The following is a 56,666-nucleotide window of genomic DNA, read 5'->3' as shown; positions in this document are numbered from 1 at the left end:
TGGTGAGCTTCTCCCGGCGGGCCAGGTCGACGACGAGCTGGTAGCGGCTCTGGTGGGACTGCACCGCGCTGACATCGGGCAGGTCGGGCAGCGGCCCGTCCAGCGGCAGGCCGGCGAGATCGAGACCGGTCATGCCGGAGAGCTGCGCGAGGGCGTGCTCGGGCACGATCAGCGCCTCCAGTTCATCGGCGAGGGCACGGGCCTCGGACTCCGTACCCCCGATCACCGGCGCGATGCCGGGCAGCACCTTGACCCCGTCGGGGTCCCGGCCCGCGGCGGCGGTCGCGCGCCGGAGTTCGGCGTAGAACGCCTGGCCGTCGGCGAGGGTCTGCTGGGCCGTGAAGACGGCCTCGGCGTAGCGGGCGGCGAACGCGATGCCGTCGGCGGAGGAGCCGGCCTGCACGAGCAGCGGCCGGCCCTGCGGCGGGCGGGGGGTGTTCAGCGGCCCGTGCACCCGGAACCGCTCGCCGCGGTGGTCGATCTCGTGCACCCGGTCGGTGTCGGCGAAGACGCCGGCCGCGGTGTCGAGGACCAGCGCCTCGTCCTCCCAGCTGTCCCAGAGCTTGATCGCCACGTCGACGAACTCGGCGGCCCGCCGGTACCGCTCGGCGTGCTCCGGGTGGTCGTCGAGGTTGAAGTTGCGGGCCTCGCGGGCCTGCGCGGAGGTGACGATGTTCCAGCCGGCCCGGCCGCCGCTGAGGTGGTCCAGCGAGGCGAACTTGCGGGCCAGGTTGAACGGCTCGTTGTAGGTGGTGGAGGCGGTCGCGATCAGGCCGATGTGCTCGGTGGCCGTGGCCAGCGCGGCGAGCAGGGTGAGCGGCTCGAAGACGGCCTGGATGTTGTGCCGGACGGCCGGGCCGACCGCGAGCCCGTCGGCGAGGAACACCGAGTCGAGGGTGCCCCGCTCGGCGATCCGGGCCAGCTCCTGGAAGTGCTTCACGTCGGCGACCCGGCGCGGGTCGGTACGCGGGTGCCGCCAGGCCGCCTCGTGGTGGCCGACGCCCATCAGGAACGCGTTGAGGTGCAGGGTTCGGGACATGGGGATTCCTCTCAGGCGGTGACGTCGACGCGCCAGGTGGAGAAGCGGCGTTCCCCGGCGACGAGGAGCTGGTTGACGACCAGGCCGATGGCGGAGATCGTGATGATCCCGGCGTACATGTCGGGGATCGCGAAGTTGTACTGGGCGTAGTTGATGAGGTAGCCGAGCCCGGCCTTGGCGCCGACCATCTCGGCGGCGACCAGCACGAGGATCGAGTACGCCCCGGCGAGCCGGACGCCGGTGAAGATGGTCGGCACGGCCGCCGGCAGGATCACCTTCTGGAACAGCCGCAGGTGGTTGAGCCCCATCGAGCGGGCCGAGCGGACCAGCAGCGGGTCCACCCCCTTCACCCCGGCGATCGTGTTCAGCAGGATCGGCCAGGAGCAGGCGTAGACCACCAGGGCGATCTTGGAGGTCTCCCCCAGCCCGAGGATGAGCACGAAGACCGGCAGCAGCGCCAGCGCGGCGGTGTTGCGGAACACCTCCAGCAGCGGGCTGAGCAGCTCGGCGAGAGGCCGGTACCAGCCGATCAGCAGGCCGAGCGGGATGGCGGCGGCCACGGCCAGGGCCAGCCCGGTGAGCGAGCGGGTCAGGCTCGCGCCGACGTGGTCGGCGAGCTGCCCGGTGCGCAGCAGCGTCCACCAGGCGGTGAGCACCTCGGACAGCGGGGGCAGGAAGACCCGGTCGACCAGCCCGGCGCGCGGTGCGGTCTCCCAGACCGCGGCCAGGGCCAGCAGGGCGACGCTGCGGTGCAGGGCCCGGCCGCCGAGCCCGAGCAGCCGTCCGGGCAGGGCGGGCCCGGCGGTGGGGACCGCCGGTGGCACGGCGGGCCGGGCCGCCGCGGCGGCCGGCCGTTCGGCGATGTCAACCAACGCGGGCCTCCTCTCGTACGGCGGACTGGGCGGCCCGCACCTCGTCGCGCAGCAGCGTCCAGATCTGGTGCCGGTGGTGCCGGAAGGCGTCGGAGGAACGCACGTCCTCCTCGGCCTCCCGGTCGCCCAGCTCGATCTCGATGACCTCCTTGATCCGCCCGGGGCGGGAGGTCATCACGGCGACCCGCTGGCCCAGGTGGACGGCCTCGTCGATGCCGTGGGTGATGAACACGACGGTCTTGCCGGTGGCCTGCCAGATCCGGACCAGCTCGTCCTGGAGCGAGTCGCGGGTCTGCGCGTCGAGCGCCGCGAACGGCTCGTCCATGAGCAGCACGTCGGGGTCGTACGCGAGGCTGCGGGCGATGGCCACCCGCTGCTTCATGCCGCCGGACAGCTCGTGCGGGTAGCGGTCGGCGAACCCGGCCAGCCCGACCAGGTCGAGGTGGTGGGCGATGAGGTCGGCGCGCTCCGCGCGCGGCACGCCCTTGGCCTCCAGTCCGAACGCGACGTTGCCGGCGGCGGTGCGCCAGGGCAGCAGCGCGTACTGCTGGAAGACGATGCCCCGGTCGAGGCCGGGCCCGGTGACCGGGCGGCCGTCCACCAGCACCTGCCCGGCGGTCGGGGTGGAGAGCCCGCCGAGCAGGTCGAGCAGGGTGGACTTGCCGCAGCCGCTGGGGCCGACGACGACCAGGAACTCGCCGGGGCGTACCCCGAGGGTCAGCTCGTCGAGCGCGGTGACCGCGCCGCCGCTGCCCCGCCGGCCCGGGAAGACCTTCGTCACCCGGTCGAAGAGGATCTTGTCGGTGCTCACGCGCCACCACCGGTGGTGGCGAACTCGTTGAACCGGTTGGTGTAGAGGTCGGCGGGCTTCGGCCGGTCGCCCTTGAGCTCACCGGAGTCGGCCAGCCAGTCGATCCAGGTGGTGAACTCCCGGTCGCTGATCAGACCGCCCTTCCCGGCCACCCCGCTGGACTTCCAGTACCGCACCAGCGACGGGTCCTCGTTGCGGCCGCGCTTGGCGATGATGGACTCCAGCCGGGCGATGACGGTCTCCCGGGGCTGGGTCCGCGCCCACTCGACGGCCTTGCCCACCCCGGTGACGAACGCCCGGACGGTCTCCGGGTTGCGCTTGATGAAGTCGTCCCGGAAGACGTAGCTTCCGCCGCTGAACGCGCCGAGCAGCTCGTAGTCGGTGAAGACGGTGCGGACGCCGCCGGCGGCGACGGCCTTGTCCCGGATCACACCGCCGAGCACCGCGACGTCGATCTGCCGCTGCCGCAGCGACTGCTCGATGTTGACCGGGGGCAGCGCGACCAGCTCGACCTTGGCGATCTCGGCCGGGGTGAGGCCGCCCTTGGCCAGCCACGTCTTGAGCACCGCCTCGGCGTGCGCGCCGAGGGTGTTCATGCCGACCTTCCTGCCGATCAGGTCGCGGGGCCCGCGGATCGGGCTGTCCTGGAGGACGTAGTAGCCCTGGAAGGTCTGTGCGTCGGAGCCGTAGTAGGCGACCACGGCGGTGATCGGGGCGTTCGCGGCCCGGAGCTTGACGATGGCGCCGTTGAAGGCGCCGCCGAAGTCGGTCTGGCCGGTGGCGGTGGCCTGGATGTCGGCGGGGCCGCCGGTGACGTTGCCGATCCACTTGAGCTTGACGTCGCCGAGGTAGCCGAGGTCGGCGGCGAGTTCGGGGAGGGTCACCTGGCCGACCGAGCCCTGGTAGCGCAGCTCGGTGGTCTGCCGGCCGCCGGCGGCGGCGTCGGCGCCGCAGCCCGTGGCGGCGGCGAGGGCGAGCAGGGTGACGGCGGCGGCGAGGGTACGCCGCAGCGACTGACGGGTCGAGGGCATGGAGAGGTCTCCTGATCTGTCCACGATGCGGTGGCGAGGGCCCGCGGGGGGCGCGTGAGCACGCCGCTGCCGGCCGGGCCACGATGCGCCGGCGACGGGAGCGGACGAGCGGAGGAGATGTGACGACCGAGAGCGGTCAGCTCAACAGAGCGCGCTCGCGTGCCGGACCAGGTCGACGTGCACGCGAGCGGTGAGGAGAAGCTCGTCCCGCTGCGACATGACCTCATGCTGCCGACCGATCTCCGCGCCGGTCAACGCCCTTCCATAGAGTGAGACTTGCGTCGCTGGCATTGTTACGACCCGTCACCACCAGCATTTACCGCCCCTTAACACCTACCCGTTGAATAGAGATTGTGACGGGCGGGACGGGCACCGTCCAGACCGGATCCGACCGGGTTTCGCGAACCGCCGTTTCGGGCATGTTCGATCCCGCAGACGCAGGGAGACGAAGGAGGACCCCATGGGCATCCAGTTCCGCAAGCGCAAGAAGTACGGTCCGGTGATCCTCCACTTCACCGAGAACGGCTTCTCGTCCTGGAGCATCAAGATCGGTCGGTGGTCGTGGAACTCCAACACCCGCGCCCACCGCGTGGACCTGCCGGGGCCGCTCTCCTGGAAGCAGGACAAGTCCCGGGCATGACGTCCCGAGGTCGAGCGGGGTGCCGGTGGTTCACCGGCACCCCGCTCGGCGTCCGGCCGGGCTTCACCGTTCCGCCGACGCGCACCCCGTCCGGACGGAGAATCGCGGAGTGGCGGACCAGTCCTTCCGGCGAGAGCGGCGGCGGGCCGCGGCGGCCGTCGCGCTGCTGCTGCTCGCCTACTTCGTCGTCCCGGTCGAGCCGGACCCGAACGGCCTGCGGCTGGCCCTGCGCTCCGCCGGCACCCTGGCCCTGGTGGCCCTGGTCGCCTTCCTGGTCACCGGCCAGGTACGCCGCCAGCTCGCCGCCACCCAGCCGACCGGCGACGCGGAGACCCGGGCGCTGATCCGGCTCGCCGTGGCGCTCATCGCCGGGCTGCTGGTCTTCGCCCTCGCCGACTACGTGGTGGCCGACAGCCGCCCCGGCGAGTTCGTCGGCCTGCGGACCCGGATCGACGCGCTCTACTTCGCGCTGGCCACGCTGACCACGGTCGGCTACGGCGACGTCACCGCCGAGGGGCAGATCGCCCGGGTGGTGGTCTGCGCGCAGATGGTCTTCAGCATCGGGGTGATCGCCACCGGCGCGTCCATCGTGGTCAAGCAGATGACCCAGCGGCCCCGCCCGAACCGGCGCTGATCACCACGTCGCCGCCGAGGCGGCCGTGCCCGGGGTCGCGGGTCACCGCGCCGGCGGCGAGCAGCGAGGTGAGCGCCCGGTTCGCGTCGGCGGCCCGGTAGACGGTCGAGGTGGCGGCGAAGCGGCGCAGCTCGGTCACCGTACGCGGGCCGGAGCGGGTGAGTTCGGCCAGCAGTTCCCGGCGCAGCGGGCCGGGTTCGGGGTCGAGGCTGATGTCGAGCAGCCGCCCCGCCGGGTCGGCCGGGTCGCGGTAGCGCACCCCGGCGTACTCGTCGACCGCCCAGAGCGCGTCCTTGACCGTCTCCAGGCCCCGGTCGGAGGCGGTGGCGTAGCCGAGCAGCCGGGCCGGCCCGCCGTCGGACGGCACCAGCTCGACCTCGGTGACCAGCGGGAAGCCGGCCGCGGTCAGCGCCGGACGCAGCGACCGGCCGGGCGCGGTGACCAGCAGCACCTCGGCCGGGCGGCCGGACGCGGCGGCGGCCAGCAGGGCCGGGTCGGGCTCCCCGCCGTCGACCACGGTGAACAGCGGGGCGCCCGCCGCGCCGGCCGCCTTGAGCGCCACCGGCAGCCGGTCGGGCCGGCCCGGCACCACGTGCACGGCGACGTCCGCCGGCAGGGCGGCCTCCGCCGCGCCCAGCCGGGCCGGCAGCTCCGCGCCGCCGTCGGCGAGCACCAGCACGGTCAGCCGCCGGCCGCGCAGCCGGTCGGCGAACTCGGCGACCACCCGCAGCGCCGCCTCGGCGCCGCCGACGTCGCTCCCGGCGTACGCGAGGGCCAGCGTGGCCCGCCGCGAGCGGTGCAGCGCGGCGGGCAGCCAGTGGTCGAGCTGGCGGACGAGCAGCTCGCGCAGGACGGCGTCGGTCGACATCCTGCCGTTCTACCGCATGCCCTGTCAGACCGGAACGGAGATGCCCACGCCGCCGCGGGTCTGGCCGCCGTAGCGCTGCCGCTCCCGGTCGAGGTCGAGCCGGCCGATCCGCTTCCGCGCGGCGAGGGCCGCGTCGTCGAGGAGGTCGGCGGGGACGATCCAGACGATCTCGAACTCCAGCCCGTCGGGGTCGCGGCCGTAGAGGCTCTTGGTGGTCCCGTGGTCCGAGGCGCCCACCAGGGCGTCGGCGGCGGCCAGCCGCTCGGCGGTGGCGGCCAGCTCGTCCAGGGTGTCCAGCTCCCAGGCGAGGTGGTAGAGGCCGACGGTGGACCGGCCGGCCGGGGAGGCGCCGGCGTTCGCGCCGATCTCGAACAGCCCGAGGTCGTGGTCGTTGGTGGAGTCGGGCGCCTGGAGGAAGGCGGCGCCGCGGAAGCCGTCCGGCGTCATCGGCACCGGGCGGAAGCCGAGCACGTCGCGGTAGAAGGCGACGCTGCGGTCGAGGTCACGGACGTAGAGGACGGCGTGGTTGAGCCGGTGGATTCCCATGACCCGACGGTAGCGCGTTTTGGTTGAGCGTTCAACGACAGGCGCTATGATGGCCGTCATGACCCGGTGGCTGGACCCCGACGAGCAACGGACCTGGCGGGCGTTCCTCACCGCCTCCCGGGCGCTGATGGACACCCTCGACCGCGAGCTGCAACGCGACGCCGGGATGCCGCACGCGTACTACGAGATCCTGGTCCGGCTCTCCGAGGCCCCCGACCGGCGGCTGCGGATGAGCGAGCTGGCCGACGCCACCGGCTCCTCCCGCAGCCGGCTCTCGCACGCCGCCGCCCGCCTCGAGGCCGCCGGCTGGATCCGCCGGGAGGACTGCCCCACCGACCGGCGCGGCCAGCTCGCCGTCCTCACCGACGCCGGCTTCGCCACCCTGGCCGCCGCCGCGCCCGGCCACGTCGCCGGGGTACGCCGGCACCTGTTCGACGCGCTCAGCCCGGCCCAGGTCGACCAGCTGCGGCGGATCAGCGAGACGCTGGCCGACCACCTGACCGGATCGCGACCAAACTGATCCACAGCGGGGCTTGTACTTACCGTCGTCGGATGAGCACGATGGGGCGTGTCCTCCGGCTTCGCTGACCTGACTGTCCAGGCGCACCACCTGGTGTCCGAAGGCGACCTCGCCGGCGCCCAGCAACTGCTCGCCGACGCGCTGAGCGATGCCGATCCCCGTCCCGCCAACGCCTCCGCCGAGCTGGCCGAGGCCGCCGGCCTCCAGGCCCGGGTGCTCGTCGCGCTCGGCGAGCCGCACTCCGCCCGCGGCTGGGCGGCGTTCGCGTACGCGGCGACCTCGCGGCTGTTCGGGCGCTCCGACGAGCGGACGGTCACCGCCGCCGCCACCCTGGCCGCGGTGCTGCACCGGGTCGGCAGCGACGCCCGCGCCGCCCGGCTCTACTCCGACGTCATCATCGAGCTGACCGCGCGGGACGGGCCGGAGTCGCAGCGGGTGCTGGCCGCGCACGCCGACCTGGCCACCGTGGAATACGCCCGCGGCCAGTGCGACGTGGCCCGCGACCGGTTGCAGGACGCCTGGGAGCTGCACCGCGAGGTCTACGGCGACGGCCACCCGAGTGGCATCAAGATGCTGGCCAAGCTCGGCGCGATGGAACGCGACTGCGGCCGCTACGCCGAGTCCCACGAGCACCTGGCGCTCGCCGAGGCGCTGTGCCGGGAGCACCTGGCCGCCGACGACCCGCTCGCCACCCAGGTCGCCGGGCTGGCCCGGGCCGCCGCCGACCCGGACCACGTCTGCGACACGCCGGAGCCGCCCGCCCGGGAGACCCCGGTGGTGCCCGCCGCCCGCGTCCCCCCGCCCGCCGAGGGCCCGCCCGACCTGCCGCCCTACCAGCCACCGACGCTCGACGACCCGGTCGAGACACCGCTCTACCGCCCGCCGGACCGGGCCGAGGCCGCGCACGTGCCGACTCCCCGCACCCCGCCCGAGGCGGACGACGAGGCGTTCGCCGACTACCCGTGGCCGCCGGAGGAGCCGGCCGAGGAACCCTGGCGGCCCGGGGAGAGCGCGCTCCCGCCGACCGTGGTGGGGCTGACCGAGGCCGAGCCCGAAGGCGTACGTCGGGTGCCCCGGGCCGCCGAACCCGAGCCGCCGTCGCGCTACCTGCCGGTGCACGTGCCCCGGCCGCCCGCCGCCGAGCACCGGAACACGCCCTGGCTGCCGCTGGTGGTGGCCGGGGTGGTGGTGGCGCTGCTGCTCGGCACCATCGCGGTGATCGCCGGGGTGTCCCGGGTGGACGACCGGCGGGACACCCCGGCGCCCGCGCCGACCGGGCGCGCCCCGTCGGCCGGCCCCACCACCGGCACGCCGAGCGCCGCCCCGGCCGCCTCCCCCGGCACCCCGCCCGGGCGGCTCACCCTGACCGACCGGCGGGACAGCATCGTGCTGAGCTGGACGTACCCGGCCGGCGCGGAGGGGCCGGTGGTGGTCGCCGGGGGCCGCGCGGGGCAGCCGCAGCGCACCTTCCTGACCCTGCCCGCCGGCTCGGTCGACTACATCGCCTACGGCCTCGACCGCACCACCGACTACTGCTTCACGGTCGCGGTGGTCTGGTCCACCGACACGGTCGCCCGGACCACCCCGGTCTGCACCAAGCGACGCCGCTGACCGTCGGCCTCTCGCAGTTTGCGCCGTTCGGCGGTGGACCCGGTACGGGTCTGTGACCCTGTCGGCGTGGGCACAGCAGCGGAGGGCGAGACCGTCGAGTTGAGAGTTCACGGGGTGTCCGGCGGGACCGCGGAGAAGATCCTCGACCACCCGATCGTGGTACGGGTCGCCGGAGACCGCCACGCGGGGTTCTACCGGCCCCGGCCGGGGGTCGGTGCGGCGGGCGGGGCGACCGCCGGGATCGCTGTCGAGGCGTACCGCTGGGGCGCCCTGACCGCGGGCGCCGCGGTGCGGACGGCGTCCATGCTGTTGCTGCTGCCGTTCATGCTGAGCAACCTGGCGATCCGTCTCCGCCCGGCCTCGACCGGCCGGTCCCGCCTGTTCCGCGTGCTGTGCCGCCTGCTCGCCGGGACACTGACCGCCGCCTTCGTGCTCTCCGTCATCGGCGTGACGCTGGACCTGGTCGCCTGGCAGTGCGTGCCCTACGACGGGTGCCGCGCGGACCGCCCCTACCTGTCCTGGCTGGGTGACCTGCCGGCCGGCCCCCGGCTGGCCCTGCTGTCGCTCGTCCCGCTGGTCGCGTTGCGCGTCGTCTGGGGAATCGGCGCACGGTCGGCGCGGGCGCTCGAGGGGTTCCGCCCGCCGCAGCCGCACCCGGAGGCCGCCCGGGCGCCCGACCGTCTCGACGTCTCGGGATTCTGGGACGACGAGCGGACGCCCGCCTGGCTGCGCCAGATCCACGTGGCGATCGGCGCCGGCACGCTGGACGCCAGCCTGCTCGCCGGGATCTCCGCCCCGGACGGTGTCGCCGGTCGGGTGCTGTTCGCCGCTGCCGTCGGCCTGATCGGGTGCGGCGCGGCGCTGCTCTGCCTGCCCGTCCCGGCCACCCGGCGGCGGGTACGCCGCGTGCTGCGCCCGCTGTCGGCGGCCACGATCGGGCTGACCGCGCTGAGTCTCGGCTACGCCGCCCTGGCCCGCGGCGTCCAGTCGCTGCCCGGCCAGCTGCCGGGTTACGAGGGTGCGGTCGGTGCCCTGCTCGGGGCGCAGGGTGTCCTGCTGGTGGTGCTGGCCCTCGTCACGATGGCGCCCCGGGCGCCCGGGAGCCGGTCCGTCCTCGCCGGGCTCGGTATGCCCGTCGTGGCGGCGGCCTCGGTGACGGTCGCCGGCGCCTTCGCCGCCACGCTGGTCTTCCGGGTCGCCGACTTCCTCGACCGCGGCTCCCTCCCCGGCCCGATCTGGCCGGACCCCCCGGGCGTCGCTCCCCTGGACCCGCCGGTCGCCTACTGGTGGGCCGCGCTGGCCGGCCTGTCCGCCCTGCTGATCGCCACCGGGGCCGCCTCGCTCACGCTCGTGATCAGCCGGCGGCGGAGGGGACGCCGCGCCGCCCGGATCGTCGAGCGGGACTACCCGGACGTCACACCCCGGGCGGCGTCCCGGCGCGAGGTCGTCCGGGAGACCATCGCCCGCTCCCACGTGACCGACGAGCTGGGCCCGATCCTGGTCACGTTCTTCGTGATGTCCTCGGTGGGGCTGGCCACCATCGCGTTCGACCTGATCGGGATCGGCCCCACCCAGCTGGTCGCCCGGCTCAGCCGGGACCCGGCGCAGACGACGCTGCTGACCGCGTACGTGACCGACGGCGGGGTCTGGCTCATCAGCCTGCTCGTCATCGGCCTCATGATCCTCGCCTTCCGCTCCTACCGGTCGGCAGAGACGCGACGCACGGTGGCAGCCCTGTGGGACCTGGGCGACTTCTGGCCCCGTACCGTCCACCCCTTCGCGCCGCCCTGCTACGCCGCCCGGGCGGTGCCCGAACTCGCCGAGCGGGTGTCCGCGCTCGCCGCGCGCGGCAAGGTGGTCGTCTCGGCACACAGCCACGGCTCCGTGCTGGCCGCGGCCACGATCCTGCAACTGCCGCCGGACGTCCGGCGCCGGGTGGCGCTGCTGACCCACGGGTCCCCGCTGAGCCGCCTCTACACCCGCCTCTATCCCGCCTACCTCAGCGCGCAGACACTGTGCGACCTGGGCGACCGGCTCGACTGGCGGTGGCGGAACCTGTGGCGGGACACCGACCCGGTCGGGGGGCTCATCTTCGACCACTCCGCCGCCTGCGACGCCTCCGGGGCGCGTTCGGTCGACCTCCGGCTCCGCGACCCGTCGAGCCTGGACATCGATCCGATGGACACGGTGCCACCGCCGCTGGAGCGGCACTGGCCGTACCACACCCAGGAGACCTACCAGATCGCCGTGCGCCAGCTCGCCGACCGCATCGGCTGATGGCCGACGGGTCAGTCCGCCTCCGGCTCCGGGTCGGCCAGCGCGGGCAGCCGTACCGTCACCCGCAGCCCCGGCGCGGCCGCCTCCGGCGCGGCGTCGGCCAGCTCGACGGCGCCGCCGGCCCGGCGGACCAGCTCCCGCACGATGGCCAGGCCGAGGCCCGCGCCGCCGGCGTCGCGCCCCCGGGCGTCGTCCAGCCGGGTGAAGCGGGCGAAGACCCGCTCCCGGTCGGCCGCCGGGATGCCCGGCCCGTCGTCGGTCACCGTGACCAGGTGGTACGCCGACCCGCCGCGCTGCAGCGGCACGGGCGGCCCGGGGTGCGGGCCGGTGACCGCGAGCCGCACCTCGCCGTGCGCGTGCCGCAGCGCGTTCTCCACCAGGTTGACCAGCACCCGGCGCAGCTCCCCCGGGTCCCCCTCGGTCCAGAGCGGGCCGGGCGGCGGCTCGTGGCGCAGCGGCGGGGACGGATAGCGCCCGGCCACCCCGCGCAGCAGCTCGCCCAGCTCCACCGGGCCGACGGCGTGCGGCGCGGGGCGGTCCGGCCGGGCCGCCTGCTCGTCGAGGCGGGCCAGCAGCAGCAGGTCGTCGACCAGCCGGCTGAGCCGCTCGGTGTCGGCGAGCAGGTTCTCCGCCACCGCCGGCCAGTCCGGGTCGCCCAGCCGCCGGGCCACCTCCAGCTCGGTGCGCATGTTGGTGACCGGGCTGCGCAGCTCGTGCGCGGCGTCGGCCACGAACGCCCGCTGCCGGTCCCGGGACGCCGCCAGCCGGTCCAGCATGTCGTTGAGGGTGACCGCGAGCCGGTGGATCTCGTCCCGCCCCGCCGGCACGGGCAGCCGCTCCGCCCCGGCCCGGCCGGTGATCTCGGCGGCCCCGCTGCGCAGTGCCTCCACCGGGCGCAGGGTCGCCCCCACCACCCGCCAGGCCACCACGGCCAGCCCGGCCACCAGCAGCGGGAAGCCGACCAGCAGCAGGTTCCGGACCACGTGCAGGCTGTGCCGGACGTCGGTCATCGACTTGGCCACGAGCACGGTGCGCGGCTCGTCGGCCGTGCCCGCCGGCACGGTCACCACCCGGACCGGCCCGGTGAGGCCGACCCGCCGCCCGTCCACCACCAGCCGCTGGCGCTCCCCGGCGCGCAGTTGGTCCGGGCCGAGCATCGGCACCAGCCGGTCGGCGTCGATGGAGGCGGCCCGGATCCGGCCCTGGCCGTCGACGACCTGGACGCGGAGCTGCCCGCCGGCCACCGGCAGCGGATCGGGCAGGGCGTCCTCCGCAGCGAGCAGCGCGACCGCGTCCGCGGTGCGGAGCGCCTCGGCGTCGACCGAGCGCTGCAACGTCCACCCGAGCGCGCCGAGCAGCAGCGCCCCGCCGAGCGCGAACCCGACGACCAGGCCGGCCACCCCGAGCACGAGCAGCCGGGACCGCAGCCCGAGGTCCGGCAGGAGCGCGCTGATCCGGCGCCTCATGTGGCCAGCCGGTAGCCGGCGCCGCGGACCGTCTCCAGCCGGTCCCGGCCGATCTTGCGGCGCAGGTAGCCGACGTAGACCTCGACCGCGTTCGGCGCGGTCTCGACCGAGGCGTCCCAGACGTGGTCCAGCAGTTCGGTCTTGGAGACCACCTCGCCGGGGCGGCGCATCAGGTAGTCGAGCAGGGCGTACTCGCGGGTGGTCAGGGCCACCTCGGCGTCGGCCCGGGTCACCCGCCGCCGGGCCGGATCCAGGCGCAGGTCACCGACCGCGAGCACGGCCGGGCGCTCCGGCGCGCCGCGGCGCAGCAGCGCCCGCAGCCGGGCCAGCAGCACCACGTACGAGAAGGGCTTGGTGAGGTAGTCGTCGGCCCCGCAGTCCAGCCCGTCGGCCTGGTCGTACTCGCCGTCCTTGGCCGAGAGCATGAGCACCGGCAGCCAGCGCTCCTCGGCGCGCAGCCGGCGGACCACCTCGTAGCCGGAGAGGCCGGGCAGCATCACGTCGAGGATCATCGCGTCGTAGTCGCCGTGCCGGGCCGCGTCCAGCCCGCCCGGACCGGTGGACTCGACGTCCACCACGAAGCCCTCCGCCTGAAGGCCGCGCCGCAGGGACGCGGCCAGCCGCGTCTCGTCCTCCACCACCAGCAACCGCACGGGTCAAGGGTGCCATCCGGTGACACCCCCTAGGGAATCTCCTCAGCGCCCTCACAGCGTCCCCGGTGCAGCATCTACCGTCAGGAGGTGCACACCATGTCCGTACTGAAGAACCGCGCCGTACTGCGCTGGCTGGTCCCGGTGACCGCGGGGGTCGCCGTGATCGGGGGCGGCGCCGCCGTCGGCACGTTCGCCGCCGGGGCCGACCCGGCGCTGCCGCCGCGTACCGCCGCCCAGCTCCTGGAGGACCTGCGTACGTCCCGCCTCGACGGGCTCTCCGGCACCGTGGTGCAGCGGGCCGACCTCGGGCTGCCGCCGATCGTCGGGCTGGCCGGGCAGGCCGGCGGGAACGAGCTGGCCAGCCTGGTCAGCGGCACACACACCCTCCGGGTCTGGTACGCCGGCCCGGACCGGCAGCGGCTCGCCCTGGTCGACACGCTCGGCGAGCGGGACGTGCTGCGCAACGGGCGCGACGTCTGGACCTGGAGCAGCCGGGACAACGCCGCGTCGCACCGGACGCTGCCGGCGGAGGGGAAGGACCTCGACACCGCGCCGGCCACCCCGGCCGACGCCGCCGACCGGGCGCTGGCCGCGATCGACCCGAGCACGGCGGTCACCGTCGGCCGCTCGGCCACCGTCGCCGGGCGCAGCGTCTACGAGCTGGTGCTCACGCCGCGCGACCGGAACTCGCTGGTGCACCAGGTGCGGATCGCGCTGGACGCGAAGGAGCACGTGCCGCTGCGCTTCGAGGTGCTCGCCGACGGGTCGGACGAGCCGGCGTTCGAGGTGGCGTTCACCCAGGTCGACTTCCGCACCCCGGACGCCGACCAGTTCCGGTTCAACCCGCCGCCGGGCGTGAAGGTCACCGAGGAGCCGGCGGGCGACGGGCGCGTGCCGAGCGGGAAGCGCCCCGCGGGCCGGGGCGAGGACCGGCCGGACGTGCGTACGGTCGGCACCGGCTGGACCACCGTGCTGGTCGCGAAGATCGACGTGGCCGGCGCCGCGACGGGCGCGAAGCCCGGCGAGGCGGCCGGGCCGGACGCGGAGGCGCTGTCGAAGGTGCTCGGCGGGCTCCAGCGGGTGAGCGGTGACTGGGGCAGCGGCCGGCTGCTCACCGGCAAGCTGTTCAGCGTGCTGCTCACCGACGACGGCCGGGTGCTGGCCGGGCTGGTCACGCCGGAGCGGCTGTACCAGGCGGCGAAGGGCTGAGATCCGCGAAGCGGACCCGTCGGGGTCCGGTCGGCGTCATGCCGGCCGGGCCCCGCTTTCGTGTGCGAACCTGCGGTGTGACGTGGTCGCGGGCGGCGGGCGAGGCTTGGTCCGGCGGGCGGCGGCGCGGTATCTTTCTCAGTTCAAACACAAAAAGGAATGGCTCCGAAAGCCATTCCTTGCGCAATTCTAGGCGATGAGGAGCCGGCTTGTCAACGCACTCCGACGTGTCGGGTGAGCTGTACCAGGACGACGAGATCGGTCGCGAGCAGGAGTACGTCTCGATGCTCTACGACCGGCTGGACGGCATGCGGGACCAGGCGGCCCGGCGGCTCACCGAGGAGCTGCGCACCACCGGCGGCACGCAGCAGGCCCGGTCGCAGCGCGACTCCGCCGTGCAGATGTACGCCGACCAGGTCGAGCAGTACTCCGCCGTGGAGACCGGCCTCTGCTTCGGCCGCCTCGACGGCGACGACGACTCGTGCCGCTACGTCGGCCGGATCGGCATCTTCGACACCTCGGGCGACTACGACCCGCTGCTGATCGACTGGCGCGCCCCGGCCGCCCGCGCCTTCTACCTGGCCACCGCCGCCAACCCGCAGGGGGTCCGCCGGCGTCGGCACCTGCGTACCCGGGATCGGAAGGTGACCGGGCTCAACGACGAGGTGCTCGACATCGCCGCCGCCTCCCCCACCGCCCACGAGGAGGTGACCGGCGAGGCGTCGCTGCTCGCCGCGCTGAACGCCGGGCGCACCGGGCGGATGCGCGACATCGTCGAGACCATCCAGGCCGAGCAGGACCGGATCATCCGGGCCGACCTGCCGGGCGTCATGGTGGTGCAGGGCGGTCCGGGCACCGGCAAGACCGCGGTGGCACTGCACCGCGCCGCGTACCTGCTCTACACCCACCGGCAGCAGCTCTCCACCCGGGGCGTGCTGCTGGTCGGCCCGAACGCCACCTTCCTGCGCTACATCTCCCAGGTGCTGCCGGCGCTGGCCGAGACCGGCGTGCTGCTGCGTACCCAGGCCGACCTCTTCCCCGGCGTGCACGCCGTACGCGCCGAGCCGGCGGTGACCGCGGCGCTGAAGGGGCGCGTGGTGCTGGCCGAGGTGCTGGCGAACGCCGTCCGGGACCGGCAGTGGGTGCCGGACGAGCCGCTGGAGATCGAACTGCCCCAGCGGGAGGTCCTCACGCTCGACCCGGAGACCGTCCGCCAGGCGCGGGACCGGGTCCGCCGCACCGACCGCCCGCACAACCTGGCCCGGGCGCTGTTCGACATCGAGATCGTGCACGCGCTCGCCGACCAGGTGGCCGAGCGGATCGGCGCCGACCCGCTCGGCGGGGAGAACCTGCTCTCCGAGGCCGACCGGGCGGAGATCCGCCGGGAGCTGCGCGACGAGCCGGAGATCCGGGCCGCGCTGGACGAGCTGTGGCCGGTGCTCACCCCGCAGCGGCTGCTCGCCGACCTGTTCGAGTCGCCCGAGCGGATCGCCGCCGCCGCGCCGATGCTCACCGACGCCGAGCGGGCCGCGCTGCACCGGGAGCCGGGCGGCTGGACGCCGGCCGACGTGCCGCTGCTGGACGAGGCGGCCGAGCTGCTGGGCGAGGACGAGCGTGCCGCCGCGGCCCGCCGGGAGCGGATCCGCGCCCTGGAACGGGAGTACGCCGAGGGCGTGCTGGAGATCTGGCGGGGTTCCCGCTCGATCGACGTGGAGGACGAGGCGGACGGCGGCGAGATCCTCGGCGTCACCGACCTCATCGACGCCGACCGCCTCTCCGAGCGGCAGGAGGAGGCCGACCGGCTCACCACCGCGCAGCGCGCCGCCGCCGACCGGACCTGGGCCTTCGGGCACGTGATCGTCGACGAGGCGCAGGAGCTGTCGCCGATGGCCTGGCGGCTGCTGATGCGCCGCTGCCCGAGCCGGTCGATGACCATCGTCGGGGACGTGGCGCAGACCGGAGCGCTCGCCGGCACGCCGTCCTGGCAGGAGGCCCTGGAGCCGTACGTGGCGGACCGGTGGCGGCTGGAGGAGTTGACGGTCAGCTACCGCACCCCGTCCGAGATCATGGCGGTCGCCGCCGAGGTGCTCGCCGAGATCGACCCGGCGCTGCGCCCACCCCGCTCGGTACGCGCCAGCGGCGTGCCGCCGTGGGACCGTACCGTCGCGGCGGACCGGCTCGCCGCCGAGCTGGTCGAGGCGACCGCCCGGGAGGCGGCCGGGCTGGCCGACGGCCGGCTCGGGGTGATCGTGCCGGCCGGCCGGGTGGCCGAGCTGGGCGCGGCGGTCGTCGCCGCGCTGCCGGAGGCGACCGTCGGCGAGCAGCCGGAGCTGGCGAACCGCGTCGTGGTGCTCACCACCGAGCAGGCCAAGGGCCTGGAGTTCGACTCGGTGCTGGTGGTGGACCCGGACCGCATCGTCGCCGAGTCCCCCCGCGGCCACAGCGACCTGTACGTGGCCCTCACCCGCGCCACCCAACGCCTGGGCATCCTCCGCACCCCCTGACCCCCGAACCACCCCGGCGCGGTCGGCCCCTCCGGTCGATCATGAGGTTGGCGGTGAAAGCGGAGATCCACACCGCCGTCAACTTCATGATCGACGCACTCGGGAGGGGGTGCGCGGGGAGGGGGGCGGCCTTGGCCGCCCCCCTCCCTCGGTTTCGGGGTCAGCCCGGGTTGGCCTTGTCGTTGGTGAAGTTGCCGACCTGGCTGCCGCTCGACGAGGCGTCGCTGGTCGAGCCGCCGGCCGGGGTGCTCAGGCCGCCGGTGGTGGCGTCGCCCGTGGTGGTCGGGGCCACCTTGCCCCGGTGCCGCTCCGGCTGGCGGGCCAGCCGGCGCACGCTCGCCGGGCCGGCCGTGCCGCCGGTCGTGGTCACCGCGCCCTGGCCCCGGGTCGGACCGCCGTCGCGCAACACGTTCGGGTCGACCGGGGCGTGCGCCGGATCGTCCGGATCCTCCTCCTGGATCACCCGCAGCACGTCGGTCTGCGGCACGGTGACCTCGTCGAGCGCGCCCTCGCCGTAGACGCCGCCGGCGACCCGCTCCTCGGCCCGTCGGGCGGCGTCCTGCCGCATGTCGTCCTCACGCACGTCAACCACCTCGCAGATCTCTCGGGATCCTCGTTGCGTGCCCGACGACCGGCGGCTGAAACCGGCCGGCCCCGACGGCCGCGCGGCGCCCGTTCCGTACCGCGGTGTCGGGTTCGAGGCCGGCGCCGTGCCCGGAATGCCCGGGCCGGGCGGCGGCCCCGCGCGGTGCTCCTATTCGGCCGGGGACCGGTGTTACCTCGCCGGGGCCCCGGGTAGACGGAGGGTGCCCCCGCCACAGTGCGCGAACCGTGCCGTGGCCGACCTGCGGCAGCGGGGCGGGAGGTGTGCAGAGAACGACTCATCAAATCCTGAGGAGGACCAGATGAGCACGCAGGCTGCATCCACCAGGCCGATGAACCGGCCGGCGCAGGACATGTCCAACCGGGCCGCCATGCAGGAGACGCCGACCCGCCCGATGCCGATGATGCACGACGGGCACCGGGAGCAGGCGATCGCGGCGCCCGGCACCGAGACCAAGCCGTCGCTCCGGACGACCGAATTCTGGGTCTACGTCGCGTCCGTCGCCGCGGTGCTGGTGGCGTCCTTCCTGGTCGGGAAGAACTCGGTCGGGGTGGACATCTTCCGCGCCCCGCAGGCCTGGTTCTTCATCACGCTGCTGACCATCGGTTACCTGGGTAGCCGCGGTCTGGCCAAGGCCGGAAGCAACTTCCGCAGCGGTGAGGAGCGCAAGGCCCGGCACTGACCGGAGCACCACCTGAGACGACGATGCCCCCGGGGATCACCCCGGGGGCATCGTCGCGTGCCGGCTACTCCCCGCCGAAGTCCCCGAAGTCGCCCTCGAAGGCGTCCTCGATCAGCTCACCGGCGACCAGGCCGCCCGCCATGCCGAGCGCGGCGCCCGCCACCATGCCGCCCATGCCGGAGCCCCGGTGGCCGTGGTGCCCGTGCGGGGCGCCGAAGCCGTGCGCGCGCAGGTTGCCGTACCGCGAGGTGGTCTCCCGGAGCCAGCCGTCGACCACCTGGACCCAGTCGGTCCGGCCCGCGTCGCTGTGCGGGACGGCGTACCGGCCGAAGGCGTCGTGCCCGGCGCTGAGGAAGCCGCCGCGCTTGTCGCACTCCAGGATCACCTCGACGCCCTGCTGGCTGGTGACGAAGGTCAGCTCGACCTCGTTGATCGCCCCGGCGTACTGCGGCGCCGCGAAGAACTCGATCTCCTGGTAGAAGGGGAGCGTCTGCTGCACGCCCCGGATGTGGCCGCGCTCGAGGTCGGCGTGCTTGAAACGGAAGCCGAGCGCCTGGAAGGCGTCGAGGATCCGCTCGTGGATCGGCAGCGGGTGCACCGCCACCTGGTCCAGGTCGGACTTGTCCACGGCCCGGGCCACCGCCAGCTCGGTCCGCAGGCCCATGGTCATGCCGTGCAGCCGTTGGCCGTAGACGTCGGTGACCGGGGTCTCCCACGGGACGGGGAGCTGGAACGGGATGGACAGCTGCTGCTTCGGGGCGAGCTGGAGCGGGCCGCTCACCGCCATCCGGTGGAACTCCATGACGCCGGCGTACTCGGTGTCGCCGCCCTCGATCTCGACCCGGGTGACCAGGCCGACGGTGATCTGCTCGATGCTCGCCGGCGCGTCGCCGCCGACCAGGTTGACGTGCCCGTCCAGGGTCAGGCCCGGCCGGGTGTTCGGGTTGGTCAGCACCGTGTCGACGCTCGGGCCGCCCACGCCGAACGCGCTCAGCATCTTCTTGAAGACCATCGCCACTCCGCTTCCACCGTCGGCGCGCTCCACCGTGGAACGGGCCACGAAGGGCACCCTAACCTGGGCGGCTGTGAAGTGCCTGTGAGCGACAAGCGTTGGTTCCGGCCCTACCGCAGCAGGTCGGCGACGGCCGCGATCCCCCGTCTGATCGCGTCCCGGTTGACGGCTCCGAAGCCGAACACGATCCCCGGCGGCCCCGCACTGTTCACCGACCGGTACCGACCGAGCCCCTGCAACCCCACTGAGCGCTGCGCCGCCGCGTCGACCACCGCCGCCTCGTCGGTTCCCTCGGAGAGCAGGGCGACGGCGTGGAAGCCGGCGGCGAGGCCGGTCAGCTCGAGGTGGGGAGCGTGCCGGCCGATGGCTTCGACCAGTTCACCGCGCCGTCCGGCGTAGACACCACGCATGCGGCGCAGGTGGCGATCGAACCGGCCCGACTCCATGAGCCGGGCCAGGGCGAGCTGATCGAGTGTCGGCGAGCCACGGTCGCCGCGGTGCTTGTCCTCGGCGATCCGGTCACTGAGGTGCCGCGGAGCGAGCACCCACCCCAGCCGGAGGGCGGGAGCGAGCGACTTGCTGACCGACCCGACACTCACCACACGCTCCGCCGCGAGACCTTGGAGCGACCCGACGGCCTGCTTGTCGTAGCGGAACTCCGAGTCGTAGTCGTCCTCGATGACCACCCCGTTCGCCTGCGCGGCCCACTCCAGCAGTGCCCGCCGCCGCTCGGGCGTGAGGACGACCCCGGTCGGGGTCTGATGGGCCGGCGTGACGATGACCGCGGTCGCGTCCGTCCCGGCCAGGTCGTCGACCACCAGGCCGCCGTCGTCGACGGGGATGAAGACGGGGTTCAGACCCGCCCGGCGGACGAGTACGGGCAGGTCCAGGTGACCCGGGTCCTCCACCGCGACCGAGGTGGCGCCCGCCGCGCGCAGCGCGGCCAGGGTCAGGGACACACCCTGGGTGAACCCGCCGCAGATCACCACGTCGTCCGCGCCCGCTACCGCTCCGCGAACCCGTTGCAGGTACGAGGCGATCACCTCACGCAGTCTGACCGAACCTCGGGGATCGCCGTACCCCATCTCACGGGCGGCGGCCGTACGGCTCGCCTCCCCGCATGCCCACAACCAGTCGCGCGCCGGGAAACTGTTCAGGTCGGGGCGCCCCGGCACGAAGTCGATCTCCATCCGGGCAGCCGGGAGACGTTCCGGTGGCGTGACGGCGGTCGCCTGGGGGCGGAACGCGACCCGCGTCGACGAGCCACCGACGGCGCTCAGGTAACCCTCGGCCACCAACTGTTCATAGGTCGCCTGCACCAGGCCACGGGAGACACCGAGGTCCACCGCGAGCCGTCGCGACGACGGCAGCCGCTCGCCGGTGCGCAGGCGTCCCTCACGGACCGCCGTTCGTAGCGCGTTCTGCAGCTGCGAGCCCAGCGTCTCGGGGCGCTGACGATCGAGCTGCAGGAAGGTGTCCGGCGGCGAACCGGACCACTCGACTGCCACGGAACTGGACCTTACACAGGGCCACCCGGCCGGCCTAGCGTCGTGTCAACCGACATCGATCGAAGAGGACGACCATGACCAGCGCAGAGACCCCGCCACGAATCGACACCACAATCGGGCAGTTGGCGGAACCGGACCGACGGACCACCGCAGGCAAGGTGCTCTGGCACTTCACGATGTCGCTCGACGGGTTCGTGGCGGGGTCGGGACACACCATGGACTGGATGACGGGGCTCTCGGTGCGATCCGGCCTCATCGAGGAGTACGCCACGACGACCGGCGCCGTGCTGGGCGGTCGCGACGGCTTCGACGCGTACCCGGATGTCAGCGGCATCTACGGCGGATCGTGGCAGGGACCGGTGTTCGTCCTTACGCACCACCCGGAGGACGCGCAGGCCGCAGACGGCGTGACCTTTCTCAGCTGCGATGTCGCCGAGGCGGTCCGGATCGGGCTGGCAGCCGCCGGCGGCAAGAACCTCGAGGTCTTCTCGGCCACGATCGGCCGCCAACTTCTCGAGCGCGGACTGATCGACGAGATCGACCTGCACATCGCGCCGGTGCTGCTCGGCGACGGGATCCGGCTGTTCGACAACCCCGGCGGCGACCCCGTTCGGCTCACGCTGCTCGACGGCGACGATCCCGCGGCCGCGGTGAACGTGCGGTACCGCCCGGTCCGGGCAGGAAAGGGTCAGGTCCGCCGGCCAGGGACATCCGGGCCGGGTGCTAGTCGACGTCGACCACGATGAGCTCACCCACCTGCTCGCCGATCTGCCGGCGCCCGTCCGGCGGCAGCCCGGCGTCGGTGATGAGCAGGTCGGCCTCCTCCAGCGGGGCGATCGTGGCGATGCCGATGGTCTCCCACTTGGTGTGGTCGGCGAGCACGACGAGTCGCCGGGCCGCGCCGATGAGCCGCCGGTTGACCGCCGCCTCCAGCAGGTTCGGGGTGGTGAACCCGGTGCGCGGGCTCATCCCGTGCACGCCCAGGAAGAGCAGGTCGACGTTGAGCGCCGCGATGGCCGCCTCGGCCACCGGCCCGGTCAGCGCGTCCGAGGGGGTACGGATGCCGCCGGTCAGCACGACCGTCTGGTCGGGGCGCGGGTTCTGGTAGAGGGCGTCGGCGACCGGGATCGAGTTGGTGACCACCGTCAGCCCCCGGACGTCGGCCAGCCGGGCGGCCAGCGCGGCCGTGGTGGTGCCGGCGGAGAGCGCGATGGCCATGCCGGGCTCGACCAGGCCGGCGGCCCGCTCGACGATGGCCCGCTTCTCGGCCTGCTGCCGGATCGACTTGGCCGCGAAGCCCGGCTCCTCGGCCGAGCCGGGACCGGCCAGCGTCGCTCCCCCGTGGACCTTGTCGACGAGGCCCCGCTCGGCGAGCACCTCCAGATCCCGCCGGATCGTCATGTCCGACACCCCGAAGCGGCTGACCAGGTGACTGACCCGGACACCGCCGCGCTGGCGGATCAGCTCCAGGATGGCGCTCTGCCGTTGCTGGGCGAGCATGAGTCCTCCTTCGCGAGCAAGCGGCACGGTACGCGTGGTCAGACGGCCTCGGGATGGACCGCGGGCTCCTCCCGGACCACCGCCACCTCCCCCGCGCCGACCATCAGCTCGCCGTCGCACCGGCCGCCGCCGAGCAGTTCGGCGCCGGTGACCGCCAGCCGGGCCTCGGCGTCGGTGTGGTTGATGACGAACAGCCAGCTCCGGTCGGCGGACCGGCGGCGGACCACCTCCACCCCCTCCGGAGCGGTCGCCGCGGGCCGGACACCTGCCTCGGCGAGCAGCCGGGTGACCAGCCCGTCGGTGGCCGGCTGGTCGAGCCGGGTGCCGAGGTACCAGGCCGCACCCGCGCCGACCGCGTGCCGGGTCAGCGCCGGCACCCCGGGCAGCGGCCCGTCGGCGTACGCGGCGAGGACCTCGGCGCCCTCGGCGTGCAGCCACTCGGTCCACACGTCGGCGGTCGTGCCGTCGTCGAGGCGGACCGACTCGCCGGCCCGGAGCGGGAAGAACTCCTCGGTGCGTACGCCGAGCAGGTCGCGGAACGCGCCCGGGTAGCCGCCGAGCCGAATGTGGTCGTGCTCGTCGACGATGCCGCTGAAGTAGGTGACCAGCGCGGTCCCGCCCGCCTCGACGTACCGGCGGAGCGCGTCGGCGTCGGCGTCGCGGACCAGGTAGAGGGTGGGCGCCAGGACCAGCCGGTAGCGGGACAGGTCGGTGGACGGGTGCACCACGTCGGCGGTGACCCCGGCCCGCCAGAGCGCGCCGTGCAGCGCGGCGAGCCGGTCGGTGTAGGTGACGTCGACGCTGGGGTGGGAGTCGAGTTCGGCGCCCCACCAGGCCTCGTAGTCGAAGAGGATGGCCACATCGGCGTCGACCCGGCTGCCGCGTACCTCGGCCAGGGCTTCGAGGTCGGCGCCGAGGCGGCAGACCTCGCGGAACACCTTGGTGTCCGGGCCGGCGTGCGGCACCAGCGCGGAGTGGAACTTCTCGGCGCCGGCCCGGGAGGCCCGCCACTGGAAGAACAGCACCCCGTCGGCGCCGCGCGCCACGTGGGCGAGGCTGTTGCGGCGCAGCTGGCCGGGGGTCTTGGCGACGTTGCGCGGCTGCCAGTTCACCGCGCTCGTGGAGTGCTCCATGAGCAGCCATGGGTCGCCGCCGGCGACGCCCCGGGTGTGGTCGGCGGCGAGCGCCAGGCCGACCTGCGGCTGCGGGTCGGCGGCCGTCAGGTAGTGGTCGTTGGCGACCAGGTCCACGTCGGCGGCCCAGGAGTGGTAGTCGAGGTACTTGATGCCGGTGCCGATCATGAAGTTCGTGGTGACCGGCTGGATGGTGAGCCGGGTCAGCAGTTCCCGTTCGGCGCGCAGCTGGACGCGCTGCTCGTCGGAGGAGAAGCGCAGGAAGTCCAGCTGCTGGGTCGGGTTGGCGAAGGTGGGCGCGGTCCGCGGCGGGTTGACCTCGGCCCAGTCGTGGTAGCGCTGGCTCCAGAACGCGGTGCCCCAGGCGGCGTTGAGCGCGTCCAGGTCGCCGTAGCGCTCGCGCAGCCAGCGGCGGAACGCGTCGGCGCTGACGTCGCAGTAGCAGTGGACGTTGTGGCAGCCCAGCTCGTTGGAGACGTGCCACATGACGACGGCCGGGTGGTCGGCGTACCGGCCGGCGACGGCCTCGACGAGGGCGAGCGAGCGCTCCCGGAACACCGGTGAGCTGGGGCAGTACGCCTGCCGCCCGCCGGGCCAGAGGATGGTGCCGTCGGCGCGGCGGGGCAGCGTCTCCGGGTGCCGGTGGGCCAGCCAGGGCGGCGGGCTGGCCGTGGCGGTGGCCAGGTCGACGCTGATCCCGCCGTCGTGCAGCAGGTCGAGCGACCGGTCCAGCCAGCCGAACTCGAAGCGGCCGGGAGCGGGTTCCAGCAGGGCCCAGGAGAAGATCCCGACCGACACCAGGTTGACCCCGGCCCGGCGCATCAGCTCGACGTCCTCGGCCCAGGTCTCCTCGGGCCACTGCTCCGGGTTGTAGTCGGCGCCGTACCAGATGCGCTCGCCGTGCCAGTTCCGCATGACAGCAGAGGGTGCCCCCGAACGGCACCCAAGTCAACACTTTCCAACATCGACAGAGATTCCAACGTTTACCGCCGCATCCCCGTGTCACAACTGGGTTATCGCTGTCCTTCTGCCCTCTTGACAGCGCCGAACCAAGGGGTAGCTTCAACCGCCACCGGCTGTTTGTGTTCGGACATGTGGATTCACGGTGGATCTACGTCGGTCGACACGAACACCGATCCCCGCCACCCGTCACGGCCCTTGGGCGCAGCGCACCTCTTCCACGCAGGAGGCACAATGTCCCGTCCCCGCTCGCAAGCCGAGTACCTCGCCCGACTCGTACCCCCGTCCGTCGCCGGCCTGAACCGCCGCTCGCTGCTGGCCGGCGCGGCCGGCGCGGGCGCGCTGCTCGGCACGGGACTGCTCGCCGGCTGCGGATCCGACTCCGACTCCGGCGGCGCGGACGCCAAGACCGTGTCGCTCGGGTCGAACCAGTCCGACCCGAAGCCGAAGGACGTCATCGCCAAGGTGATGGACGGCTTCAAGACCTCGACCGGCGTGCAGGCCAACATCAACACGGTCGACCACAACACGTTCCAGGAGAACATCAACAACTACCTGCAGGGCAAGCCGGACGACGTGTTCATGTGGTTCGCCGGTTACCGGATGCGGTTCTTCGCCGCGAAGGGCCTGGCGGGCGACCTCAGCGACGTGTGGGGCAAGCTCTCCGGCTACTCCGACGCGTTCAAGAAGGCGTCCACCGGCGACGACGGCAAGCAGTACTTCGTTCCGGCCTCGTACTACCCGTGGGCGGTCTTCTACCGCAAGTCGGTGTGGCAGCAGCGCGGCTACCAGGTGCCCAAGACCCTGGACGAGCTGAACAACCTCGGCGCGCAGATGAAGAAGGACGGCCTGAACCCGATCGCCTTCGCCGACAAGGACGGCTGGCCGGCGATGGGCACCTTCGACATCCTCAACCTGCGGATCAACGGCTACCAGTTCCACGTCGACCTGATGGCTGGCAAGGAGGCGTGGACCTCCGACAAGGTCAAGAAGGTCTTCGACACCTGGGCCGGGCTGCTGCCGATCCACCAGCCGGACTCGCTGGGCCGCACCTGGCAGGAGGCCGCCCAGTCGCTGCAGCAGAAGAAGAGCGGCATGTACCTGCTCGGCCTCTTCGTCGCCCAGCAGTTCAACAACGACGAGCAGGACGACCTGGACTTCTTCACCTTCCCCGAGGTCGACTCGACCATCGGCGCGAAGGCCCTGGACGCGCCGATCGACGGCTACATGATGGCGCGCAAGCCGAAGTCCGAGACCGCGGCCAAGAAGCTGCTGGAGTACGTGGGTTCCAAGGACGCCGCGAACATCACCGTCAAGAACGACCCGAGCACCCTGGTCGCCAACACGGGCGCCGACACCAGCGGCTACACCGCGCTGCAGAAGAAGGCCGCGGAGCTGGTCGGCTCGGCCACCGAGATCGCCCAGTTCCTCGACCGCGACACCCGGCCGGACTTCGCCTCGACGGTGATGATCCCGGCGCTCCAGCAGTTCATCAAGGACCCGAAGGACATCAGCGGGCTGCTCACCAGCATCGAGAACCAGAAGAAGTCGATCTTCACCAGCTGACGGCGGAAGGGGGAGGACATCATGTCCGACCTGCCCCTGATCCAAGCGGATCGCGCCGTGCCGCCGCCGGCCGCGACCACCACCACGCGTGGTCGCGGCCGCCGGCTACGGCTCCTCTCCCGCACCGACCGCGTGGTGATCACGCTGATGGTGCTGGTACCCCTGCTGCTCGTCGTCGGCCTGGTCTGGCTGCCGGCGGCGGCGACCGTGCTGCTCTCCGGCACCGACTGGGACGGCATCGGCCCGCTGGGCGAGATCGACTGGGTCGGCCTGAAGAACTACGACGACGTGGTGAACATCTACCCGCCGTTCGTGCCTGCGGTGCAGAACAACCTGCTCTGGCTGGCCGCCCTCTTCGTGGTGGCCACCCCGTTCGGGATGTTCCTCGCCGTGCTGCTCGACAAGGAACTGCGCGGCAGCCGGTTCTACCAGACCGCGCTCTACCTGCCGGTGGTGCTCTCGCTGGCGCTGATCGGCTTCGTCTGGCAGCTCATCTACAGCCGCGACCAGGGCCTGCTCAACGCGCTGCTCGGCAGCCAGACCGACTGGTACGGCGACCCGAACGTGAACATCTGGGCGGTGCTCTTCGCCGCCGGCTGGCGGCACGTCGGCTACATCATGCTGCTCTACCTGGCCGGCCTGAAGGGCGTCGACCCGTCGCTGCGCGAGGCCGCCGCCGTGGACGGCTCGTCGGAGGCCAGCACCTTCTTCAGGGTGGTCTTCCCGGTGATGCGACCGATCAACATCATCGTGCTGGTGGTGACGGTGATCGAGTCGCTGCGCGCCTTCGACCTGGTCTGGGTCATCAACAAGGGCCGCAACGGACTGGAGCTGCTCTCCGCGCTGGTCACCCAGAACGTGGTGGGCGAGGCGAGCCGGATCGGCTTCGGCTCGGCGCTGGCGACCATCATGCTGGTCGTCTCCCTGGTCTTCATCACCCTCTACCTGTTCACCGTGATGCGGGAGGACCGGCGATGAGCAGCGCGACCCTGACCCGAGCGCCGGACACCTCGGCGCCGTCCACCCGCCGCCGGCCGCTGCGGCCGGCCCGGGTGGTCCTGCACGTCTTCCTCGCGGCCGTGGCGGTCGGCTGGCTCTTCCCGATCCTCTGGGCGGTGCTGACCTCGCTGCGCTCGTACGAGTACACGGCCAGCCACGGCTACGTGTCGCTCGGCGGCTGGACGCTCGACAACTACGTCACCGCGTGGCGGACCGCCGAGTTCGGCAAGCACTTCCTCAACTCGGTGTACATCACCGTGCCGGCGGTGCTGCTGACCCTGTTCCTCGCCTCCTGCGTGGCGTTCGTGATCGCCCGGTTCAGCTGGAAGCTCAACATCGCGCTGCTCGGCCTGTTCACCGCGGCGAACCTGCTGCCGCAGCAGGCCCTGCTCATCCCGCTGTTCCGGATGTTCACCGAGGTGCCGCTGCCGGCCTGGATGAGCGACTCGGAGCTGCTCTACGACAGCTACTGGGGGCTGATCCTGGTCAACGTGGCCTTCCAGTGCGGCTTCTGCGTCTTCGTGCTGAGCAACTACATGAAGGCCCTGCCGCACGAGCTGTACGAGGCGGCGATGGTCGACGGGGCGAGCGTCTGGCGGCAGTACTGGCAGGTGACCATGCCGCTGTGCCGGCCGGCCCTGGCCGCGCTGGCGACGCTGGAGGTGACCTGGATCTACAACGAGTTCTTCTGGGCCACCGTGCTGATGCGTACCGGCGACAAGTTCCCGGTGACCAGCTCGCTGAACAACCTGCGCGGCGAGTTCTTCACCGACAACAACCTCGTCTCGGCCGGCTCGGTGCTGGTCGCCATCCCCACCCTGGTCATCTTCTTCCTGTTGCAGAAGCAGTTCGTCCGGGGTCTCACCCTGGGAGCCAGCAAGGGATGAGCATCGTCCACCTGCGCCGCGCGCGGACCAGCCTGGTGCTCGACGCGCGCGGCCCCGGCCTGCCCCGGGTCGTGCACTGGGGCGCCGACCTCGGGCCGCTGCCCGCCGACGACCTGCCCGCGCTGGTCGACGCCACCGTCCCGCCCGTCGTGCCGAGCAGCTTCGACGCGCCGACCGTGCTGTCGTTGCTGCCCGAGGCGAGCGCCGGCTGGAGCGGCCGGCCCGGCCTGGCCGGACACCGGGACGGCCGGGACTGGTCGACCGCCTTCCGCCTCGACACGGTCGACGTGGACGACCCGCGTGGCGACGGCGGGGACGCGGTGCGCGTACCCGGGAAGGAGCGGGACCACGGCGGAGCCGGGGCCGCGCGGGTGACCGTGCGGGCCGCGGACCCGGGCGCCGGGCTGTCCCTGACCGTCGAGATCACCCTGAGCACGGCGGGGCTGCTCACCGTGCGGCACCGGCTGCGCAACGACGGCGACCGGCCCTACGAGGTACGCGAGCTGACGCCGGTGCTGCCGGTGCCGGCCGTCGCCGCCGAACTGCTCGACCTGACCGGGCGCTGGTGCCGGGAGCGCGCGCCGCAGCGGCACCCGTGGCCGATGGGCGCCTGGGTCCGCGAGGGGCGGCACGGCCGGACCGGGCACGACGCCACCCTGCTGCTGGTCGCCGGCACCCCCGGGTTCGGTTTCGGGCACGGCGAGGTGTGGGCCGTGCACACCGCGTGGAGCGGCGACCACGTCACGGTCGCCGAGCGCCGGCCGACCGGCGAGGCCACCCTCGGCGGCGGTGAGCTGCTCACCCCCGGCGAGATCCGGCTCGGCCCGGGCGAGGAGTACGCCACTCCCCTGCTGTACGCGGTGCACTCCGCCGACGGGTTGGACGGGCTCAGCGACGTGCTGCACACCCACCTGCGGGCCCGCCCGGAGCACCCGCGCGACCCGCGCCCCGTGACGCTGAACGTGTGGGAGGCCGTCTACTTCGACCACGACCTCGACCGGCTGAAGGGCCTGGCCGACCGGGCCGCCGAGGTGGGCGTGGAACGCTTCGTGCTGGACGACGGCTGGTTCCGCGGCCGGCGGCACGACCGGGCCGGGCTCGGCGACTGGTGGGTCGACGACGACGTCTGGCCGGACGGGCTGCAACCCCTCATCGACCACGTCCGCAAGCACGGGATGCAGTTCGGGCTGTGGGTGGAGCCGGAGATGGTCAACCCGGACTCGGACCTGTTCCGGGCCCACCCGGACTGGGTGCTCCAGGCGCCCGGCCGGCTGCCGCCGGAGTGGCGGCACCAGCAGGTGCTCGACCTGGCCCACCCCGACGCGTACGCGCACCTGCTCGGCCGGCTCGACGCGGTGCTGCGCGAGCACGACGGGATCGCGTACCTCAAGTGGGACCACAACCGGGACCTCACCGAGGCCGGGCACGCCGGGCGGCCGGGGGTGCACGCGCAGACCGTGGCGGTCTACCGGCTCCTCGACGAGCTGCGCGCCCGGCACCCCGGTCTGGAGATCGAGAGCTGCTCGTCCGGCGGAGCCCGGGTCGACCTGGAGATCCTGCGGCGGACCGACCGGGTCTGGGCCAGCGACTGCAACGACGCCCTGGAACGGCTCTCCATCCAGCGCTGGACCGGGCTGCTGCTCCCGCCGGAGCTGATCGGCACCCACATCGGACCGGAGCGCTCGCACACCACCCACCGGGTGCACGACCTCGGCTTCCGGGCGGTCACCGCGCTCTTCGGCCACCACGGCATCGAGTGGGACATCAGCGGGATCAGCGCGACCGAGCGGACCGAGCTCGCCGCCTGGGTGGCGCTGCACAAGCGGCTCCGCCCGCTGCTGCACGGCGGTCGGGTGGTCCGGGTCGACCACCCGGACCCGGCCGTGCAGGCCCACGGCGTGGTCGCCCACGACCGCTCCCACGCGGTGTACGCGGTTTCCCGGCTGGCCACCTCGGCGGCGCAGGTGCCCGGCGCGGTCAGGCTGCCCGGGCTGGATCCCGCGCGGCGCTACCTGGTCCGTCCGCCCGCCGGAGTGCCGGAGCCGGCGCTGCTGGAACTGGCCCCGCCGGGGTGGCTCGCCTCGGACGGCGGGGTGACGCTGAGCGGGTCGGTGCTCGGCTCGGTCGGGCTGCAACTGCCCGCCCTGCACCCGGAACAGGCGTTGCTGCTGGAGCTGACGGCGGCCGACTGAGCGTGCTCCGGGAAAATTTCTGGGAATTTCTCGGCGCGGATGTCGAGCGGCGGGGTGGCGGCTTCTACCGGAGGGTGGAAGCACCGACAATCGGTGCTCGGGCGTGAGGAGCCAACCGTGAAGTACATGCTGCTGATGCAGTTCAGCGCCGCCGGGACCGACTTCCCCTCGATCGACACGTGGACGCCGGAGGAGATCCAGGCGCACATCGGGTTCATGCGGGAGGTCAACGCGAAGCTGGCCGCGGACGGGGAGTTCGTGCAGGGCGAGGGCCTGGGCGGGCCGCAGCAGGCGCGGATCGTCCGGGCCGGCGAGAACGGCGCGCCGGTGGTCACCGAGGGGCCGTTCGCGGAGACCAAGGAGTTCCTGGCCGGCTGGTGGATCGTCGACTGCGAGACACCGCAGCGGGCCGTGGAGATCGCCGCGCACATCTCCACCGCGCCCGGGCCGGGCGGGCGGCCGCTGAACATGCCGATCGAGGTGCACCCCGTCATGTCGGCGCCGCCGCAGGAGCTCTGACCCCTGGGCGCCCCGGACCATACCGTCGAGGACCTGCTGCGCGAGCTGGCGCCGCAGGTCCTCGGCGTGCTCGCCCGCCGGTTCGGCGACTTCGCCACCGCCGAGGACGCCGTGCAGGAGGCGCTGCTCGCGGCCGCCACCCAGTGGCCCGTCGACGGGCTGCCGGACCACCCGCGCGGCTGGCTGGTGCAGGTCGCGTACCGCCGGATGATCGAGCTGGTCCGGGGTGAGGCGGCCCGCCGGGACCGGGAGGACCGGGCCGCCCGGCGCGGCGGCGACGACCGGCGGACCGCGCCGGCCGCCGACGAGCCGCTGACCGCGGAGCGGGACGACACCCTGGTGCTGCTCTTCCTCTGCTGCCACCCCACGCTGTCCACGGCGTCGGCCATCGCGCTGACCCTGCGCGCCGTCGGCGGGCTCAGCACCGCCGAGATCGCCCGTGCCTTCCTCGTCCCCGAGGCCACCATGGCGCAGCGGATCAGCCGCGCCAAGCAGCGCATCAGATCCTCCGGCCTGCCGTTCCGGATGCCGGCCGAGGAGGAGCGGCAGGCCCGGCTCGCCGCGGTGCTGCACGTGCTCTACCTGATCTTCACCGAGGGGCACACCGCGAGCCTCGGGGACGACCTGCGCCGGGTCGACCTCTCCGAGGAGGCGATCCGCCTGACCCGGGCCATGCACGCGCTGCTGCCCGGGGACAGCGAGGTGGCCGGGCTGCTCGCCCTGATGCTGCTCACCGAGGCCCGGGCCGCCGCCCGGACCGGCCCGTCCGGCGAGCTGGTCTCCCTGGCCGACCAGGACCGGTCCCGGTGGGACGCCGCCGCGATCGCCGAGGGAACCGCGCTGGTCACCAGGGCCATGGCGCGGGGCCCGGTCGGGCCCTACCAGGTCCAGGCCGCCATCGCCGCCCTGCACGACGAGGCGCCCACCGCGGAGCGGACCGACTGGCCGCAGATCCTCGCCCTCTACGAGGTGCTGGAGCGGCTGGCCGAGAGCCCGGTGGTGTCGCTCAACCGGGCGGTGGCGACCGCCATGGTGCACGGCCCGGCCGTCGGGCTGGACGCCCTCGCCGCGCTGGCCGCCGACCCCCGGCTCACCGACCACCACCGCCTCGACGCGGCCCGGGCCCACCTGTACGAGATGGCCGGCGACCGGGACGCGGCCGTGACGCACTACCGGGCCGCCGCCGGCCGCACCACGAGCCGCCCGGAACAGGAGTACCTGCGGATGCGGGCGGCCCGCCTGGCGAACCGGGGCTGACCGCCGCCGTACCCGGAAAGGGTGGTGGCCGGGTCCGCGCGGACCCGGCCACCGGTGGTGCGTCGGCGCTCAGCTCGCGGTGCAGGTCACCGCGGGGATCGCGTTGCTGCCGTTCCAGCTGCCGATGAAGCCGAACGAGGTGCTGGCCCCGGCGCCGAGCCGGCCGTTGTAGTCGACGTTGCGGGCGGTGTACGCCGAGCCGCTGCTGCTGACCGTGGCGTTCCACGACTGGCTGACGGTCTGGCCGTTGGCGAACGTCCACTTCGTCGTCCAGCCGGTGATCGCGGCCGCGCCCGCGGTCACCTTGACCTCACCCTGGAAGCCGCCCTGCCAGGAGTTGACGATCGTGTAGCTGGCGGTGCAGCCACCGGGCGGCGGGGTGGGTCCGGTGGTCGGGCTGGTGGTCGGGGTCGGGCTGATGGTGGGGCTCGTGGTGGGGCTCGGCGAGGTGCCGGCGAAGACCGAGGCCTCCCTGGCGGTGGCCCTGATGCCGTTGGCCCCGTTGAAGATCCGCTGGCCCCAGCTGGTGAGCTGGTTCGGGTCGAAGTTGGTGACCATGTCGAGGTACTCGACGCCGCCGCCGTTGCCGCTCCACGACCAGCCGAGGTAGCCGATCCCGTTGGCCTGGCTGTAGGCGAGGATGGTGTCCTCGTCCGGGTTGCCGTCGGAGTGGTTGAAGCCGAACTCGCCGACCACGATGGGCAGCCCGGCGGTCCGGAACCGGCCCAGGTAGTCGGTGATCTCGGCGGCGGTGTCGAAGACGCCGTACATGTGGATCGAGAAGACGGTGTTCTTCTGCGGGTCGGCGGCGAAGACCGAGCCGGCGTTGTCGCGCATGGTGAAGGACCAGTCCTGGCCCCAGTTCGGGGCGTCCACCATGATCGTGTGGGTGAGGCCGCCGGCCCGCAGCCGCTTGATCGCGTTGGCGGTGTCGGTGGCCCAGGTGCCGTAGCCCTGGTTGCCGTACGGCTCGTTGCCGATGTTGACGATCACGTACTTCTCCTGGCCCTGGAGGGCGCTGGCGATGCTGAGCCAGTAGTCGACCGCCCGGTCCAGGGTGATGGCGCCGCTCTGCTCGCCGTACCCGGTGGTGTCGTGCACCTCCAGGACGCAGATCAGCCGGTTGGCCTTGCAGAGCGAGATGACGTTGGCGACGTCGGCGGCGCTGTTCTTCGTCCAGCGGTCACCGCTGGCCAGCACCACCCGCACGGTGTTCGCGCCGAGCGCCTTGACGTTGGCGAACGAGGAGGTCTGCTGCGGGTACCAGGTGTGCGCGTGGTTGACCCCGCGCATGACGAACTCGGTGCCGTTGGCGTCGTAGAGCTTGCCGCCCGCGACGGAGAAGCCGGCGGCGGCGTGCGCCGGCTGCCCGAAGGCGAACACGGCGGCGAGGACCGTCAGCAGGGCGGCGCCCGCGACGGAGAGCAACTTCTTCATGGCTGTCCTCAGGGAGGTCTCCCCCGTGCCCAGGTGGGGGTGCGGTGATGGTGACGAGGGCGTGGCGGCTGAGCCCGACAGCCGCCGCCCGACTCCCGGCGGACGCAGGCATCAGCGTAGGGCGATGGGACGCGGAAGGCAACCGGTTAAGCTGATCGGCCGTTCGGAGTGGCGTCCTGTGACGGCCCATGTCGCCACGGGCCGCCACAGGGGCGGTCATCCCCACCACAGGATGGTGCGCCACCCGGGTCTGAACCGGTTAAGCCTGACCGTAGGCAGCAACCCGGCCGGCGTCAAGACGCCCGGCCACCGAAGCGGACACCAGGGTTGACCGCCGCTGCGCGGGGTATCCGGTGACGATCCGCCCGGAAGGAGATGCGCCATGGTCAACGTCGGCTACACCCTCATGTGCGAACAGGCCGGCCCCAAGCAGCTTGTCGACCACGCCGTCCGCGCCGAGGCCGCCGGCTTCGACCACCTGGTCATGTCCGACCACTACTACCCGTGGCTGGACTCCCAGGGCCACTCCCCGTACGCCTGGTCGGTGCTCGGCGCGGTCGCCCACGCCACCAGCCGGGCCGAGCTGCTCTCCTTCGTGACCTGCCCGATCCGGCGCTACCACCCGGCCGTGGTGGCGCAGAAGGCCAGCACGGTCGGGGTGCTCTCGGACGGGCGGTTCACCCTGGGCCTCGGCGCCGGGGAGAACCTCAACGAGCACGTGGTGGGCGGCTGGCCGCACGTGCAGCAGCGGCACGAGATGTTCGAGGAGGCGCTCCAGATCATCCGGCCGCTGCTCAACGGCGAGACGCTGACCTTCTCCGGCAACCACTTCGACGTGCCCGACGCCTACCTCTGGGACCGGCCGGAGCGGCCCGTGCCGATGGCCGTGGCCGCCTCGGGCCGGCAGTCCGCCACCCTCGCCGCCGAGTACGCCGACGCCATGATCGCCACCGACCCGCTGCCGCACCTGGTCGAGATGTACGAGGACGCCGGCGGCGCGGGCCGCCCCCGCTACGGGCAGGTGGCCATCTGCTACGGCCCGGACGAGGCCGAGTGCCGCAAGATCGTGCACGACCAGTTCCGCTGGTTCGGCCTGGGCTGGAAGGTCAACGCCGACCTGCCCGGCCCGGACGCCTTCGCCGCGGCCACCCAATTCGTCCGCGAGGAGGACGTGGCCGATGGCATCCCCTGCGGGCCGGACACCGACCGGCACGTCGAGGCGTTCAAGAAGTTCGTCGACGCGGGGTTCACCCACGTGGCGCTGGTCCAGGTCGGCGGGGACAGCCAGCCGATGTTCCTGGACTGGGCCCAGGAGGAACTGCTGCCCCGGCTGCGCGAGCTGTGACCGCTCCCGCCGTGCGGCCGTCGCCGCCGGGGCGCTTCGGGCCGGCGGAGCTGCGGCTGGCCCTCGCGGCACCCCGGCCGGCCGCCGGCCTGACCAGCGAGTTCCGGCTGGTCGACGGACTGCGGACGCACACCCGCCGGTCGGCCGACCCGGGCGGCGACGGCACCCCGATCGTGTTGGTGCACGGCCTCGCCGTCTCGCACCGCTACCTCACCCCGCTGGCGCTGGCGCTGTCGGCCACCCACCCGGTGTACGTGCCGGACCTGCCCGGCTTCGGGCTGACCGAGCGCCCCGGCACGGCGTACGACGTGTCCCGGCACGCCGCGTTCCTCGCGGAGTGGCTGGCCGCGTACCGGCTGGGGCCGGTCTGCCTGCTCGGCCACTCGTTCGGCGCGGAGGTGGCCGCCGCGCTCGCCGCCCGCCGGCCCGACCTGGTCGGCGCGCTGGTGCTGGCCGGTCCGACGAGCGACCCGGCCGCCCGCTCCCGGCGCGCCCAGTTCGGCCGGTGGCTGGTGGACACCCTGCGGGAGGCGAAGTGGCAGACGCCGATCCTGCTCCGCGACGTCCTCGACGCCCGCCCGTGGCGGGTGCTCGCCACCCTGTCCCACTCGGTGCACAACACCATCGAGGCGGACCTGGTCCGGATCACCGCGCCGACGCTGGTGCTGACCGGCGCCCGGGACCCGGTCGTCCCGGCCGGCTGGCGGGCGGAGGCGGCCCGCCTGGTCCCGGACGCCCGGACGGCCGCCGTGCCGGGCGCCGCGCACAACGTCGCCACCACCGCGCCCGGCCCGGTCGCCGAGGCGATCCGCGGCCTGCTGGCGCCCGTCCTGCGAAGGTGAGTCCATGCGCATCGGAAACACGGAGATCCGGCCCGTCGGCGGCGGCCTGGGCTGCCTGCTGATGATCCTCTTCTCGATCGTCGCCTCGGTCGTGCTGACCGTGCTGCTGAACCTGCTCGTCTGAAACCGCCCCGCGCCCCCGGTGGCCCTCCACAGAATGAGGGCGTGAACCTCGCGAGCGTGCTGCCGCTGGCGATCGTGATGATCGCCGGGCCGCAGCTCATCAGCGCGGTCTTCCTGGCCGCCAGCCGCAGCCCACGGCGCAGCTCGGCGGCTTTCCTGCTGGGCGCGGCGCTGGGCATCCTGGTGCCGCTGACCGTCTGGTACGGCGTGTTCCGGGCCCTGCGGCGCGGCGTCGGCGACGGCACGCGCGACAGCGGGAGCCGGCACCTGATCGACGGGATCGTGCTGGCGCTGCTGGTCGCGCTCATGGTGATCATCTTCCTGCGCCGCCGGCGCAGCCGGCCGCCGTCCTGGATGGCCCGGCTGGAGGATCCCCGGCCCGCGTTCGCGTTCGGGCTCGGGGTGCTGCTCTTCCTCGCCATGCCCACCGACGAGGTCACCATGGCCTCCGTGGCGGGCACCCTCGCCGGGCACGACCGGCCCTGGTGGCACCTGCTGCCGTTCCTGGTGCTGACCGTCCTGCTGCTGGCCCTGCCCCTGCTCGCGCTGCTGCTGCTCGGCGAGCGGGCCACCGCCGCCCTGCCCCGGTTGCGCGACTGGGCCAATGCCCACTCCTGGGTGATCAGCGAGCTCGTCACGCTGATCTTCATCGCCATCGTCGTCTCCGACCTGGCGAACTAGGGCGCGCCGTCAGGCCGGGGCCAGCGCCAGGTCGGCGACGACCGGGTAGTGGTCGGAGGCGCTGTCCGCGTCGCCGCCGCGGACCACCCGGACGGCGCGGGCCGCGGCGGCCAGCGCCGGGGTGGCGAGCAGGTAGTCCAGCCGCATCCCGGCGAACTCGGCCCCGCCGTGCCGGGTCGGCACGGTCAGCCCGTCCGACTCGCCGCCGCCGGCGTGCGGCCAGAGGTCCACGAGGCCGGCGTCGAGGAGCCGGGCCACCGCGCGGGTGTCGACGGTACGGCCGTCGCGGCGCAGGTGACGCCGCCGGTAGAGGGCCGCGAGGCCGGCCAGCCGGGCGGTGTGGTCGACGGCCGGCTCCAGCGTGTTCAGGTCGCCGGCGAGCAGGGCCAGCGCTCCCCCGGTCCGCCGCACCGCCACCGCCAGCCAGTCGGCCTCCATCCGCCGCCGCCCGCCCGAGTACGGGTTCAGGTGCGTGCTGAACAGGGTCAGCGGGCCGGCCCCGGTGGCCACCTGCACCCGGGCGGTGGCGTGGTGGAACGGGCGCCGTAGCCGGCCGGCGCGGAGCACCCGCAGCGGCGGGCGGACCAGGACGGCCACCGGCTGCCCGAAGCAGGACCGGGCCAGGTGCGGCACCATCCCCGTCCGGTCCGCCAGGTCGGCCAGCCCGCCGCCCCGGTCCAGGCCGCGCAGCTCCTGGAGGGCCAGGAGGTCGGGGCGCTGTGCCGTGGCCACCGCGACGATCCGGTCCCGGCGGTCGGTGCCGTCGCGGTCCCGCCCGCCGGTCCGGATGTTCCAGGTCATCACTCGCAGCATCGGCGCCCGGTCAGTCCTCCCGGCCGGCCCGGGCCAGCTCGTCGTCCAGCTCGTGCACCTGTTCCGACTCGATGGCCGGCCGGTTGCCCCGGCGTACGTCCTCGTTGGGGCGGACCACCCACCAGAGCAGCGAGAGCCAGAGGGCGCCGAGCAGGATCGCGCCCATGAAGTCGGTGGGGTGGTGCATGCCGCGGTACATCCGGGAGGTGGCCACCCCGACCGGCATGATCACGGCCATCGCCACGAAGAGCCAGCGCCACCAGCGGTCGGTGCGGGGCAGCACGATGATCGCCATGGCGGTCCACAGGCAGATGGTCGCCGCGATGTGCCCGGACGGGAAGGACGAGGTGGGCATCTGCCCGTCCAGGTTCTCCACCGGCGGGCGGGGCCGCTCCACCACCCGGGCGCTGGCCAGGAAGAGGCTCAGCTCGCCGAACATCGCCAGCACCACGAAGAGCACCGGCCGCCAGCGCTTCCAGACCGCCAGCACGATCGGGCAGAACACCAGCGAGACCAGCAGGATGGCGTGGGTGTCGCCGAACTTGCTCCACCACCAGCTCAGGTCGGTGAGCCCGTCGGTGCGCCGGTCGGCGAACCAGCGCGGGACCTCGGTGTCCAGCGTGTCGAAGATCGTGCCCTTGGCGTGGTAGCTCACGTACATGCCGAAGGCGTAGAGCGCGCCGAAGACCAGCACCCACCCGACCAGCAGCTCCGCCACCGACGAGCGGGGATGATCCAGCACGTGCTCCTCGGCCGGCGCCGGCTTGATCTCCTGCCCCGCCTCGGGCTCCAGGCCCTCGGTGAGCGGGGGCACCGGCCGGCCGCGCTCGCGCCGCCACAGGCGGAAGGCGTACGCGGTGACGCCCAGCCAGGCCGCGCCGAGCAGCCAGCCGCCGAGCACGTCCGAGACGAAGTGCACGCCCAGCGCGATCCGGGTCAGCCCGACCAGGAGGACCAGCACGGCGGCGATCGCGATGGCCGGCTTGCGCCAGCGCGGCGCCACGGCCGGCAGGAACACCAGCAGCAGCGCCCCGTACGCGACGAACGAGCCGAGCGCGTGACCGCTGGGGAAGCTGTTGCCGGGGGCGCTGGCCACCGGCACGTCCACCACCGGGCGCAGCCGCCCGACCAGCGCCTTGAGCGACGGGTCGAGGATCAGCCCGCCCACCCCCGTGATGATCAGGTAGACGGCGAGCCGGGACTGGCGGCGGATCAGCAGGCCGACCACCGCGATGGTGATCAGCCAGATGAGCACCGGCCGGCCGCCCAGGTCGGTGACCGCCTGGAGCACGGTGACCAGCGGGTGGTGCGGCGCCACCAGGCCGTTGAACCACTCGGCCGCCTCGTGGTCGGCGTGGTAGAGCGGCCCCCAGTGGAACCGCACGAGCATGAGCAGCACGCCGAATCCGACGCCCGCGCCGGCCACCACGAGCAGCCCCGCCAGGCTCCGCTCGGCGAAGTGGCCGAGCGGACGGCGCGTCGCCTCCTTGACCGCGGTCACCCCGCACCTCCCTTGTCCTCTGCGAGGCGCGCTGTACCCGATTCCCGCTCCGCGTACACGCCGGGCCGTCAGAGGGCCGTCATGTCCCCGGTGTCGAACAGTTCCTCGCGCTCGGCCTCCGGCTCCCAGAGGTCGGGCTGGGCGGGCTCCTCCACGCCGATCCGCATGGCCTCCAGCTGGGCGGCGAAGGCCAGCCCGCCGAAGAGCGCCATCCCGGTCAGGTTGGCCCAGACCAGCAGGGCCATCATCCCGGTCAGCGCGCCGTACGTCTGGCCGAATCCGCCGCTGTACTTCACGTAGGCGGCGAGCAGCAGGCTGGCCAGCCACCAGAGCGCGGTGGCGATGCCGGCGCCGAAGAAGAGCCAGGACAGCCCGGGCTGCTTGCGCCGGGGCGCGTGCCGGAACAGCACCGCCACAGCGAGCACGGTCAGGCCCAGGCTGAGCGGCCAGCGGATCACGTCCCAGGCGGCGTGGGCGAAGTCGCCCCAGTCGTAGTGCCGCCGCACCGAGTCGCCCATCGCCCGGCCGCCGACCAGGATCAGGAACCCGGTGAGCGCGGGCACGCCCGCCATCAGCGCCAGGACCGCGGCGCGCAGGTACTTGGCCAGCGCCGGGCGGTCCCGCTCGACCCCGTAGATCCGGTTCGCGCCCCGCTCGATCTGCGCCATGGTGGTGGTGAGCGCGACCAGGCCGGTCAGCAGACCGAGGGTCAGCGCCAGTTCGCCGGCCCGCTCGGTGCGCTCGGTGTCGGCCAGCAGTTCCTGCACCACGGACTCGCTCTGGCCGGGGGTGATCGCCAGCACCGTGTCGGCGACCACCTTGCCGCCCTCATCGACGCCGAGGTCGGTGATCAGGCCGGTGAGCGCGATGAGGAACGGCACCACGGCCAGGCAGAGCTGCAACGCGAACGCCCGGGAGTGGCTGAAGCCGTCGCCGTAGCGGAACCGGATGAAGGCGTCCCGGAGCAGGTGCCAGCCGCCGTGCCGGCGCAGGGTGCGCCAGGCGTCGTCGGCGGAGAGTTCGTTCTCCGCCATGAGCCGGGTCTCGGGGACGAGCTTGGTGCTACTCACGGCGGCCCTCCTCGACCAGCCGCTCACCGCGCTCGGCGGCGGCGTCGGCGTCCACCGCCAGGTCGGGGTGGCGTGCCGGCCGCGGCACGCAGAGCCAGAGCGACCCGGGCTGGATCTCGGCCTTCAACGAACGGCCCGGCTCGATCAGGTCACCGTCGAGCTGCCGGGGCTGGGCCCGGTTGCTGGTGATCTCGACACTGCGGCCCCGGAACACCTCCATCCGGGGCACGCTGCCGCGCCGCCGCAGCACCGCCCAGCCCAGGGCCAGCCAGTGGCCGAGCGTCCGCGGGGTGAGCACTGCCACATCGAGCCAGCCGTCGTCCGGCTCGGCGTCGGTGAGCAGGCGTACCCCGCCCTGGAGCCGGCCGACGTTGGCGATCAGGACCGAGCGGGCCCGCCGGCGCAGCGGTGGCCCGCCGTCGATCCGGAGGGAGACCCGCATCGGCCGGTCCCGGAGGTGCTTGGCCGCCCCCACCAGGTAGGCCGGCCAGCCGATCCGCTTCTTGGTCGTCTCGGAGGTGGAGTCGAGCATCTGCGCGTCGAAGCCCATTCCGGCCATCACGGCGAAGCACTGGTCGCCGACCGCGCCGACGTCGAGGCGGCGCATGCCCCGCTCGACGGCGACCTCCAGCCCGGCGGCGAGGTCGTTGGAGAGGCCGAGGTTGGCGGCGAGCAGGTTGCCGGTGCCCTGGGGCAGCACGGCGAGGGCCACGTCGGTGCCGGCCAGCGCGGTGACGCAGGCCATCACGGTGCCGTCCCCGCCGCAGGCGAAGACGACTTCGGCGCCGGCCTCGACGGCCGCCGCGGCCTGGCCCCGGCCGGGGTCCTCGACCGTGGTCTCGTACCAGGTCGGCTCGGGCCAGCCGGCGGCGGCGAGAGCGCCGTCCACCGTCCGGCGGAACTCGTCGAGATCGGTCACCTTGACCGGGTTGACCACCACGGCCGAGCGCGGGGTGTGGTTCTCCGCGGTCACCGCGCGCTTCTCGTCTCCACCGTCCACGGCGCCAGTGTGCAGCAACCGGGGCGGCTCAGCGACCCGGCGGGCGCGGACGTTGCGAGAACCGCAAACAGGTTTGAAACCGGCCGGCCCCGTGACGGTGACCGGCCGGATCGGTCAGGCTGCCGTGCGCAGGGCCGCCTCGACCCGCCGGCGCAGGTCGTCGAGGTCGGCCCCGGCCTCGGTGAGCACCAGCGCGGCCAGTCCGTTGCCCTCCCGTAGCAGGCCGAGCAGGATGTGCTCGGTGCCGATGTGGTGGTGGCGCAGCCGCAGCGCCTCCCGCAGGGACAGCTCCAGCACCTTCTTGGCCCGGGGTGAGAACCGGCCGTTGTCGGGGCGGCGACCCCACCACCGGCGCGGGGCGGGGGCCGCCTCGCGCAGCGCGTCCGGGCCGAAGGACTCCTCGATCCGGGCGACGATCGCGGCGAGGTCGATGCCGATCTCGCGCAGCGCCGCCGCGTCCGCCGCGCCGAGGCCGTCGACGCCGTGCGCGGTGTGCCGGGCCACCGCCGCCCGCAGGTCGTCGGCCCGGATGCCGCCGGCCGACAGCACCCGCACGGCCAGGTTGTCGCCGTCGGCGAGCATGCCGAGCAGCAGGTGCTCGGTGCCGACCGGGCGCCGGCCCTCGGTGCGCGCCTCGTCGACCGCGTGCCGCACCACCGCGCGGGCCCGGTCGGTGAACCGTTCGAACATCACGCCTCCCAGCTTCCGCGGACCGCCGGTCGCCCGGCGTGCTTCTTGTGGACCGCCTGCCGGCTGACCTCGAGGGCGTCGGCGATCTCCTGCCAGGACCAGCCCTGCCGTCGGGCGTTGTCCACCTGGACCACCTCCAGCCGTTCGAGCAGCCGGCGCAGGGCGAGCACCGCCCGCAGGCCGACCTTCGGGTCGGTGCTGCCGGCCGCCGCCGCGAGTTCCGTCGCCTGACTCATGTTGTCAACGTAGGTTGACGCGGCCGTTCTGTCAACCCCGGTTGACACCCCGACACGTGGCCGCGACCTGCCGATCCGTGGCCCGGACCGGTGTTACGGTCCGCAGGTGTTCCGCCGCCGCCCGCTGGACCAGCCGGTCCAGGCCCCCCGCCGGCTGGCCGTCGGCCGGCTCACCCTGGAGGTCGCCGGGGGCAGCGTGGTCGGGCACCGCTACCCGGAGAACTTCGACGTGCTGCACGTCGACCCGGAGCTGCCGCTGGTCGCGGTCGCCGACGGCATGGGCGACGGCGAGGGCAGCCGGATCGCCGGCACCACCGCGATGAGCACCTTCGTGGCGCAGGTCCGCGCCGGCTGGCCGGTGGTCGACGGCGCCGGGCTGCGTGCCGCCACGGCCGAGACCCAGCTCCGGGTACGCCGGGCCGGGGCGGGACTGGCCGGGCTGACCGGCTGCACGCTCACCGCCCTGGTCGCCGAGCCGGAGGGCGGGCAGGGCTGGCTCGTCCAGCTCGGCGACTCGCGGGCGTACCGGCTGCGCGACGGGCTGCTGGAGCTGGTGACGGTCGACCACACCATGGCCTGGCTCGGCCTGCTGCACGGCTGGTGGCCGCCCGACTCGCCGGAGGCGGCCCGGGCCCGCTACCAGCTGCTGCGCTACGTCGGCCACCCCGACAAGCCCGAGCCGGACCTGCTCGCCGTGCCGCTGCGCAGCGGGGACACCTGGCTGCTCTGCACCGACGGGGTGAGCGACCAGCTCGGCTACCACCGACTGCGGGACCTGCTGGCCGCGCGGCGCGACCCGGCCCGGACCGTGCGGGCACTGCTCGCCGCGAGCCTGGCCGAGGGCGGCGAGGACAACGCGACCGCGGTGGTCGTCCGCGTCCACCCCACCCTGCCCAGCCCTCGCTGACCCCCTCCCCCGACCGCCGGATCCGCGGGGTGACGGGTGACACGCGTGACGGCCTGACATTCTGTGCAAGAATCGTCAGCATGTCGAACGACCGGCTGGAGACGATCCTGACCGCCGCGTACGAGTGCTTCACCCGGCACGGGATGCGGCGCACGACGATGGACGACATCGCGGCGGCCGCCGGCATGTCCCGTCCCGCGGTCTACCAGTACGTCCGCAACAAGGACGACGCCTACCGCCGGCTCGCCGAGCGGCTCTTCGACGGATCGCTCGCCCAGGCCCGCCAGGCCGCCGCCACGCCCGGCGCCGACCTGACGCGACGGCTGCACGACGTGCTCGCCGCCAAGCTGGAACTCACCCTGCGGCTGCACCGGGAGAGCCGGCACGCCACCGAACTGCTCGACACCAGCACCAAGCTCACCGGCGACCTCGTCGAGGCGTACACCCGGGAGCTGACCGACGTGGTGGCCGGCGCGCTGGCCGACGCCGCCGGGCCACGGGCCCGCGCGGTGGCCGACGTGCTGGTCGCGCTCACCCGCGGCCTGGAGGCCGACCTCACCGACCCCGACCTGCCCCGGCGGCGGCTGCGCGACGGCGTCGCGCTGGTCGTCGCGGGCCTGCCACCCCACCCGGGAGACCCCGCATGACCACCGTCCTCATCACCGGCACCTCCTCCGGCATCGGCCGGGCCACCGTCCGCCGGCTCGCCCGCCGCCCCGACCTCACCGTGTACGCGACCGCGCGCAACCTCGACGCGATCGCCGACCTCGCCGACTCCGGCGCCCGGCTGCTCGCCCTCGACGTGACCGAAGAGGACTCCATGCGCGCCGCGGTGGCCGCGGTCGAGGCCGCGCACGGCCACGTCGACGTGCTGGTCAACAACGCCGGCTACGGCGAGTACGGCCCGATCGAGGAGACCCCGCTCGACCGGGTGCGCGCCCAGTTCGAGACCAACGTCTTCGGGCTCGCCCGGCTCACCCAACTCGTGCTGCCCGGCATGCGCCGGGCCGGCCGGGGCCGGATCGTCAACGTCAGCTCGATGGGCGGTCGGCTGGTCTTCCCCGGCGGCGGCTACTACCACGCCAGCAAGTACGCCGTGGAGGCGATCTCCGACGCCCTGCGCCAGGAGGTACGCCCGTTCGGCGTGGACGTGGCCGTCGTCGAGCCGGGGCTGATCCGCACCGGCTTCGGCGCGGTGGCCTCCTCCTCGCTGGGCGCCGGGGCCGACCCGACCGGGCCGTACCGGAAGATGGTCGAGACCGTGGACGCGGTGATGGCCCGGTCGTACCGGAACCGGCTGCTCTCGGCCACGCCGGACACGGTGGCCCGGGTGATCGAGCGCGCGGTGACCGGCCGCCGGCCGCGCACCCGCTACCTGGTCACCGCCGCCGCCTGGGCGATGGTGCACACCCGCCGGCTGTTCGGCGCCCGGGTCTTCGACGCGGTGAACCGGCTCCAGTTCCGCTGACCCGGTCCGGGCGCGCGACCACCCGACTACCGTGGGTGAGGAGAGCGCGGTCGGGAGGTGAGCCGGGATGCCCGCACCCACCCATGGCGCGGTGGTGGTCGGCGTGGGCAGCTCGGCCGAGGACCTCCAGGTGGTCCGGACGGCCGCCGCGGAAGCCGCCGCGCACGACCGGCCGCTGCACCTGCTGCACGCCTTCAACTGGGCGGCGGCCCTGGAGTCGTTCTCGGTGAGCGGCCCGCGCGCCGCCGCCGAGGAACTGCTGGAGAAGGCCGGGCAGGCGGCCGCCGAGGCCGCGCCCACGGTGCCGGTGACCGACGAGATCGTCGAGGGCTCCCCGGTCGAGGCGCTGATCCGGGCCTCCGACTCGGCTTTCCTGCTGGCCATCGGCGACGGCGGCATGGCCGGCTGCCCGTCCTGCGTACCGGCCGACGCGCCGGCCGTGCAGCTCGCCGCCCGGGCCGGCTGCCCGGTGCTGGTCGGCCGGCTCGAACCACCGCCGCCGGGACCGCTGCTCGTCGGCTTCGACGGGTCGGACAGCTCGCGCGCCACCCTCGGGTACGCCTTCGACTGCGCCGAACGCCGGGGCGCCCGGCTGCTCGCCATCCACGTGGTGGAGCCCAACCAGCACACCGGCGGCGACGACGGCCTGCTCGACCAGGCCGTCGCCCGGCACGCGGCCCGGCATCCCCGGGTGGCCGCCGAGTGCCACACCGTCCGCGGCGACCCCGGCGCCGTCCTGGTGGAACAGTCGCGCTCGGCGCAGGTGGCGATGGTCGGGGCGCGCGGCGACGAACCGTTGCGGGGCATGCTGGGCGCGGTCAGCCAGACGCTGCTCTACCACTCGCCGGCCCCGGTGATCGTCGTGCGTGGACTCGACCCCGACGACGAGGACGGGTCGTGACGCCCGCCCGGCCCGGGACCAACGGCCCTGACGCGTCCGCCGGCCGGAGGGCGAGGCTGGACGTGCCGGGGGCGGCCGATCCGCTCCCGGGTGGCAGAAGACCCCGAGCCGCGAGAGGCTAACGCAGCATGGACACCGCTCTGGACCTGCACAGCCCACTGACCGAAGACGAGCTGCGTCGGCTCGACGCCTACTGGCGGGCGGCGAACTACCTGACTGTCGGGCAGATCTACCTGCTCGACAACCCGCTGCTCCGCGAGCCGCTCAAGCCCGAGCACATCAAGCCGCGACTGCTGGGGCACTGGGGCACGAGCCCCGGCCTCAACCTTCTCTACGCACACCTCAACCGGGTCATCGTCAACCGGGACCTGTCCGCCATCTTTGTCACCGGCCCGGGCCACGGCGGCCCCGCCCTGGTGGCCAACACCTGGCTGGAGGGCACGTACAGCGAGCTCTACCACCACATCCCCCGCGACGAGACCGGCATGCAGCGGCTGTTCCGCCAGTTCTCCTTCCCCGGCGGCATCCCCAGCCACGTGGCGCCGGAGGTGCCGGGTTCGATCCACGAGGGCGGCGAGCTGGGGTACGCGCTGAGCCACGCGTACGGAGCCGCGTTCGACAACCCGGACCTGCTGGTCGCCTGCGTGGTGGGCGACGGTGAGGCGGAGACCGGGCCGCTGGCCGGGAGCTGGCTGTCCAACGTCTTCCTCAACCCGGCGCGGGACGGGGCGGTGCTGCCCATCCTGCACCTCAACGGCTACAAGATCGCCAGCCCGACGGTGCTCGACCGGATCCCCGCCGAGGACCTGCTGGAGATGATGCGCGGCTACGGCTACCAGCCGTACGTGGTCGAGGGCGACGACCCGGCCCGGGTGCACCAGACCCTCGCCGCGACGCTGGACCGGGCGGTCGACGAGATCACCGAGATCCAGCGCCGGGCCCGCTCCGGCGGCGAGGTCGAGCGACCCCGCTGGCCGATGATCATCCTCCGTACGCCGAAGGGCTGGACCGGGCCGAAGGACGTCGACGGTAAGCACGTCGAGGGCACCTTCCGCGCCCACCAGGTGCCGATCGACGAGGTGCGGGACAACCCGGCGCACCTGGCCGAGCTGGAGCGCTGGCTGCGCGGCTACCGGCCGGAGGAGCTGTTCGACGCCACCGGCGGGCCGGTCGCCGAACTGGCCGAGCTGCCCCCGACGGGCGACCGGCGGATGAGCGCCAACCCGGTGGCGAACGGCGGGCGGCTGCTGCGCGACCTGGAGTTGCCGGACTTCCGGGACTACGCCGTCGACGTCAAGGAGCCGGGCAAACCCATGGCCGGCGCCGCCGGCGCACTGGGCCCCTGGATCCGCGACGTGATCACCCGCAACCCGGAGACCTTCCGGCTGTTCGGGCCCGACGAGGTCGCCTCGAACCGGCTCGGCGCCGCCTTCGAGGTCACCGACCGGGCGTTCATCGGCAGCCGGCTCCCGGGCGACGACCACCTCTCCCCCGACGGACGGGTGATGGAGGTGCTCTCCGAGCACCTGTGCCAGGGCTGGCTGGAGGGCTACCTGCTGACCGGCCGGCACGGCGTCTTCACCAGCTACGAGGCGTTCATCCACATCGTCGACTCGATGGTCAACCAGCACGCCAAGTGGCTCAAGGTGACCCGGCACATCCCCTGGCGGGAGCCGGTGGCCTCGCTGAACTACCTGCTCTCCAGCCACGTCTGGCGGCAGGACCACAACGGCTTCTCGCACCAGGACCCGGGCTTCATCGACCACGTGGTCAACAAGAAGGCCGAGGTGGTCCGGGTCTACCTGCCGCCGGACGGCAACACCCTGCTCTCCACCATGGACCACTGCCTGCGCAGCCGGCACTACATCAACGTGGTGGTGGCCGGGAAGCAGCCGGCGCCCAACTGGCTGACCATGGACGAGGCGGTCCAGCACTGCCGCCGCGGCCTGGGCATCTGGGACTTCGCCAGCACCGACGACGGCGCCGAGCCGGACGTGGTGCTCGCCTGCGCCGGCGACGTGCCGACCCTGGAGACGCTGGCCGCGGCCGACCTGCTCCGCCGGCACCTGCCCGACCTGAAGGTCCGGGTGGTCAACGTGGTCGACCTGATGCGCCTGCAGCCGCCGTCGGAGCACCCGCACGGCCTGCCGGACAACGAGTTCGACACCATCTTCACCCGCGACAAGCCGGTCATCTTCGCGTACCACGGCTACCCGTGGCTGATCCACCGGCTCACCTACCGGCGGACGAACCACGACAACCTGCACGTCCGTGGCTACAAGGAGGAGGGCACCACCACCACGCCGTTCGACATGGTGATGCTCAACGACCTGGACCGCTTCCACCTCGTCATCGACGTCATCGACCGGCTGCCCGGGCTGCGCTCGCGCGCCGCCCACCTGCGCCAGGAGATGGTCGACGCCCGGCAGGCCTGCCGCGACTACACCCGCCGGTACGGCGAGGACGACCCCCGGGTCGCCGAGTGGCGCTGGATCCGGGAGACCGACCCCGGCGTGCGGAGCTGACAGTGAGCGTGAGGAGTGGGCTTGCCAGCCCCGCAGCCGCGAACGAAGGGCCAGCACGGTGAACAGCGAGGAGATCCTGGTCGGCTACGACGGCTCCGCCGACGCGTCGGTGGCCCTGGACTGGGCGCTGGACGAGGCGGGCCGCTCGGGCCGGCCGGTCCGGCTGGCGTACGTCTTCGAATGGTTGACCGTGGCCGGCTGGATCGGTCCCGGGGTGGCCCCCGGGGTCTGGCCCGACGAGACGGCCCGGCGACAGGTCGAGGACCTGGTCCGCAAGGCGGCGGCGGACGCCGCCGCCGAGCGGCCCGGGCTCACCGTGCGGGGGGAGGTCTTCGACGGGCCACCCGCGCTGGTCCTCCAGGAGCGCTCCGCCGACGCGCAGATGCTGGTGCTGGGCAGCCGGGGCCACGGCGGCTTCGCCGGACTGCTCGCCGGCTCCACCGCCGTCTCCGTCGCCGCCCACGCGCACTGCCCGGTCATCGTGGTCCGGGACGGCCAGCGGGCCACCTCCGGGCCGGTGGTGGTCGGCGTGGACGGCTCCCCGTCCTCCGTGCAGGCGATCGGTTTCGCCTTCGAGCGGGCCGCGCAGCGGGACGTGCCCGTGCGCGCGCTGCGGGTCTGGGAGCCGCCCGGCGAGCGGTGGGTGCCGCCGGGCTTCGACCCGGAGGAGGCCAGCGCCACCGAGCGCGCCGCCGCCGAGGCGGACCTGGCCCCCTGGCGGAAGTCCTTCCCGGACGTGCCGGTCGAGGTGGTGGCGAACCCGGGAAAGCCGGCCGCGCTGCTGGTCGAGGAGAGCCGCGCGGCGCAGCTCGTGGTGGTCGGCTCCCGGGGGCGCGGCGGGCTGCGCGGGATGCTGCTCGGCTCGGTCAGCCAGCAGCTCATCCACCACGCGCGGTGCCCGGTCGCGGTGGTCCGCGAACGCTGACCCCACCCGGCGGACGGGGTGCCGGTGGGTCAGCGGGTGGCGGGGCGGTCCTCGGCGGGGCTGAGCGGGAAGTAGTCCTCCTCCTCCTGCACCAGGTGCAGGCGGAGCACGGCGTCCAGGCCGTAGAGCGCGGCGAGCAGGTCGGGCACCTCGTCGGGGCGCAGCCGGCCGTGCTGGTGGGCGGCCAGGTGCCCGCCGATCCGGTCCACCAGCCGGCTGATCTCCACGTGCGCCCGGCTCATCGTGGAGGTGGCCTCGTCGCTGCCCAGCGGGCCGGCCAGGGCCGGGTAGAGCTGCCGTTCCTCGGCCGCCTCGTGCGGCAGCACCTCGTCGACCAGCCGGCGGTGCACCTCGCGCAGCGCCGGCACGCACCCGGGGTCGGCGGGCCGGGTGGCCACCAGGTCGGCGCTGTCCCGGAGCCGGGCCAGCACGTCGCGGACGCCGCCGTGCTGGCCGGCGTACCGGTCGAGGAGTTCGCGGGTGTGCGGGGGCACGTCCCGGCGACGCAGGCCGCCACCGAGGGCGCGCAGCGCGTTGAGGATCACCAGCACGTCGATGCCCTCCTGGAGGAACGCGCCGGCGACCGGGGGCAGCCCGCCGGCGGCGGCCACCACCATGGCCACCACGGCCAGTGCCATCCCGACGGTGGCGCTCTGCACCGCGATGCGGCGCGCGTACCGGGCGATCTCGACGGCGTCGGCGAGCCGGTCCAGCCGGTCCACGGTGAGGACGGCGTCGGCCACGTCGGCGGAGGCGGTCGCCCCGGTGGCGCCCATGGCCACCCCGACGTGCGCCTCGGCCAGCGCCGGGGCGTCGTTCACCCCGTCGCCGACCATGACGGTCACCGCGCGGGCGGACTCCGCCTTCACCCGGGCGACCTTCTCCCCCGGCGAGCACTGCGCGATCACGTCGTCCACGCCGACGGTCTGCGCGACCTGGTGCGCGGTACGCGGCCGGTCGCCGGTCACCATGACGAGCCGGTCCAGCCCGGCCTCGCGCAACCGCCGGACGGTACGCCGGGCGTCCGGCCGCACCGGGTCCTCCAGCAGGATCGCGCCGAGCGGGCCGTGCTCGTCGCTGACCCAGACGGTGGAGCGCCCGGCCAGTTCGGCCCGCTCGCGGATCCGGTGCGCCCACTCGGGCGGCTCGCCGCCGAGCTGGCCGACCCGGACCAGCCGGCCGTCCACGCGTCCGGTCACCCCGCGTCCCGGTTCCTCGGTGACCCCGGTCGGCTCGGCCAGCGGCAGCCCCTGTTCGCGGGCCTGCCGGACCAGGGCGGCGGCCAGCACGTGCGGGGAGAGCTGCTCGACGGAGGCGGCCAGCCGCAGCAGCTCGTCCCGGTCGCCGCCGGGGGCGACCACCGTCTCGGCGGCGCGCGGGCGGCCCGCGGTGAGCGTGCCGGTCTTGTCCAGCAGCAGCGTACGCGCGCGGCCGAGCAGCTCCAGCGACCCGCCGTCGCGGACCAGCACGCCCCGGCGGGCCACCCGGGACAGCCCGGACACAATGGCGATCGGGGTGGCCAGCAGCAGCGGGCACGGGGTGGCCACCACGAGCACCGCCACCGCCCGCAGGAACTGGCCGGACAGCAGCCAGGCCAGCCCGGCCAGCAGCAGGGTGAACGGCACGAACGCGGCGGCGTACCGGTCGGCGAGCCGGACCATCGGGGCCTTGCGCGCGGTGGCCTCCTCGGCCAGCCGGACGATCCCGGCGTACGTGCTCTCCGCCGCGCTCTTCCCGGCCCGCAGCCCGAAGCCGGCGCCGGCGTTGACCACGCCGCTGGCGACCTGCTCGCCGGCGGCGCGGGTGATCAGCTGCGACTCGCCGGTGACCACCGACTCGTCCAGCGTGGCGGGCTCCTCGACGGTCCCGTCCACCGGCACCACGTCGCCGGGGCCGACCACCAGCCGGTCGCCCACGGCGACCCGGTCCAGCGGCACCACCTCGATCCGGCCGTCCGGGGTGCGCCGCCTTGCCTGCCGGGGCGCCCGTTCCAGCAGCGCCCGCAGGTCGCGGCTGGCCCGGCGCTGGGCGTACTCCTCCAGCGCCCGGCCGGTGGCGACCATCACGGCGATCACCGCGCCGGCCAGGTACTCGCCGACCAGCAGCGCGCCGGCCAGGGCCAGCACCGCGATGACGTCCACCCCGAACTGCCGCCGCCAGAGTTGCCGCAGCGTGGTCCAGACGGCCGGCCCCAGCGCCACCAGGGTCACCGCCGCCCAGACCAGCTCGGCCGCGCCGCGCCGCCCGGCGAACCACAGCCCGGCGCCGGCCAGCACGGCCAGGGTGAGCAGGATCAGCGGGGCCCATTCCCGCACGTCCACCCGGCGGCGCCGTACCGGATGCTCCGGTACGCACTCGCGCGGTTCCGCTCCCACGTGTGGATCGTCTCAGCGGCGGTACGGCCCGGGGAGGGCAAACCTGGGTAATCCGACGGGTCAAAGGGCCCGGACGGGCGGCGCGTGCGGTCGGCCCGGACATGGCCGAGGATGGAGCGGCATCCCCACCCGGGCGACCCGGGGCGTGGGGCACGATGGGGAGAAACAGGAAAGGTCGTGACGATGAGCCACGAGACGCCGGCTACCGATCGCCCGCTGACCACCGCGCTCGCGGAGGCCGCCGGAATGGCCGGCCACGCCCCTTCGGTGCACAACACCCAGCCGTGGCACTGGACCGTCCTCCCCGACTCCCTGGAGTTGCGGGTGGTCCGGGAGCGGCACCTCAGCGCCCTGGACCCGGAGGGCCGGCTGCTGGTGGTGAGCTGCGGCGCCGCGCTGCACCACGCCCGGGTGGCGCTGGCCGCCGAGGGCTGGACGCCGGTGGTGGAGCGCATGCCCGACCCCGGCCAGCCCGACCTGGTCGCCCGGCTCACCGGGTTCAAGCCCAGCGGCGCCGACGCGGACGCCATGCGCACGGTCCAGTGCATGCAGGTCCGCCACACCGACCGCCGGCCGGTCAGCGACGAGCCGGTCCCGACCGCCGTGCTGGGCGAGATCGACCGGGCCGCCACCCAGGAGGGTGTCAACCTGCAGGTGCTGGACGACGACCAGAAGATCGAGCTGGCCGCCGCCGCACAGCAGGCGGCGGCGGTCGAGAAGGGCAGCCCGGAGTTGCAGGAGGAGCTGGCCTACTGGACCAGCCGGGCCGGCACCGGCACCGGGCTGCCGCCGGAGGTGCTGCCGGAGCAGGCTCCCCAGACCACCGTTCCGGCCCGCGACTTCGGCCCGGGCACCCTGCCCGTCGGTGAGGGGCACGACCGGGCCGCCGTCTACGGGATCCTCTGGGGCAGCGAGGACGAGCCGGACAGCTGGCTGCGCGCCGGGGAGGCGCTCTCCGCCGCCTGGCTCACCGCCACCCGGCACGGCGTGTCCCTGGTGCCGCTCTCCGGCGTGGTGGAGGTCGAGAGCACCCGCCAGACGCTCCGGCAGATGCTCTCCGGCCTGGGCTTCCCGTACATCTCGATGCGCCTCGGCCTGGCCGACCCGACGCACGCCGGCCCCCCGCACACCCCGCGGCTGGAGACCTCGCAGACCGTCGACACCTCGGCGGTACGCGGCCAGCTCTCCTGACGGATCTCGTTCCGCCGGCCACCGGGCGATAGCATCGTCCGGTGGCCAGCGCACCGAACCCCCGCAACGAGCACGCCACCCCGTCGCTGGGTCTGACCCCGCTGTCCCGGGTGCGCCTCGACGAACTGCTCCAGGAGATGCTGGACCGGGTCGGCGAGGTGGTCACCAACCGGGAGCGGCTGCGCGCCCTGCTCGACGCGGTCGTGGGCATCGGCACCGACCTCGACCTGCGCAGCACCCTGCAGCGGATCGTGGAGTCGGCCTGCGAGCTGGTCGGCGCCCGCTACGGCGCGCTCGGGGTGATCGGCCCCGACCGGCTGCTGCACGACTTCATCGTCCACGGCATCAGCGACGAGCTGCACGCCCAGATCGGCGACCTGCCGCACGGGCGGGGCGTGCTCGGCCTGCTCATCGACGACCCGCGGCCGCTGCGGATGCCGGACATCACCCAGCATCCCCGGTCCTACGGCTTCCCCGCGAACCACCCGCCGATGCACAGCTTCCTCGGCGTCCCGGTGCGGATCCGCGACCACGTCTTCGGCAACCTCTACCTCGCCGAGAAGCAGGGCGCCGCGGAGTTCACCGAGGACGACGAGGAGATCGTGGTCGCGCTCGCCGCGGCGGCCGGAGTGGCGATCGAGAACGCCCGCCTCTACGCCCTGGCGCACCGCCGGGAACGCTGGCTGGCCGCGACCGCCGAGATCACCTCGGTGCTGCTCGGCGAGGTACGCCGCACCGACGCGCTGACCCTGGTGGCCCGGCGAGCCCGGGAGGTCGCCGAGGCGGAACTGGCCCTCGTGCTGCTCTACGACGAGGACGAGCGCCAGTTCACCGTCGAGGTGGTCGACGGCGCCGACGGCAGCGCGCGCAAGCTGGTCGGCGAGGTGCTGCCGGCCGACGAGACCACCTTCCTCGGCTCGGTCACCGAGCGCCGCCACGAGCTGCTGGAGAACCTCGCCGAGGCGGCCCCCTGGTCACACCCGGTGGTCGCCGGGCCGGCCGTGGTCTCCCCCCTCGCCGCGGCCGACACCCTGCACGGTGTGCTGGTCATCGCGCACCTGCCCGACCACGGTCCCGCCGCCGAGGACGACGTGGCCCTGCTGGGCAGCTTCGCCGGCCAGGCCGCGCTGGCCATGGAGCGGGCGCGGGGCCAGGAGGAGCGGGAGCTGCTGGTGGTCCTGGAGGACCGCGAGCGGATCGCCCGCGACCTGCACGACGTGGTGATCCAGCGGCTCTTCGCCACCGGCCTGCAACTGCAGAGCGGCGCGATGAACGCCCGGCCCGAGGTGGCCAAGCGGATCAACCAGGCGGTCGACGACCTCGACGCCACCATCCGCGACATCCGCCGCACCATCTTCGAGCTGCGCACCCCGATGAGCGCGGCGCTGCGCACCGAGATCCGCGAGGCCATCGAGGTGGCCGCCGAGTCGCTGGGCTACCGGCCCGACCTGGAGCTGGTCGGCCCGATCGACAGCGCCGTCCCGGACCAGCTGCGCCCCGAGCTCACGGCCGTGCTCCGGGAGGCGCTCTCCAACGCGGTACGCCACGCGCAGGCCGACCGGGTGTCGGTGCGCGTGCAGGTCGACGCCGGGTGGGTGAGCGTCACGGTCACCGACGACGGGGTGGGCTGCGACCCGGAGGCGGCCCGCAGCGGCCTGGTGAACCTGCGTGAGCGGGCCGAGCGGCTGGGCGGCGAGTTCCAGCTCAGCCGGGTCACCCCGCACGGCACGGAGCTGCGCTGGAGCGTCCCGCTGCGCGACTGACCGGGCGGGGCGCCCCGCGCCTCAGTGGGTCTTGCCGAGCAGCCGGGTGGCCAGCACCGCCGCCTGCGTACGCCGCTCCAGGCCGAGCTTGGCCAGCACGCTGGAGACGTAGTTCTTCACGGTCTTCTCGGCCAGGAACATCTTGCCGGCGATCTCCCGGTTGGTGAGCCCCTCGGCCACGTACTCCAGGATCCGCCGCTCCTGCTCGGTGAGGGACTTCAGCTCGCGCGGCTGCTCGACGCCGCTGCGGATCCGCTCCAGCACCCGGGTGGTGATCGCCGGGTCGAGCAGGGACTGCCCGGCCGCCACCCGCCGGACCGCGTCCACCAGGTCGGTGCCGCGGATCTGCTTGAGCACGTAGCCGGCGGCGCCGGCCATGATCGCCGCGAAGAGCGCCTCGTCGTCCTCGTACGAGGTCAGGATCAGCCCCTTGATCGACGAGTCGACGGCGCGGATGTCCCGGCAGACGTCGATGCCGTTGCCGTCGGGCAGCCGGGCGTCGAGGATCGCCACGTCGGGGCGCAGCGCCGGGATGCGGCGCGACGCCTCCTGGGCGGAGCCGGACTCGCCGACCACCTCGATGTCGCCGCTGCTCTGCAGCAGGTCGGCAAGGCCACGGCGGACGACCTCGTGGTCGTCGAGCAGGAACACCCGGATCATCCGTCCTTTCTACCCGCCGCCCGGGCGTTCCGCACGGGCCGAAGGTCCCTACCGTCGCGCGCCGCGGCGGGGCAGACGGTCCCGCCGAGGTGGGGACCTCCGGCCCTGCTCACGCCCCCGCCCGGTGACGCACCGTGGGGATGAACCAACCGGCAGGGCGACCCGGCCCGCGCGGAGGGAGCAACACCATGACCACGGGCTACACCGTCGAACAGCTGCGGGCCGCGGCCGCGGACGCGGTACGCGCGCCGTCGCTGCACAACACCCAGCCATGGCGGTTCCGGCTGCGCGACGGCGGGATCGAACTCGCCGTCGACCCGCTGCGCCGGCTGCCGGCCACCGACCCGAGCGGCTGGGGTGCGCGGATCGCCTGCGGGGCGGCCCTGTTCAACCTTCGACTGGCGCTCGCCGTGGCGGGCACCCCGGCCACGGTCCGGCTCCGCCCGTACCCCGGCGACCCCGACGTGGTGGCCCGGCTCGTCCCCGACGTGCCGCGCCGCCCCAGCCCGGCCGAGCAGAGCCTGCACGGGGCGATCGCCCGCCGGTTCAGCAACCGGGCGCCGTTCTGGCCCGACCCGGTCCCCGCCGACGTGCGCTGGCGTCTCGGTGAGGCCGCCCGCGCCGAGCAGTGCTGGCTGGAGCTGGTCATCGGCACCAGCGCGGTCAACGCCTTCGCCGAGATCGCCCGCAGCGCGCACCGGGTCCTGGAGCGCGACCCCGCGTACGTCGCCGAGCGGACCGAGTGGATCCGCTCCGAGCCGTCGCCCGACGGGGTGCCGACCGCCGCGGGCGGGCCGCAGAGCGAACCGCAGGACCTGCTGCCGCAGCGCGGCTTCGGCGGCCGCAACCGTGCGCCCGGCCGGGACTTCGAACCGGAGCCGCTGGTCGCCGTGCTCGGCTCGGCCGGGAACACCGCCACCGACCAGATCGTTGCGGGGCAGGCCCTGCAACGGGTGCTGCTCACCGCCACCGACGCCGGGCTGGGCGTGTCGATGCTCTCCCAGCCGATCGAGGTGTCCGGGGCGCGGGAGGCGCTGCGGCTGTCCCTGGGCCGGTTCGGCACCCCGCAGATGGTGATGCGGATCGGATTCGGGCAGCCCGGCCGCGCCACCCCGCGCCGTCCGGTCGACGAGGTGCTCGACCTGCCCGTGGTGCCGGCCTGAGGCCGACCCTCGTCGCCCTGCCGGCTCGCATCCCGGCAGGGCGGCGAGGCCGATGGTCAGGCCGGCAGGGCGGCCAGGAGGGTCGCCTCGCGCTCCGGGGCCAGACCGACCGCCGCCCGCGCCGGACGCCCCGCCCGGGCCGGCACCCGACCGACCTCACGCAGCCAGCGCCAGGTGTCCGCGACCGTCTCGGCCGCCGGCCGGCAGACCAGACCCGCCGCGTACGCGCGCTCGACGTCCCGCTCCTGCAACCAGCGGTACTCGTGCCCGCGCGGGATCCAGACCGGCAGGTCGTTCCACGGCTCGACGCCCGCCGCCAGGAGCGCGTCCGGGTCCGTCCAGCGCAGCGTCGCGTCCGCGCCGGTCACCGCCACGGCCGCGTCGAGCAGCTCACCCATCGTCGTGTGCCCGGTCCGGCTGACCACGTTGTACGCCCCGCCGACGCCCTCGATCCCCCGGTCCAGCAGCCAGATCGCCAGGTCGCGCGCGTCGACGTACTGCACCGGCAGGTCGCGCGGCCCGGGGGCCAGGACCTCCCCGCCCCGGGCGATCCGGTGCAGCCACCAGGGCAGCCGCCCGATGTCCTCACCCGGCCCGAGGATCAGTCCGGCCCGCACCAGCAGCGCCCGGTCGCCGAACACCTCCACGGCGGCCCGCTCCCCGCCCGCCTTGTTGTGCGGGTAGTCCCCGTCGCCCGCATCGGCCTCGGCCGGGAAGACCGGCGCGTCCTCGTCCGTGCCCAGCCCGACCGGGGGCGCGTAGACCGAGCCGCTGGAGACGTAGACGTAGTGCGGCACCGCCCCGCTCAGCGCGCGCGCCGCGTCCCGGACCGCCCGGGGGGCGCCGTCCCAGGTGTCCACCACCAGGTCCCACCCGCCGCCGGCGAGCGCCGCCAACCCGTCCGGCGCCGTGCGGTCACCCCGCAACCGGCGTACGCCCTCGGGCACGTTGCCGTGCAGCCCCCGGTTGAACACCGTCACCGACCAGCCGCGGCGGACCGCCTCGTTCACGACGGCCCCACCGACGAAACCCGTACCACCCAGAACCAGCAGTCTCATGCGTCCCACCCTGCCGCCCGCAGCCGCTTGGGGTGAGCGATGTTCACGGTGAGCGGATCTGCCAACGGCAGAACCCTCGCTCCCTCCGCCGGCGCTGCCCTCACCTCCTCAGCGGCGAAATGCCCGGTTCCCGCCCGGCGTGAGTGCGTCGGTGGAACGTCATGGGTGTCTCCGAGGTCCGGATACATCCATGACGTTCCACCGACCGTCCCGGCCTGGGCGCGATGTCCGGTTCGCGCGTGGCCGCCGGCGCTCTGGCGGCGGAATGGCGGGCGGGTGGGGGTCGTTGTATCCGGGTGAACGACCGAGGAGGACGCCCCCGCGAGGCGGGGTGGCCGGGCCCGGAATGATGGTGGGCCGCCGGTCGTTGTACATGGTCCCGGCGCGACGAAGAGGCTTTGCCCCGCGCACCGGATGCCCCCCAAGACTTTCCCCCCTTTTTTGAGCGCCTGACGGTGCTTGCGCACACCACACCCGGCCGACCCCCATCGG

At 74.0% G+C, this 56,666-nt stretch carries 50 protein-coding genes and 3 pseudogenes (1 of these 53 running past the window's edge); 27 read left to right on the top strand and 26 right to left on the bottom strand.

Annotation, left to right across the window (positions count from 1 at the left end; translation table 11 throughout):
- The 5 genes from IEY96_RS30005 to IEY96_RS33445 form a co-directional block, all read right to left on the bottom strand.
- A protein-coding gene (locus IEY96_RS30005; RefSeq protein ID WP_189198165.1) for an LLM class flavin-dependent oxidoreductase crosses the window boundary here: on the bottom strand, positions 1-1,039 show its 5' portion. It extends 296 nt beyond the left edge of the window; 1,039 of the gene's 1,335 nt are visible here — the first part of the coding sequence; its start codon is at positions 1,037-1,039; its stop codon lies off the left edge, out of view.
- A gap of 11 nt (positions 1,040-1,050) precedes the next feature.
- Positions 1,051-1,911 (bottom strand): ABC transporter permease, encoded by an 861-nt coding sequence (locus IEY96_RS30000; RefSeq protein ID WP_189198164.1) that lies wholly within the window; start codon positions 1,909-1,911, stop codon positions 1,051-1,053.
- Positions 1,904-2,722 carry an ABC transporter ATP-binding protein gene (locus IEY96_RS29995; RefSeq protein ID WP_189198163.1) on the bottom strand — a complete coding sequence of 273 codons (819 nt, stop codon included), beginning with the start codon at positions 2,720-2,722 and terminating at the stop codon, positions 1,904-1,906. The genes IEY96_RS30000 and IEY96_RS29995 overlap by 8 nt, the downstream gene beginning before the upstream one ends.
- Positions 2,719-3,753, bottom strand: a complete 1,035-nt coding sequence (locus IEY96_RS29990) for an ABC transporter substrate-binding protein (RefSeq protein WP_189198162.1) — start codon at positions 3,751-3,753, stop codon at positions 2,719-2,721. The genes IEY96_RS29995 and IEY96_RS29990 overlap by 4 nt, the downstream gene beginning before the upstream one ends.
- Positions 3,754-3,894: 141 nt before the next feature.
- The gene (locus IEY96_RS33445; protein ID WP_349881247.1) at positions 3,895-3,972 is read right to left on the bottom strand and encodes a putative leader peptide; all 78 of its coding nucleotides are present in this window, start codon (positions 3,970-3,972) and stop codon (positions 3,895-3,897) included.
- Positions 3,973-4,213: 241 nt separating this feature from the next.
- On the opposite strand from IEY96_RS33445, the gene IEY96_RS29985 reads away from it, so the two are divergent.
- Complete coding sequence (locus IEY96_RS29985; RefSeq protein WP_091311295.1) at positions 4,214-4,393, top strand: DUF4236 domain-containing protein; 180 nt, start codon at positions 4,214-4,216, stop codon at positions 4,391-4,393.
- A 109-nt stretch (positions 4,394-4,502) separates the two neighbouring features.
- A complete protein-coding gene (locus IEY96_RS29980) occupies positions 4,503-5,027 on the top strand; it encodes a potassium channel family protein (protein ID WP_189198161.1) in 525 nt (174 codons plus the stop codon).
- Here the strand turns inward: IEY96_RS29980 and IEY96_RS29975 are convergent.
- Together IEY96_RS29975 and IEY96_RS29970 are read right to left on the bottom strand one after the other, a co-directional pair.
- A complete protein-coding gene (locus tag IEY96_RS29975; protein WP_189198160.1) occupies positions 4,987-5,895 on the bottom strand; it encodes a hypothetical protein in 909 nt (302 codons plus the stop codon). The two genes, IEY96_RS29980 and IEY96_RS29975, sit on opposite strands and share 41 nt — an antisense overlap.
- Before the next feature lie 24 nt (positions 5,896-5,919).
- A complete protein-coding gene (locus tag IEY96_RS29970; RefSeq protein WP_189198159.1) occupies positions 5,920-6,441 on the bottom strand; it encodes a VOC family protein in 522 nt (173 codons plus the stop codon).
- 49 nt (positions 6,442-6,490) lie between these two features.
- Between IEY96_RS29970 and IEY96_RS29965 the strand changes: the two genes are divergently transcribed.
- The 3 genes from IEY96_RS29965 to IEY96_RS29955 all read left to right on the top strand — a co-directional run bounded on the left by IEY96_RS29965 (position 6,491) and on the right by IEY96_RS29955 (position 10,849).
- Positions 6,491-6,961 (top strand): MarR family winged helix-turn-helix transcriptional regulator, encoded by a 471-nt coding sequence (locus IEY96_RS29965; RefSeq protein ID WP_189198216.1) that lies wholly within the window; start codon positions 6,491-6,493, stop codon positions 6,959-6,961.
- A gap of 48 nt (positions 6,962-7,009) precedes the next feature.
- Positions 7,010-8,572 (top strand): tetratricopeptide repeat protein, encoded by a 1,563-nt coding sequence (locus IEY96_RS29960; protein ID WP_189198158.1) that lies wholly within the window; start codon positions 7,010-7,012, stop codon positions 8,570-8,572.
- 66 nt (positions 8,573-8,638) lie between these two features.
- Positions 8,639-10,849 carry a hypothetical protein gene (locus IEY96_RS29955; RefSeq protein ID WP_189198157.1) on the top strand — a complete coding sequence of 737 codons (2,211 nt, stop codon included), beginning with the start codon at positions 8,639-8,641 and terminating at the stop codon, positions 10,847-10,849.
- Positions 10,850-10,860: 11 nt separating this feature from the next.
- Here IEY96_RS29955 and IEY96_RS29950 read toward each other — a convergent pair whose 3' ends face one another.
- Both IEY96_RS29950 and IEY96_RS29945 read right to left on the bottom strand, forming a co-directional pair.
- Positions 10,861-12,315, bottom strand: a complete 1,455-nt coding sequence (locus IEY96_RS29950) for a sensor histidine kinase (RefSeq protein WP_189198156.1) — start codon at positions 12,313-12,315, stop codon at positions 10,861-10,863.
- Complete coding sequence (locus IEY96_RS29945) at positions 12,312-12,968, bottom strand: response regulator transcription factor (protein ID WP_091311316.1); 657 nt, start codon at positions 12,966-12,968, stop codon at positions 12,312-12,314. Before IEY96_RS29945 ends, IEY96_RS29950 begins: the two co-directional genes overlap by 4 nt.
- Positions 12,969-13,064: 96 nt before the next feature.
- Between IEY96_RS29945 and IEY96_RS29940 the strand changes: the two genes are divergently transcribed.
- Entirely contained in the window at positions 13,065-14,177 is a 1,113-nt protein-coding gene (locus tag IEY96_RS29940; RefSeq protein WP_189198155.1) for a LolA family protein, read from the top strand.
- A 209-nt stretch (positions 14,178-14,386) separates the two neighbouring features.
- Positions 14,387-16,681: a HelD family protein gene (locus IEY96_RS29935; protein WP_505838139.1), complete on the top strand. Its 2,295-nt coding sequence runs from the start codon at positions 14,387-14,389 to the stop codon at positions 16,679-16,681.
- A gap of 160 nt (positions 16,682-16,841) precedes the next feature.
- Here IEY96_RS29935 and IEY96_RS29930 read toward each other — a convergent pair whose 3' ends face one another.
- Positions 16,842-17,264: a hypothetical protein gene (locus IEY96_RS29930; protein WP_107076441.1), complete on the bottom strand. Its 423-nt coding sequence runs from the start codon at positions 17,262-17,264 to the stop codon at positions 16,842-16,844.
- Positions 17,265-17,586: 322 nt separating this feature from the next.
- Here IEY96_RS29930 and IEY96_RS29925 point away from each other — a divergent pair, with 322 nt between their 5' ends.
- Positions 17,587-17,967 carry a hypothetical protein gene (locus IEY96_RS29925; RefSeq protein ID WP_189198154.1) on the top strand — a complete coding sequence of 127 codons (381 nt, stop codon included), beginning with the start codon at positions 17,587-17,589 and terminating at the stop codon, positions 17,965-17,967.
- A 64-nt stretch (positions 17,968-18,031) separates the two neighbouring features.
- Here the strand turns inward: IEY96_RS29925 and IEY96_RS29920 are convergent, their stop codons facing one another.
- Positions 18,032-18,979, bottom strand: coding sequence for a sporulation protein (locus IEY96_RS29920; RefSeq protein WP_189198214.1), 948 nt, complete (start codon positions 18,977-18,979; stop codon positions 18,032-18,034).
- Between the two features lie 110 nt (positions 18,980-19,089).
- Positions 19,090-20,487: a MocR-like pyridoxine biosynthesis transcription factor PdxR gene (gene pdxR, locus IEY96_RS29915; protein WP_189198153.1), complete on the bottom strand. Its 1,398-nt coding sequence runs from the start codon at positions 20,485-20,487 to the stop codon at positions 19,090-19,092.
- Between the two features lie 74 nt (positions 20,488-20,561).
- Here pdxR and IEY96_RS29910 point away from each other — a divergent pair, with 74 nt between their 5' ends.
- Entirely contained in the window at positions 20,562-21,233 is a 672-nt protein-coding gene (locus IEY96_RS29910) for a dihydrofolate reductase family protein (protein WP_189198152.1), read from the top strand.
- On the opposite strand, the gene IEY96_RS29905 is transcribed toward IEY96_RS29910, so the two are convergent.
- Both IEY96_RS29905 and IEY96_RS29900 read right to left on the bottom strand, forming a co-directional pair.
- Positions 21,211-21,987: a DeoR/GlpR family DNA-binding transcription regulator gene (locus IEY96_RS29905; RefSeq protein WP_189198151.1), complete on the bottom strand. Its 777-nt coding sequence runs from the start codon at positions 21,985-21,987 to the stop codon at positions 21,211-21,213. The two genes, IEY96_RS29910 and IEY96_RS29905, sit on opposite strands and share 23 nt — an antisense overlap.
- 38 nt (positions 21,988-22,025) lie before the next feature.
- Positions 22,026-24,035 (bottom strand): beta-galactosidase, encoded by a 2,010-nt coding sequence (locus IEY96_RS29900; RefSeq protein WP_189198150.1) that lies wholly within the window; start codon positions 24,033-24,035, stop codon positions 22,026-22,028.
- A gap of 279 nt (positions 24,036-24,314) precedes the next feature.
- Here IEY96_RS29900 and IEY96_RS29895 point away from each other — a divergent pair, with 279 nt between their 5' ends.
- The 6 genes from IEY96_RS29895 to IEY96_RS29870 all read left to right on the top strand — a co-directional run bounded on the left by IEY96_RS29895 (position 24,315) and on the right by IEY96_RS29870 (position 31,500).
- Positions 24,315-25,646 (top strand): ABC transporter substrate-binding protein, encoded by a 1,332-nt coding sequence (locus IEY96_RS29895; protein ID WP_189198149.1) that lies wholly within the window; start codon positions 24,315-24,317, stop codon positions 25,644-25,646.
- A gap of 21 nt (positions 25,647-25,667) precedes the next feature.
- Positions 25,668-26,624: a carbohydrate ABC transporter permease gene (locus IEY96_RS29890; protein WP_189198148.1), complete on the top strand. Its 957-nt coding sequence runs from the start codon at positions 25,668-25,670 to the stop codon at positions 26,622-26,624.
- On the top strand, positions 26,621-27,532 hold the full coding sequence (locus IEY96_RS29885) for a carbohydrate ABC transporter permease (protein ID WP_189198147.1): 912 nt from the start codon (positions 26,621-26,623) through the stop codon (positions 27,530-27,532). The genes IEY96_RS29890 and IEY96_RS29885 overlap by 4 nt, the downstream gene beginning before the upstream one ends.
- A complete protein-coding gene (locus IEY96_RS29880) occupies positions 27,529-29,724 on the top strand; it encodes an alpha-galactosidase (protein ID WP_189198146.1) in 2,196 nt (731 codons plus the stop codon). Before IEY96_RS29885 ends, IEY96_RS29880 begins: the two co-directional genes overlap by 4 nt.
- A gap of 126 nt (positions 29,725-29,850) precedes the next feature.
- Positions 29,851-30,243 (top strand): YciI family protein, encoded by a 393-nt coding sequence (locus IEY96_RS29875; RefSeq protein ID WP_229791983.1) that lies wholly within the window; start codon positions 29,851-29,853, stop codon positions 30,241-30,243.
- 66 nt (positions 30,244-30,309) lie between these two features.
- On the top strand, positions 30,310-31,500 hold the full coding sequence (locus IEY96_RS29870; RefSeq protein ID WP_229791975.1) for an RNA polymerase sigma factor: 1,191 nt from the start codon (positions 30,310-30,312) through the stop codon (positions 31,498-31,500).
- 69 nt (positions 31,501-31,569) lie between these two features.
- Here the strand turns inward: IEY96_RS29870 and IEY96_RS29865 are convergent, their stop codons facing one another.
- Positions 31,570-32,937 carry a cellulase family glycosylhydrolase gene (locus IEY96_RS29865; RefSeq protein WP_189198144.1) on the bottom strand — a complete coding sequence of 456 codons (1,368 nt, stop codon included), beginning with the start codon at positions 32,935-32,937 and terminating at the stop codon, positions 31,570-31,572.
- Between the two features lie 382 nt (positions 32,938-33,319).
- On the opposite strand from IEY96_RS29865, the gene IEY96_RS29860 reads away from it, so the two are divergent.
- The 3 genes from IEY96_RS29860 (at position 33,320) to IEY96_RS29850 (ending at position 35,928) form a co-directional block, all read left to right on the top strand.
- Positions 33,320-34,282, top strand: coding sequence for a TIGR03557 family F420-dependent LLM class oxidoreductase (locus IEY96_RS29860; protein WP_189198143.1), 963 nt, complete (start codon positions 33,320-33,322; stop codon positions 34,280-34,282).
- Positions 34,279-35,124 carry an alpha/beta fold hydrolase gene (locus IEY96_RS29855; RefSeq protein ID WP_229791974.1) on the top strand — a complete coding sequence of 282 codons (846 nt, stop codon included), beginning with the start codon at positions 34,279-34,281 and terminating at the stop codon, positions 35,122-35,124. Before IEY96_RS29860 ends, IEY96_RS29855 begins: the two co-directional genes overlap by 4 nt.
- A 165-nt stretch (positions 35,125-35,289) precedes the next feature.
- A complete protein-coding gene (locus tag IEY96_RS29850; protein WP_189198142.1) occupies positions 35,290-35,928 on the top strand; it encodes a GAP family protein in 639 nt (212 codons plus the stop codon).
- Between the two features lie 9 nt (positions 35,929-35,937).
- Here the strand turns inward: IEY96_RS29850 and IEY96_RS29845 are convergent, their stop codons facing one another.
- The 7 genes and pseudogenes from IEY96_RS29845 to IEY96_RS29820 all read right to left on the bottom strand — a co-directional run bounded on the left by IEY96_RS29845 (position 35,938) and on the right by IEY96_RS29820 (position 41,238).
- Positions 35,938-36,741 (bottom strand): endonuclease/exonuclease/phosphatase family protein, encoded by an 804-nt coding sequence (locus tag IEY96_RS29845; RefSeq protein ID WP_189198141.1) that lies wholly within the window; start codon positions 36,739-36,741, stop codon positions 35,938-35,940.
- A 10-nt stretch (positions 36,742-36,751) separates the two neighbouring features.
- Positions 36,752-38,242 carry a phosphatase PAP2 family protein gene (locus tag IEY96_RS29840; protein ID WP_189198140.1) on the bottom strand — a complete coding sequence of 497 codons (1,491 nt, stop codon included), beginning with the start codon at positions 38,240-38,242 and terminating at the stop codon, positions 36,752-36,754.
- Positions 38,243-38,310: 68 nt separating this feature from the next.
- Entirely contained in the window at positions 38,311-39,312 is a 1,002-nt protein-coding gene (locus IEY96_RS29835) for a YihY/virulence factor BrkB family protein (RefSeq protein WP_189198139.1), read from the bottom strand.
- A complete protein-coding gene (locus tag IEY96_RS29830; protein ID WP_189198138.1) occupies positions 39,305-40,312 on the bottom strand; it encodes a diacylglycerol/lipid kinase family protein in 1,008 nt (335 codons plus the stop codon). The genes IEY96_RS29835 and IEY96_RS29830 overlap by 8 nt, the downstream gene beginning before the upstream one ends.
- 114 nt (positions 40,313-40,426) lie before the next feature.
- A pseudogene (locus tag IEY96_RS33490) lies at positions 40,427-40,630 on the bottom strand (Clp protease N-terminal domain-containing protein); the annotation flags it as partial.
- Positions 40,631-40,798: 168 nt separating this feature from the next.
- Positions 40,799-41,002 (bottom strand): annotated as a pseudogene (locus IEY96_RS33485) (Clp protease N-terminal domain-containing protein); the annotation flags it as partial.
- Positions 41,002-41,238 carry an HTH domain-containing protein gene (locus IEY96_RS29820; protein ID WP_089010418.1) on the bottom strand — a complete coding sequence of 79 codons (237 nt, stop codon included), beginning with the start codon at positions 41,236-41,238 and terminating at the stop codon, positions 41,002-41,004. The gene IEY96_RS29820 and the pseudogene IEY96_RS33485, both read right to left, overlap by 1 nt.
- Before the next feature lie 106 nt (positions 41,239-41,344).
- On the opposite strand from IEY96_RS29820, the gene IEY96_RS29815 reads away from it, so the two are divergent.
- The 6 genes from IEY96_RS29815 (at position 41,345) to IEY96_RS29790 (ending at position 47,964) form a co-directional block, all read left to right on the top strand.
- Complete coding sequence (locus IEY96_RS29815; protein WP_189198137.1) at positions 41,345-42,145, top strand: PP2C family protein-serine/threonine phosphatase; 801 nt, start codon at positions 41,345-41,347, stop codon at positions 42,143-42,145.
- An 80-nt stretch (positions 42,146-42,225) separates the two neighbouring features.
- The gene (locus IEY96_RS29810) at positions 42,226-42,792 is read left to right on the top strand and encodes a TetR/AcrR family transcriptional regulator (RefSeq protein ID WP_189198136.1); all 567 of its coding nucleotides are present in this window, start codon (positions 42,226-42,228) and stop codon (positions 42,790-42,792) included.
- A complete protein-coding gene (locus tag IEY96_RS29805; RefSeq protein WP_189198135.1) occupies positions 42,789-43,613 on the top strand; it encodes an oxidoreductase in 825 nt (274 codons plus the stop codon). Before IEY96_RS29810 ends, IEY96_RS29805 begins: the two co-directional genes overlap by 4 nt.
- A 67-nt stretch (positions 43,614-43,680) precedes the next feature.
- Positions 43,681-44,514 (top strand): universal stress protein, encoded by an 834-nt coding sequence (locus tag IEY96_RS29800; RefSeq protein ID WP_189198134.1) that lies wholly within the window; start codon positions 43,681-43,683, stop codon positions 44,512-44,514.
- A gap of 128 nt (positions 44,515-44,642) precedes the next feature.
- Positions 44,643-47,039, top strand: coding sequence for a phosphoketolase family protein (locus IEY96_RS29795; RefSeq protein WP_189198133.1), 2,397 nt, complete (start codon positions 44,643-44,645; stop codon positions 47,037-47,039).
- Positions 47,040-47,097: 58 nt separating this feature from the next.
- Positions 47,098-47,964, top strand: a complete 867-nt coding sequence (locus IEY96_RS29790) for a universal stress protein (RefSeq protein ID WP_189198132.1) — start codon at positions 47,098-47,100, stop codon at positions 47,962-47,964.
- A gap of 29 nt (positions 47,965-47,993) precedes the next feature.
- Here the strand turns inward: IEY96_RS29790 and IEY96_RS33440 are convergent, their stop codons facing one another.
- Entirely contained in the window at positions 47,994-48,458 is a 465-nt protein-coding gene (locus IEY96_RS33440) for a hemerythrin domain-containing protein (protein WP_268247179.1), read from the bottom strand.
- A gap of 18 nt (positions 48,459-48,476) precedes the next feature.
- A pseudogene (locus IEY96_RS29785) lies at positions 48,477-50,339 on the bottom strand (heavy metal translocating P-type ATPase); the annotation flags it as partial.
- A 183-nt stretch (positions 50,340-50,522) separates the two neighbouring features.
- Between IEY96_RS29785 and IEY96_RS29780 the strand changes: the two are divergent.
- Positions 50,523-51,530 (top strand): Acg family FMN-binding oxidoreductase, encoded by a 1,008-nt coding sequence (locus IEY96_RS29780; protein WP_189198130.1) that lies wholly within the window; start codon positions 50,523-50,525, stop codon positions 51,528-51,530.
- Between the two features lie 92 nt (positions 51,531-51,622).
- Positions 51,623-53,293 (top strand): GAF domain-containing sensor histidine kinase, encoded by a 1,671-nt coding sequence (locus IEY96_RS29775; RefSeq protein WP_189198210.1) that lies wholly within the window; start codon positions 51,623-51,625, stop codon positions 53,291-53,293.
- Between the two features lie 21 nt (positions 53,294-53,314).
- On the opposite strand, the gene IEY96_RS29770 is transcribed toward IEY96_RS29775, so the two are convergent.
- Positions 53,315-53,953 carry a response regulator gene (locus IEY96_RS29770; protein WP_189198129.1) on the bottom strand — a complete coding sequence of 213 codons (639 nt, stop codon included), beginning with the start codon at positions 53,951-53,953 and terminating at the stop codon, positions 53,315-53,317.
- Between the two features lie 188 nt (positions 53,954-54,141).
- On the opposite strand from IEY96_RS29770, the gene IEY96_RS29765 reads away from it, so the two are divergent.
- The gene (locus tag IEY96_RS29765; protein WP_189198128.1) at positions 54,142-55,116 is read left to right on the top strand and encodes an Acg family FMN-binding oxidoreductase; all 975 of its coding nucleotides are present in this window, start codon (positions 54,142-54,144) and stop codon (positions 55,114-55,116) included.
- A 56-nt stretch (positions 55,117-55,172) separates the two neighbouring features.
- Here the strand turns inward: IEY96_RS29765 and IEY96_RS29760 are convergent, their stop codons facing one another.
- On the bottom strand, positions 55,173-56,174 hold the full coding sequence (locus tag IEY96_RS29760; protein WP_189198127.1) for an NAD-dependent epimerase/dehydratase family protein: 1,002 nt from the start codon (positions 56,172-56,174) through the stop codon (positions 55,173-55,175).
- Positions 56,175-56,666 lie beyond the last annotated feature (492 nt).

Origin of the sequence: Micromonospora fulviviridis (assembly GCF_014648395.1) — a bacterium.
Classification (GTDB): Bacteria; Actinomycetota; Actinomycetes; order Mycobacteriales; family Micromonosporaceae; genus Micromonospora; species Micromonospora fulviviridis.
Note: the sequence above shows the minus strand (reverse complement) of the source record. Positions and strands in the feature narration are given on the sequence as shown.

What these genes read in the sequence shown, in the direction of transcription:
- IEY96_RS29985 (WP_091311295.1), top strand. Translation starts at nt 4,214, where the DNA reads ATGGGCATCCAGTTCCGCAAGCGCAAGAAGTACGGTCCGGTGATCCTC.
- IEY96_RS33445 (WP_349881247.1), bottom strand. Translation starts at nt 3,972, where the DNA reads ATGTCGCAGCGGGACGAGCTTCTCCTCACCGCTCGCGTGCACGTCGAC.
- IEY96_RS29770 (WP_189198129.1), bottom strand. Translation starts at nt 53,953, where the DNA reads ATGATCCGGGTGTTCCTGCTCGACGACCACGAGGTCGTCCGCCGTGGC.
- IEY96_RS29805 (WP_189198135.1), top strand. Translation starts at nt 42,789, where the DNA reads ATGACCACCGTCCTCATCACCGGCACCTCCTCCGGCATCGGCCGGGCC.
- IEY96_RS29965 (WP_189198216.1), top strand. Translation starts at nt 6,491, where the DNA reads ATGGCCGTCATGACCCGGTGGCTGGACCCCGACGAGCAACGGACCTGG.
- IEY96_RS29800 (WP_189198134.1), top strand. Translation starts at nt 43,681, where the DNA reads ATGCCCGCACCCACCCATGGCGCGGTGGTGGTCGGCGTGGGCAGCTCG.
- IEY96_RS29970 (WP_189198159.1), bottom strand. Translation starts at nt 6,441, where the DNA reads ATGGGAATCCACCGGCTCAACCACGCCGTCCTCTACGTCCGTGACCTC.
- IEY96_RS29920 (WP_189198214.1), bottom strand. Translation starts at nt 18,979, where the DNA reads ATGGTCTTCAAGAAGATGCTGAGCGCGTTCGGCGTGGGCGGCCCGAGC.
- IEY96_RS29860 (WP_189198143.1), top strand. Translation starts at nt 33,320, where the DNA reads ATGGTCAACGTCGGCTACACCCTCATGTGCGAACAGGCCGGCCCCAAG.
- IEY96_RS29975 (WP_189198160.1), bottom strand. Translation starts at nt 5,895, where the DNA reads ATGTCGACCGACGCCGTCCTGCGCGAGCTGCTCGTCCGCCAGCTCGAC.
- IEY96_RS29885 (WP_189198147.1), top strand. Translation starts at nt 26,621, where the DNA reads ATGAGCAGCGCGACCCTGACCCGAGCGCCGGACACCTCGGCGCCGTCC.
- IEY96_RS29880 (WP_189198146.1), top strand. Translation starts at nt 27,529, where the DNA reads ATGAGCATCGTCCACCTGCGCCGCGCGCGGACCAGCCTGGTGCTCGAC.
- IEY96_RS29845 (WP_189198141.1), bottom strand. Translation starts at nt 36,741, where the DNA reads ATGCTGCGAGTGATGACCTGGAACATCCGGACCGGCGGGCGGGACCGC.
- IEY96_RS29925 (WP_189198154.1), top strand. Translation starts at nt 17,587, where the DNA reads ATGAGCACGCAGGCTGCATCCACCAGGCCGATGAACCGGCCGGCGCAG.
- IEY96_RS29950 (WP_189198156.1), bottom strand. Translation starts at nt 12,315, where the DNA reads ATGAGGCGCCGGATCAGCGCGCTCCTGCCGGACCTCGGGCTGCGGTCC.
- IEY96_RS29895 (WP_189198149.1), top strand. Translation starts at nt 24,315, where the DNA reads ATGTCCCGTCCCCGCTCGCAAGCCGAGTACCTCGCCCGACTCGTACCC.
- IEY96_RS29795 (WP_189198133.1), top strand. Translation starts at nt 44,643, where the DNA reads ATGGACACCGCTCTGGACCTGCACAGCCCACTGACCGAAGACGAGCTG.
- IEY96_RS29765 (WP_189198128.1), top strand. Translation starts at nt 54,142, where the DNA reads ATGACCACGGGCTACACCGTCGAACAGCTGCGGGCCGCGGCCGCGGAC.
- IEY96_RS29875 (WP_229791983.1), top strand. Translation starts at nt 29,851, where the DNA reads ATGCTGCTGATGCAGTTCAGCGCCGCCGGGACCGACTTCCCCTCGATC.
- IEY96_RS29780 (WP_189198130.1), top strand. Translation starts at nt 50,523, where the DNA reads ATGAGCCACGAGACGCCGGCTACCGATCGCCCGCTGACCACCGCGCTC.
- IEY96_RS29890 (WP_189198148.1), top strand. Translation starts at nt 25,668, where the DNA reads ATGTCCGACCTGCCCCTGATCCAAGCGGATCGCGCCGTGCCGCCGCCG.
- IEY96_RS29910 (WP_189198152.1), top strand. Translation starts at nt 20,562, where the DNA reads ATGACCAGCGCAGAGACCCCGCCACGAATCGACACCACAATCGGGCAG.
- IEY96_RS29760 (WP_189198127.1), bottom strand. Translation starts at nt 56,174, where the DNA reads ATGAGACTGCTGGTTCTGGGTGGTACGGGTTTCGTCGGTGGGGCCGTC.
- IEY96_RS29865 (WP_189198144.1), bottom strand. Translation starts at nt 32,937, where the DNA reads ATGAAGAAGTTGCTCTCCGTCGCGGGCGCCGCCCTGCTGACGGTCCTC.
- IEY96_RS29900 (WP_189198150.1), bottom strand. Translation starts at nt 24,035, where the DNA reads ATGCGGAACTGGCACGGCGAGCGCATCTGGTACGGCGCCGACTACAAC.
- IEY96_RS29990 (WP_189198162.1), bottom strand. Translation starts at nt 3,753, where the DNA reads ATGCCCTCGACCCGTCAGTCGCTGCGGCGTACCCTCGCCGCCGCCGTC.
- IEY96_RS29810 (WP_189198136.1), top strand. Translation starts at nt 42,226, where the DNA reads ATGTCGAACGACCGGCTGGAGACGATCCTGACCGCCGCGTACGAGTGC.
- IEY96_RS29905 (WP_189198151.1), bottom strand. Translation starts at nt 21,987, where the DNA reads ATGCTCGCCCAGCAACGGCAGAGCGCCATCCTGGAGCTGATCCGCCAG.
- IEY96_RS29820 (WP_089010418.1), bottom strand. Translation starts at nt 41,238, where the DNA reads ATGAGTCAGGCGACGGAACTCGCGGCGGCGGCCGGCAGCACCGACCCG.
- IEY96_RS29940 (WP_189198155.1), top strand. Translation starts at nt 13,065, where the DNA reads ATGTCCGTACTGAAGAACCGCGCCGTACTGCGCTGGCTGGTCCCGGTG.